The organism is Arthrobacter sp. UYNi723 (assembly GCF_054057635.1).
The window spans coordinates 56,138-112,524 of sequence record NZ_JBSRZM010000011.1; the positions used below are offsets into that span (position 1 = coordinate 56,138).

At 65.7% G+C, this 56,387-nt stretch carries 53 protein-coding genes, 2 tRNA genes and 1 riboswitch (2 of these 56 running past the window's edge); of the genes, 7 read left to right on the forward strand and 48 right to left on the reverse strand.

All coding sequences use genetic code 11. From position 1 onward, the window contains the following. Positions 1-776: the 3' portion of an FAD-dependent oxidoreductase gene (locus tag ACVWY0_RS10555; RefSeq protein ID WP_485836656.1), read on the forward strand. 754 nt of this gene lie to the left of the window's left edge; 776 of the gene's 1,530 nt are visible here — the last part of the coding sequence; its start codon lies beyond the left edge, outside the window; its stop codon occupies positions 774-776. 7 nt (positions 777-783) lie between these two features. Here ACVWY0_RS10555 and ACVWY0_RS10560 read toward each other — a convergent pair whose 3' ends face one another. From ACVWY0_RS10560 to ACVWY0_RS10580, 5 genes are all read right to left on the reverse strand, one after another. Continuing rightward, on the reverse strand, positions 784-1,206 hold the full coding sequence (locus tag ACVWY0_RS10560) for a hypothetical protein (protein ID WP_485836657.1): 423 nt from the start codon (positions 1,204-1,206) through the stop codon (positions 784-786). Further along, positions 1,203-1,586 carry a cupredoxin domain-containing protein gene (locus ACVWY0_RS10565; protein ID WP_485836658.1) on the reverse strand — a complete coding sequence of 128 codons (384 nt, stop codon included), beginning with the start codon at positions 1,584-1,586 and terminating at the stop codon, positions 1,203-1,205. The genes ACVWY0_RS10560 and ACVWY0_RS10565 overlap by 4 nt, the downstream gene beginning before the upstream one ends. Before the next feature lie 191 nt (positions 1,587-1,777). Continuing rightward, a complete protein-coding gene (locus ACVWY0_RS10570) occupies positions 1,778-2,038 on the reverse strand; it encodes a type II toxin-antitoxin system RelE family toxin (protein WP_485836659.1) in 261 nt (86 codons plus the stop codon). Beyond that, positions 2,035-2,283: a type II toxin-antitoxin system Phd/YefM family antitoxin gene (locus ACVWY0_RS10575; RefSeq protein WP_485836660.1), complete on the reverse strand. Its 249-nt coding sequence runs from the start codon at positions 2,281-2,283 to the stop codon at positions 2,035-2,037. The genes ACVWY0_RS10570 and ACVWY0_RS10575 overlap by 4 nt, the downstream gene beginning before the upstream one ends. 102 nt (positions 2,284-2,385) lie before the next feature. Further along, positions 2,386-3,123, reverse strand: a complete 738-nt coding sequence (locus ACVWY0_RS10580) for a VOC family protein (RefSeq protein ID WP_485836661.1) — start codon at positions 3,121-3,123, stop codon at positions 2,386-2,388. A gap of 187 nt (positions 3,124-3,310) precedes the next feature. Between ACVWY0_RS10580 and ACVWY0_RS10585 the strand changes: the two genes are divergently transcribed. Then, on the forward strand, positions 3,311-4,525 hold the full coding sequence (locus ACVWY0_RS10585; protein WP_485836662.1) for an aminotransferase class I/II-fold pyridoxal phosphate-dependent enzyme: 1,215 nt from the start codon (positions 3,311-3,313) through the stop codon (positions 4,523-4,525). Between the two features lies 1 nt (position 4,526). Here the strand turns inward: ACVWY0_RS10585 and ACVWY0_RS10590 are convergent, their stop codons facing one another. From ACVWY0_RS10590 to ACVWY0_RS10635, 10 genes are all read right to left on the reverse strand, one after another. Further along, positions 4,527-4,832 (reverse strand): hypothetical protein, encoded by a 306-nt coding sequence (locus ACVWY0_RS10590; RefSeq protein ID WP_485836663.1) that lies wholly within the window; start codon positions 4,830-4,832, stop codon positions 4,527-4,529. 345 nt (positions 4,833-5,177) lie between these two features. After that, the gene (nrdF, locus tag ACVWY0_RS10595; protein WP_024368367.1) at positions 5,178-6,152 is read right to left on the reverse strand and encodes a class 1b ribonucleoside-diphosphate reductase subunit beta; all 975 of its coding nucleotides are present in this window, start codon (positions 6,150-6,152) and stop codon (positions 5,178-5,180) included. Positions 6,153-6,243: 91 nt separating this feature from the next. Next, positions 6,244-8,364 carry a class 1b ribonucleoside-diphosphate reductase subunit alpha gene (gene nrdE, locus ACVWY0_RS10600; RefSeq protein ID WP_248764138.1) on the reverse strand — a complete coding sequence of 707 codons (2,121 nt, stop codon included), beginning with the start codon at positions 8,362-8,364 and terminating at the stop codon, positions 6,244-6,246. Between the two features lie 53 nt (positions 8,365-8,417). Next, the gene (gene nrdI / locus ACVWY0_RS10605; RefSeq protein ID WP_485836664.1) at positions 8,418-8,891 is read right to left on the reverse strand and encodes a class Ib ribonucleoside-diphosphate reductase assembly flavoprotein NrdI; all 474 of its coding nucleotides are present in this window, start codon (positions 8,889-8,891) and stop codon (positions 8,418-8,420) included. Between the two features lie 57 nt (positions 8,892-8,948). After that, on the reverse strand, positions 8,949-9,194 hold the full coding sequence (gene nrdH, locus ACVWY0_RS10610; RefSeq protein WP_013601222.1) for a glutaredoxin-like protein NrdH: 246 nt from the start codon (positions 9,192-9,194) through the stop codon (positions 8,949-8,951). Positions 9,195-9,483: 289 nt separating this feature from the next. Beyond that, a complete protein-coding gene (locus tag ACVWY0_RS10615; protein ID WP_485836665.1) occupies positions 9,484-11,070 on the reverse strand; it encodes a BTAD domain-containing putative transcriptional regulator in 1,587 nt (528 codons plus the stop codon). 157 nt (positions 11,071-11,227) lie between these two features. Then, positions 11,228-11,527 (reverse strand): hypothetical protein, encoded by a 300-nt coding sequence (locus tag ACVWY0_RS10620; protein ID WP_485836666.1) that lies wholly within the window; start codon positions 11,525-11,527, stop codon positions 11,228-11,230. Between the two features lie 50 nt (positions 11,528-11,577). Further along, on the reverse strand, positions 11,578-12,951 hold the full coding sequence (locus tag ACVWY0_RS10625) for a class I SAM-dependent methyltransferase (RefSeq protein ID WP_485836667.1): 1,374 nt from the start codon (positions 12,949-12,951) through the stop codon (positions 11,578-11,580). Continuing rightward, positions 12,948-13,679: a DUF1365 domain-containing protein gene (locus tag ACVWY0_RS10630; protein WP_485836668.1), complete on the reverse strand. Its 732-nt coding sequence runs from the start codon at positions 13,677-13,679 to the stop codon at positions 12,948-12,950. Before ACVWY0_RS10630 ends, ACVWY0_RS10625 begins: the two co-directional genes overlap by 4 nt. Then, the gene (locus ACVWY0_RS10635) at positions 13,676-15,052 is read right to left on the reverse strand and encodes an NAD(P)/FAD-dependent oxidoreductase (protein ID WP_485836669.1); all 1,377 of its coding nucleotides are present in this window, start codon (positions 15,050-15,052) and stop codon (positions 13,676-13,678) included. Before ACVWY0_RS10635 ends, ACVWY0_RS10630 begins: the two co-directional genes overlap by 4 nt. Positions 15,053-15,239: 187 nt before the next feature. On the opposite strand from ACVWY0_RS10635, the gene ACVWY0_RS10640 reads away from it, so the two are divergent. Continuing rightward, complete coding sequence (locus tag ACVWY0_RS10640) at positions 15,240-16,157, forward strand: LysR family transcriptional regulator (protein ID WP_058932242.1); 918 nt, start codon at positions 15,240-15,242, stop codon at positions 16,155-16,157. Positions 16,158-16,202: 45 nt separating this feature from the next. Continuing rightward, positions 16,203-16,709: a DUF2004 domain-containing protein gene (locus tag ACVWY0_RS10645; RefSeq protein WP_485836670.1), complete on the forward strand. Its 507-nt coding sequence runs from the start codon at positions 16,203-16,205 to the stop codon at positions 16,707-16,709. A 172-nt stretch (positions 16,710-16,881) separates the two neighbouring features. Here the strand turns inward: ACVWY0_RS10645 and metE are convergent, their stop codons facing one another. The 8 genes from metE to ACVWY0_RS10685 form a co-directional block, all read right to left on the reverse strand. Next, complete coding sequence (gene metE / locus ACVWY0_RS10650) at positions 16,882-19,221, reverse strand: 5-methyltetrahydropteroyltriglutamate--homocysteine S-methyltransferase (protein ID WP_485836671.1); 2,340 nt, start codon at positions 19,219-19,221, stop codon at positions 16,882-16,884. Between the two features lie 56 nt (positions 19,222-19,277). Next, complete coding sequence (locus ACVWY0_RS10655; RefSeq protein WP_485836672.1) at positions 19,278-20,243, reverse strand: methylenetetrahydrofolate reductase; 966 nt, start codon at positions 20,241-20,243, stop codon at positions 19,278-19,280. A gap of 376 nt (positions 20,244-20,619) precedes the next feature. Further along, positions 20,620-21,426, reverse strand: coding sequence for a hypothetical protein (locus ACVWY0_RS10660; protein ID WP_485836673.1), 807 nt, complete (start codon positions 21,424-21,426; stop codon positions 20,620-20,622). Beyond that, entirely contained in the window at positions 21,423-22,448 is a 1,026-nt protein-coding gene (locus ACVWY0_RS10665; protein ID WP_485836674.1) for a VWA domain-containing protein, read from the reverse strand. Before ACVWY0_RS10665 ends, ACVWY0_RS10660 begins: the two co-directional genes overlap by 4 nt. Next, complete coding sequence (locus tag ACVWY0_RS10670; protein ID WP_485836675.1) at positions 22,445-23,473, reverse strand: vWA domain-containing protein; 1,029 nt, start codon at positions 23,471-23,473, stop codon at positions 22,445-22,447. The genes ACVWY0_RS10665 and ACVWY0_RS10670 overlap by 4 nt, the downstream gene beginning before the upstream one ends. Then, positions 23,464-23,934, reverse strand: a complete 471-nt coding sequence (locus ACVWY0_RS10675; RefSeq protein ID WP_485836676.1) for a hypothetical protein — start codon at positions 23,932-23,934, stop codon at positions 23,464-23,466. The genes ACVWY0_RS10670 and ACVWY0_RS10675 overlap by 10 nt, the downstream gene beginning before the upstream one ends. Then, positions 23,924-24,808 carry a DUF58 domain-containing protein gene (locus ACVWY0_RS10680; RefSeq protein WP_485836677.1) on the reverse strand — a complete coding sequence of 295 codons (885 nt, stop codon included), beginning with the start codon at positions 24,806-24,808 and terminating at the stop codon, positions 23,924-23,926. Before ACVWY0_RS10680 ends, ACVWY0_RS10675 begins: the two co-directional genes overlap by 11 nt. A 7-nt stretch (positions 24,809-24,815) precedes the next feature. Continuing rightward, the gene (locus tag ACVWY0_RS10685) at positions 24,816-25,823 is read right to left on the reverse strand and encodes an AAA family ATPase (protein ID WP_485836678.1); all 1,008 of its coding nucleotides are present in this window, start codon (positions 25,821-25,823) and stop codon (positions 24,816-24,818) included. Between the two features lie 155 nt (positions 25,824-25,978). Between ACVWY0_RS10685 and ACVWY0_RS10690 the strand changes: the two genes are divergently transcribed. Next, the gene (locus tag ACVWY0_RS10690) at positions 25,979-26,182 is read left to right on the forward strand and encodes a hypothetical protein (protein WP_056341538.1); all 204 of its coding nucleotides are present in this window, start codon (positions 25,979-25,981) and stop codon (positions 26,180-26,182) included. 34 nt (positions 26,183-26,216) lie between these two features. On the opposite strand, the gene ACVWY0_RS10695 is transcribed toward ACVWY0_RS10690, so the two are convergent. The 7 genes from ACVWY0_RS10695 to ACVWY0_RS10725 form a co-directional block, all read right to left on the reverse strand. Beyond that, on the reverse strand, positions 26,217-27,098 hold the full coding sequence (locus ACVWY0_RS10695; protein ID WP_485836679.1) for a carbohydrate ABC transporter permease: 882 nt from the start codon (positions 27,096-27,098) through the stop codon (positions 26,217-26,219). After that, positions 27,095-28,012 carry a carbohydrate ABC transporter permease gene (locus tag ACVWY0_RS10700; protein WP_485836680.1) on the reverse strand — a complete coding sequence of 306 codons (918 nt, stop codon included), beginning with the start codon at positions 28,010-28,012 and terminating at the stop codon, positions 27,095-27,097. The genes ACVWY0_RS10695 and ACVWY0_RS10700 overlap by 4 nt, the downstream gene beginning before the upstream one ends. Positions 28,013-28,015: 3 nt before the next feature. After that, complete coding sequence (locus tag ACVWY0_RS10705) at positions 28,016-29,365, reverse strand: extracellular solute-binding protein (protein ID WP_485836681.1); 1,350 nt, start codon at positions 29,363-29,365, stop codon at positions 28,016-28,018. Positions 29,366-29,485: 120 nt separating this feature from the next. Then, a complete protein-coding gene (locus ACVWY0_RS10710) occupies positions 29,486-30,688 on the reverse strand; it encodes an ROK family transcriptional regulator (RefSeq protein WP_485836711.1) in 1,203 nt (400 codons plus the stop codon). Between the two features lie 184 nt (positions 30,689-30,872). Beyond that, positions 30,873-32,054 (reverse strand): class I SAM-dependent methyltransferase, encoded by a 1,182-nt coding sequence (locus tag ACVWY0_RS10715; protein WP_485836682.1) that lies wholly within the window; start codon positions 32,052-32,054, stop codon positions 30,873-30,875. Next, positions 32,051-33,130: an FAD-dependent oxidoreductase gene (locus ACVWY0_RS10720; protein ID WP_485836683.1), complete on the reverse strand. Its 1,080-nt coding sequence runs from the start codon at positions 33,128-33,130 to the stop codon at positions 32,051-32,053. The genes ACVWY0_RS10715 and ACVWY0_RS10720 overlap by 4 nt, the downstream gene beginning before the upstream one ends. An 18-nt stretch (positions 33,131-33,148) precedes the next feature. Beyond that, positions 33,149-33,502: a zinc ribbon domain-containing protein YjdM gene (locus tag ACVWY0_RS10725; protein WP_485836684.1), complete on the reverse strand. Its 354-nt coding sequence runs from the start codon at positions 33,500-33,502 to the stop codon at positions 33,149-33,151. A gap of 84 nt (positions 33,503-33,586) precedes the next feature. On the opposite strand from ACVWY0_RS10725, the gene ACVWY0_RS10730 reads away from it, so the two are divergent. After that, on the forward strand, positions 33,587-34,921 hold the full coding sequence (locus tag ACVWY0_RS10730) for a class I SAM-dependent methyltransferase (protein WP_485836685.1): 1,335 nt from the start codon (positions 33,587-33,589) through the stop codon (positions 34,919-34,921). A 100-nt stretch (positions 34,922-35,021) separates the two neighbouring features. Here the strand turns inward: ACVWY0_RS10730 and ACVWY0_RS10735 are convergent. The 13 genes from ACVWY0_RS10735 to ACVWY0_RS10795 form a co-directional block, all read right to left on the reverse strand. After that, positions 35,022-35,097 (reverse strand) — tRNA-Ala (locus ACVWY0_RS10735). A gap of 143 nt (positions 35,098-35,240) precedes the next feature. After that, positions 35,241-35,313 (reverse strand) — tRNA-Ala (locus tag ACVWY0_RS10740). Between the two features lie 100 nt (positions 35,314-35,413). Then, positions 35,414-35,815 carry a ribosome silencing factor gene (rsfS, locus tag ACVWY0_RS10745; RefSeq protein WP_058932218.1) on the reverse strand — a complete coding sequence of 134 codons (402 nt, stop codon included), beginning with the start codon at positions 35,813-35,815 and terminating at the stop codon, positions 35,414-35,416. A gap of 47 nt (positions 35,816-35,862) precedes the next feature. Then, the gene (locus ACVWY0_RS10750) at positions 35,863-37,161 is read right to left on the reverse strand and encodes a hypothetical protein (protein WP_485836686.1); all 1,299 of its coding nucleotides are present in this window, start codon (positions 37,159-37,161) and stop codon (positions 35,863-35,865) included. Positions 37,162-37,168: 7 nt separating this feature from the next. Then, positions 37,169-37,900 (reverse strand): nicotinate-nucleotide adenylyltransferase, encoded by a 732-nt coding sequence (gene nadD, locus ACVWY0_RS10755; protein ID WP_256468649.1) that lies wholly within the window; start codon positions 37,898-37,900, stop codon positions 37,169-37,171. Continuing rightward, complete coding sequence (locus tag ACVWY0_RS10760; protein WP_056340536.1) at positions 37,839-38,069, reverse strand: hypothetical protein; 231 nt, start codon at positions 38,067-38,069, stop codon at positions 37,839-37,841. Before ACVWY0_RS10760 ends, nadD begins: the two co-directional genes overlap by 62 nt. Before the next feature lie 75 nt (positions 38,070-38,144). After that, complete coding sequence (locus tag ACVWY0_RS10765; protein WP_485836687.1) at positions 38,145-39,509, reverse strand: glutamate-5-semialdehyde dehydrogenase; 1,365 nt, start codon at positions 39,507-39,509, stop codon at positions 38,145-38,147. A gap of 26 nt (positions 39,510-39,535) precedes the next feature. Further along, complete coding sequence (proB, locus tag ACVWY0_RS10770; RefSeq protein ID WP_248760284.1) at positions 39,536-40,687, reverse strand: glutamate 5-kinase; 1,152 nt, start codon at positions 40,685-40,687, stop codon at positions 39,536-39,538. Beyond that, positions 40,677-42,266: a GTPase ObgE gene (obgE, locus tag ACVWY0_RS10775; RefSeq protein ID WP_485836688.1), complete on the reverse strand. Its 1,590-nt coding sequence runs from the start codon at positions 42,264-42,266 to the stop codon at positions 40,677-40,679. The genes proB and obgE overlap by 11 nt, the downstream gene beginning before the upstream one ends. A gap of 117 nt (positions 42,267-42,383) precedes the next feature. Continuing rightward, entirely contained in the window at positions 42,384-42,647 is a 264-nt protein-coding gene (gene rpmA / locus ACVWY0_RS10780; protein ID WP_056340543.1) for a 50S ribosomal protein L27, read from the reverse strand. A gap of 61 nt (positions 42,648-42,708) precedes the next feature. Next, positions 42,709-43,017, reverse strand: a complete 309-nt coding sequence (gene rplU, locus ACVWY0_RS10785; protein WP_018773353.1) for a 50S ribosomal protein L21 — start codon at positions 43,015-43,017, stop codon at positions 42,709-42,711. 272 nt (positions 43,018-43,289) lie between these two features. Further along, on the reverse strand, positions 43,290-44,888 hold the full coding sequence (gene thiD, locus ACVWY0_RS10790; RefSeq protein WP_485836689.1) for a bifunctional hydroxymethylpyrimidine kinase/phosphomethylpyrimidine kinase: 1,599 nt from the start codon (positions 44,886-44,888) through the stop codon (positions 43,290-43,292). After that, positions 44,871-44,968, reverse strand: a riboswitch (TPP riboswitch). (Overlaps the previous gene by 18 nt.) 101 nt (positions 44,969-45,069) lie before the next feature. Beyond that, positions 45,070-48,354 (reverse strand): Rne/Rng family ribonuclease, encoded by a 3,285-nt coding sequence (locus tag ACVWY0_RS10795; protein WP_485836690.1) that lies wholly within the window; start codon positions 48,352-48,354, stop codon positions 45,070-45,072. 454 nt (positions 48,355-48,808) lie between these two features. Here ACVWY0_RS10795 and ACVWY0_RS10800 point away from each other — a divergent pair, with 454 nt between their 5' ends. Then, a complete protein-coding gene (locus tag ACVWY0_RS10800) occupies positions 48,809-49,483 on the forward strand; it encodes a vitamin K epoxide reductase family protein (protein ID WP_485836691.1) in 675 nt (224 codons plus the stop codon). Positions 49,484-49,597: 114 nt separating this feature from the next. Here the strand turns inward: ACVWY0_RS10800 and ndk are convergent, their stop codons facing one another. The 5 genes from ndk to ACVWY0_RS10825 all read right to left on the reverse strand — a co-directional run. Further along, positions 49,598-50,017: a nucleoside-diphosphate kinase gene (ndk, locus tag ACVWY0_RS10805; RefSeq protein ID WP_485836692.1), complete on the reverse strand. Its 420-nt coding sequence runs from the start codon at positions 50,015-50,017 to the stop codon at positions 49,598-49,600. 38 nt (positions 50,018-50,055) lie between these two features. After that, a complete protein-coding gene (locus ACVWY0_RS10810; RefSeq protein WP_111909021.1) occupies positions 50,056-50,502 on the reverse strand; it encodes a DUF4233 domain-containing protein in 447 nt (148 codons plus the stop codon). A gap of 2 nt (positions 50,503-50,504) precedes the next feature. Beyond that, a complete protein-coding gene (locus ACVWY0_RS10815) occupies positions 50,505-51,863 on the reverse strand; it encodes a bifunctional folylpolyglutamate synthase/dihydrofolate synthase (RefSeq protein ID WP_485836693.1) in 1,359 nt (452 codons plus the stop codon). 3 nt (positions 51,864-51,866) lie between these two features. Then, positions 51,867-55,205, reverse strand: coding sequence for an isoleucine--tRNA ligase (ileS, locus tag ACVWY0_RS10820; protein ID WP_485836694.1), 3,339 nt, complete (start codon positions 55,203-55,205; stop codon positions 51,867-51,869). A gap of 382 nt (positions 55,206-55,587) precedes the next feature. Then, a protein-coding gene (locus ACVWY0_RS10825; RefSeq protein WP_485836695.1) for a glycerophosphodiester phosphodiesterase crosses the window boundary here: on the reverse strand, positions 55,588-56,387 show its 3' portion. It continues 253 nt past the right edge of the window; the window shows 800 of its 1,053 coding nt (coding positions 254-1,053); its start codon lies beyond the right edge, outside the window; its stop codon occupies positions 55,588-55,590.

Sequence of the window (56,387 nt, forward strand, 5' to 3'; positions counted from 1 at the left end):
ATCCGCACCGCTCCTACCTTGTGGCCGGACGCGTGGACACCCCACCGCTGGACGCCACGTTCATCAGCGTCGACGAACCGATGCGCTCCATTCTGACCGCAAGCGCCAACGGGACCAGCTTCGTTCTCACCGGCGGCGAGGGCCACCGCGTGTCCGAGTCCGGCGACACAGCCGCGCGGTACCGCAGACTCGCCGCCTTCGCCCACGACCGCCTCGGTGTGGACAAGGTCGCCTACCGCTGGTCAACACAGGACGGCATCCCGCTCGACGGGCTGCCCTACGCCGGACTCATGTCCCCCACCGCGAAACACGTGTACGTGATCACCGGTCTGCGCAAATGGGGCCTGTCCAACGGAACCGCGGCCGCGCTCATTCTCGCTGACACCCTCAGCGGCCGGGAGAACCCCTGGGCCTCGGTGTTCAACAGCAACCGGATTACGCTGGCAGCCAGCGCGAGACGGTTCGTGGAGGAGAACACCAAGACCGTGGCAGCTGTCCTGGCCGGCAAACTCCGCGGCCGGCCCGGCCAGACGGAGCTGTCGCCGGGAGAAGGGGCAGTGATGACAGTCAACGGCGAGAGCACCGCCGTCTACAAAGACGCGGACGGGCAGGTCCACGCCGTCTCCGCCACTTGTACGCACCTGGGCTGCACCGTCGGCTTCAACACCGCCGACGCCACCTGGGACTGCCCCTGCCACGGCTCCCGATTCACCACCGAGGGCACCGTCATCCAAGGGCCCGCCGCCAAGAACCTCCCACCCGCACCGACGCCCTGATTCCCCACTAGTTCGCCGACTTCCCCACTAGTTCGCCGGACCGGCGCTTGCGGGCGGTCCGCATCAGGCCCACAGCGGCCAGGAGCGCTCCGGCTCCTTCAGCCACGGCGCTGAGGGACTTCTCAAAAAACCACACCGGCTCATACATGGCAGGGAAGGGTCCGAAGGCCGGGATATCCACATACCGGTACAACACCACGGCCACGAATGCGCTCAGGGCCACCACCAGGGCCAGGGCAAAGGAGGCTCTGCTGCCGCGGAACAGAACCCACAGCGCCGCCAGCACCGCCGCGGCTGATTCGACATAGAACAAGTTGCCTTGTCCGATTCCGCCAGGCGAAGCCGCCTGGTAGCCGGGGGCCAGATAAATATGTACCCCGGCATCGATGAACAATGCCAGTGCCGTCAGTACCCTCAGTGCCATGTTCATTTGACGGTCAGCGTCCCGCGCATATTGGGGTGATAGGTGCAGTGGTAGGCGTAGGAGCCGGGTGCCGACGGCGCCGTGAACGTGGCCGTCCCGCCGCTTCCGCGGACATCCACGTCAAATGCCTGGCCCTGGTCCGCGGTAACGGTATGGCCCGCTGAATCCATGTTGGTGACCGCGACAATTGCGCCCGACGCAACGGTCAGCGGCGCGCCATACTCGAAGTCCTTGATGGTGATAACCGGCGCTCCGGGGGTGACCGCTCCCGTCGTCGCTGTCCCCGGCCCGGGGGACGCCGCGGGACTTCCGCCGCCCGAGCCGCACCCGCCCACCAGGAGCGCCGCCATCAGCAGCACTGCGGCCTTGGCCTGAATCGCTCTCACGGTGACCGTCCTCGACTCCGGAAACCAGGGCCAGCCAGGCCCCGCCTGTCCATACTATTGTGCGCGCATCGGACCGAAATGGCACCTGCGGTTCGGTGAAGGGCGGCCGACGGCGGTGCTGCCGCAGGCGGCGCGGTGTCCTTCCCGGAGCGGCGGAGGCAGCCGAGCGGGACTATCGAATAGCCGACTGCCTACTTGCTATAGACATCGCGCCGATGACCAACGGTGACAACAACCACCAGCAGCACATCGTCCTGGATTGTATAAATGATCCGATAATCGCCAACCCGGACCCGAAATCCCGGACGTCCACGCAAGGCGATGGCCTTGGGCGGTCGCGGATCGGATCCGAGGAGTGCGATGGCGCCGTGGATACGATCGCGGTCTTTCGGATGGATCTGTCGGAGGGCCCGAAGGGCCGCAGGGCGCAGCTCAATCCGATAGCTGGTCATACCCAGCCAAGATCGACTTTCACCTGGGCCCAGGGGATGTTTTCGCCCTCTTCGGCCATCGCCTCGTCGAACGCTGCGAGATCTTCGACTTCTTCCAGGGCGTCGAGCATTAGCTCGTAGCGCTCCGGGGACACGAGAACGGCTGCCCTTCGCCCCCTGCGCTCAATGAATACCGGCTCGGATTCAGCCACACTGACGAGCTCCGGCAAATGCGATCGCGCGTCGGTAATGTTGATGGTGGACATTCTTCAAATGTACACCTGAGATCACCGAGTGTACATGCAAGCCCCGGGTGCCATGCCTACCAGGCGGACAGCGCTTCGAATCTGACTGTCAGTGACTCCGCGTCATCCCGGGGTGAGGACGCAGAACTCGTTGCCCTCCGGGTCGGCGAGGCAGACCCATGGCACATCGCCCTGGCCGACGTCGGCGTCAGTGGCGCCCAGCGCCCGCAGCCTGGCCACTTCTGCCGCTTGATCATCACCCGGGTACGGCATCAGGTCGAGATGGACACGGTTCCACACCGTCTCCACGCCGGACGTGCGAAGTAATTCCAGATACGGCCCGACGCCCTTGGCCGAACGCAGCCTCGCATGATCGTCGTTCACCTCGTGCACGGTCCAGTCCGTGGCCTCGCCCCAGAACCCGGCCAGGGCCCGCGGATCCGCGCAGTTGACCACCACCGTGGCAATCGGCCCGGTGTCCCGGTAGATCGGTCGCGGCTCCAGCACACAGAACACATTGCCCTCCGGGTCGGCTAGGACTGTCCACGGCACATCACCCTGGCCCACATCCGCGGGCGTCGCACCGAGCTCCAACAGGCGCGCGACCAGCTCCGCGTGATGGGCCGCAGAGGTGGTGGCTAGATCGAGGTGCGCGCGGTACCTCACCGTCTCGGGGTCCGGGACGGTGACGACATCGATGCAGACGGCCACGGGGTCCGGCCAGACGAAGTCCACAGGTTCAACATTCGTCACACCGGGTCCCTCGCTGGAAACACCCCAGCCGAGCGCCTCCGCCCAAAACCGGCCCAGCGTTGAGTCATCCCGAGCCTTGAAATTCACCTGAACAAGTCGCAGCGCCATACCGCCCGAGCCTATACCCAGGTAATACCCGATATGGGAGGCACGCCCTAGTCCGGGCCATTATCGCGGACTCTTTACTCCAACGCGTCGTCGAGTCAACAATGGCTCTAACAACAGCCTCCGCTGGCTCGGCAGCGCGCTGCCCATCCGACTGCCCCACCGGGCTGCCCTACACAGGAGCGCTGACATGAACGATCCGACAGCCACATCCCAAACAACCTCGGCGGTATCTGATCGCGCTGCACGGCTGGCGTCGATACCCTCCCTTCAGCGGGTTAACGCCTACATCCGGGAGTACAGTGCCCGCGGGCACGGGCAGGTGCCGGGCTGCGACTTCACGTTCGGCAACCCGCACCAGATGCCGGCTGACCGCTACGTCAATACGCTGCGGGACGCGCTGACTCCTCAGAATGATCAGTGGTTCGCCTACCAGACCAACGGCGAGGCCGCCCGGGAAGCAGCCGCTCAATCCCTTCACAGGCTGCTGGATGTGCCCTTCCGGACGGAGGATATTTACCTCACCACCGGTGGCTTCGCCGCCATTGCCCTTGCCCTGAAGACCGTCGCCGATCCCGGCGACGAGATCATTTACAGCCTGCCGCCCTGGTTCCTAAACGAGCCGCTGATCCTTGAAGCCGGGCTCGTACCGGTGAAGGTGAAAATCAACACAACCACGTTCGACCTGGACCTCGACGCGATCGAGGCAGCCATCACGGAACGCACCCGGGTAGTGATCGTCAACTCGCCCAACAATCCCACGGGGCGGATTTATCCCCCCGAATTGCTGGTCCGGCTGGCCGAATTGCTGGAGGCGGCCTCGGCGAGGATTGGACGGCGGATTTACCTCATCTCGGACGAAGCCTACAACCGGATCGTTTTCGACGGCTTGCGATTCCACAGCCCTGTGGAGTTCTACCCGCACACGCTCCTGGCCTACTCCTACGGCAAGACCCATCTCTCCCCAGGCGAGCGCGTCGGCTACCTGGCGTTGCCGCCCACCATGCCGCAGCGGGATGAGATGGAGCCGGCTATCACCGGCCTGCAGGTCGCGATGGGCTGGGTGTATCCGAACGCCCTGCTGCAGCACGCGCTTCCCGAACTGGAGAAGTTCACCATCGACGTCGGCCAGTTGCAGCGGCGCCGGGACCGTCTCGTCGATGTGCTCGGCGGCATGGGGTACCGCGTCCTGCGGCCGGAAGGCACGTTCTACCTGTATGTCACGTCCCCCATTTCGGACGATGAGGCGTTCACCAACTCACTTGCCCGCCGGGATGTCTTCGTGTTGCCGGGCGTGCTGTTCGAGACGCCAGGCTTCTTCCGGATCTCCCTGACAGCCAACGAGGACATGATCGAACGCAGTTTGCCGGCATTCGAAGCGGCGATGAAGGAGAGCAGCCCGTGATTCACTCACAGTCGCCGCCCGGGCGCATGTCGACCGCGATATACGCTCGGGACTTGCCGCCCGGCAGGACGTCACCGGAGCCCAGCTGGTTATCGGCAAACAAGCTGAGGCCAGCCTTGCGGCCGGTTTCATCCTTGGCTGAGAAGTAGAAGGGATTCGAGCTCGCCTTCCCCGCCTCGGTCTCCCACAGCACGTCCAGGAGCAGGTACGTTCCGTTCTTCGGCGGTGACGCAAACGAAGTCGTGGTCACTGTCTCGGTCCGCACAACGGGGACGATCGTGATTCTGGCGACGTCACCGTTGCGCATTTCACGGTGAAGGGTGTCCCCACTGCCGGTCCCGTCGGAGCAGCAGGTGCCGGGGGCGGCCGACGGCGGTGCTGCCGCTGAAGCAGGAACCCATGACGAAACCGAGCAGCAGGGCGCCAGCCGGAATCACAAAGCGCTACTTCTTGCAGAACGGGCGCTTGACTGTTGCCGTAGCAACCGGCAGGACCCGGAAGATCCGGCCATCACGGGCAAAGAATGAGCGCGGAGGCGCAGATGCGGTCCTCGCGAACAAGCAACCGTTAGCTTGACCGGAGAGCGCGAAGGGTCCCGCACGCATCAGCGTGAGGGACCCTCCTTATATGGGCTCAACAACCAACAGTGGGACTAGAAGTCCCAGTCGTCATCCTCAGTGTTGACGGCCTTACCGATGACGTATGACGAACCGGACCCGGAGAAGAAGTCGTGGTTCTCGTCGGCGTTCGGCGACAGGGCCGAGAGAATGGCCGGGTTCACGTCGGTAACGGAAGCCGGGAACATGGCCTCGTAGCCCAGGTTCATCAGTGCTTTGTTGGCGTTGTAGTGCAGGAACTTCTTGACGTCCTCGGCCAGGCCAACGGAATCGTAGAGGTCGTGAGTGTACTGGACCTCGTTCTCGTACAGCTCGAAGAGCAGTTCGAACGTGTAGTCCTTGATCTCCTGCTTGCGCTCCTCGGACAGGCCCTCAAGGCCCTTCTGGAACTTGTAGCCGATGTAGTAGCCGTGGACGGCTTCGTCGCGGATGATCAGGCGGATCAGGTCAGCCGTGTTCGTCAGCTTGGCCCGTGAGGACCAGTACATCGGCAGGTAGAAGCCCGAGTAGAACAGGAAGGACTCCAGCAGCGTGGAGGCCACCTTGCGCTTCAGCGGATCGTCGCCCTGGTAGTAGTCCATGACGATCTGGGCCTTCTTCTGAAGGTTCACGTTCTCGGTGGACCAGCGGAATGCCTCGTCGATCTCCTTGGTGGAGGCCAGCGTGGAGAAGATCGAGGAGTAGCTCTTGGCGTGCACGGACTCCATGAACGCAATGTTCGTGTAGACGGCTTCCTCGTGCGGGGTGATCGCGTCCGGAATCAACGACACGGCGCCGACGGTGCCCTGGATCGTGTCCAGCAGAGTCAGGCCCGTGAACACGCGCATGGTGAGCTGCTGCTCGTCCGGAGTCAGCGTGGCCCACGACTGCACGTCGTTGGAGAGCGGGATCTTCTCGGGCAGCCAGAAGTTATTGACCAGACGGTTCCAGACGTCTACGTCCTTATCGTCCTGGATGCGGTTCCAGTTGATCGCTTCGACGTGGCTAAGCAGCTTGACCTTCTCGGTCATGTCATCCCCTAAAAGTTGGGTTGTTCTTTGAAGTTAAGCGTACGACGGCGGGCGGGCGCCCGCCGTCGTACAGTCAAGATTTAGTTGAAGATTAAAGCATGCAGCTGACGCAATTGTCCACCTCGGTTCCCTCCAGCGCGAGCTGGCGGAGACGGATGTAGTAGATGGTCTTGATGCCCTTCTTCCAGGCGTAGATCTGGGCCCGGTTGATGTCGCGCGTGGTGGCCGTGTCCTTGAAGAACAGCGTCAGGGACAGGCCCTGGTCCACGTGCTGGGTGGCTGCGGCGTAGGTGTCGATGACCTTCTCGTAGCCGAGCTCGTACGCGTCCTGGTAGTACTCCAGGTTGTCGTTCGTCAGGTACGGCGCCGGGTAGTACACGCGGCCCAGCTTGCCTTCCTTGCGGATCTCGATCTTGGACGCCACCGGGTGGATCGAGGACGTGGAGTTGTTGATGTAGGAGATCGAGCCCGTCGGCGGGACGGCCTGCAGGTTCTGGTTGTAGATGCCGTGCTCCATGACGGAGGCCTTCAGCTCGCGCCAGTCATCCTGGGTGGGGATGTGGATGTTCTTGAACAGCTCCGCAACCTTCTCGGTCTGCGGCACCCACTCCTGCTCCGTGTACTTGTCGAAGAACTCGCCCGAGGCGTACTTGGACTTCTCGAAGCCGCCGAAGGTCTGCCCGGTCTGGATGGACAGCAGGTTGGAGGCGCGGACCGCGTGGTACACCACCGAGTAGAAGTAGATGTTGGTGAAGTCCAGGCCCTCTTCGGAACCGTAGTGGACCCGCTCGCGGGCCAGGTAGCCGTGCAGGTTCATCTGGCCCAGGCCGATGGCGTGGGACTGGTCGTTGCCGCGGGCGATCGAGGGCACCGAGGTGATGTTGGACATGTCCGAGACCGCCGAGAGGGACCGGATGGCCGTCTCGATGGTCAGGCCGAAGTCCGGGCTGTCCATGGCTTTGGCGATGTTCAGCGAGCCCAGGTTGCAGGAGATGTCCTTGCCGGTCTGGTCGTAGGACAGGTCATCGTGGTACGTGGTGGGCTGCGAGACCTGGAGGATCTCCGAGCACAGGTTGGACATGATGATCTTGCCGTCGATCGGGTTTTCCCGGTTCACGGTGTCCTCGAACATGATGTACGGGTAGCCGGATTCGAACTGGATCTCGGCGAGGGTCTGGAAGAACTCGCGCGCCTTGATCTTGGTCTTCTTGATCCGGGAATCGTCCACCATCTCGTAGTACTTCTCGGTGACCGAGACGTCGGAGAACGGCATGCCGTAGACGCGCTCGACGTCGTACGGGGAGAACAGGTACATGTCCTCGTCCTTCTTGGCCAGCTCGAACGTGATGTCCGGGATGACAACGCCCAGCGAGAGGGTCTTGATGCGGATCTTCTCATCCGCGTTTTCGCGCTTGGTGTCCAGGAAGCGGTAGATGTCCGGGTGGTGCGCGTGCAGGTACACCGCACCGGCACCCTGGCGGGCACCGAGCTGGTTGGCGTAGGAGAAGCTGTCCTCGAGGAGCTTCATCACGGGGATGACGCCGGAGGACTGGTTCTCGATCTGCTTGATCGGGGCGCCCACTTCGCGGATGTTGGTCAGCGCGAATGCCACACCGCCGCCGCGCTTGGACAGCTGCAGCGCCGAGTTGATGGACCGGCCGATCGATTCCATGTTGTCTTCGATGCGGAGCAGGAAGCAGGAGACCAGCTCGCCGCGCTGCTTCTTGCCGGCGTTCAGGAACGTGGGCGTCGCCGGCTGGAAGCGGCCTTCGATGATCTCGTCCACCATCTGCAGGGCGAGCTTCTCGTCACCACGGGCCAGGTGCAGGGCCACCATGCAGACGCGGTCCTCGTAGCGCTCCAGGAAGCGGTTGCCGTCGAACGTCTTCAGCGTGTAGGACGTGTAGAACTTGAACGCGCCCAGGAAGGTCTCGAAGCGGAACTTCTTTTTGTACGCGCGGTTGTAGAGCTCGCGGATGAAGTTCATCGTGTACTGATCGAGGGTTTCGCGCTCGTAGTACTGGTTCTTCACCAGGTAGTCGAGCTTCTCTTCCAGGTCATGGAAAAAGACGGTGTTGTTGTTCACGTGCTGCAGGAAGTACTGGTGTGCAGCCTCGCGGTCGGCCTCGAACTGGATCTCGCCGTTCGGGCCGTACAGGTTCAGCATGGCGTTGAGCTCGTGATAGCCCAGCCCCTTATAGGCGGCCGGCATCTCGGGCTTTTCGACGGCGGCGCCTGCGCGGGTGCCCTGGCCTTCGGCCCTGGTTACTTCTGTGTCTGCGACAGTCGTGTCCAAAACGTGTCCAATCCATTGTGTACGCGGGCGACGTCTTCTGGCGTGCCCATTAGTTCAAATCTGTAAAGCCGGGGGACGTTGCACTTGGCGGCAATAATGTCCGCGGCCATGCAGTAGTTGTCCCCGAAGTTTGTATTGCCTGCACCGATAACCCCACGGATCAGTTGCCTGTTCTGCGGGTCGTTCAGAAAGCGGATCACCTGCTTGGGCACGGAGCCCTCTCCCCCGGTGCCCCCGTACGTCGGCACTACCAGGACGTAAGGCCGGGTGGCGAGAAGGGGTGCATCCTTTGCATGGAGCGGGATCCGTGCCAGCTCACATCCGAGCTTCGCGACAAAGCGGCTGGTGTTCTCGGAGGTGGAGGAAAAGTAGATGAGCTGGCTCTGTGTGGTGACAGGCGCCAACGGGGCCACCTGGGCCCTGGCTACTGCCAGTGTTGACACGGGAGTCACCTCATGTGTGCGTGTTGAAAGTTGCCGGCTGGCGAAAAGTGTAGGGCCTTAGGCCACGGAGGAAACGGCAGACAGTGCCAGTTCCTCGATCTTGTCCGGGCGGAAGCCTGACCAGTGGTCCTGGTCCGTGACTACAACAGGTGCCTGCATGTAGCCCAGCGCCTTCAGGCGCTCGAGGGCCTCGGCGTCCTGGGAGATGTCAACGCTCTGGTAAGTGATGCCCTTTTTGTCCAGCGCACGGTAGGTTGCGTTGCACTGTACACACGCAGGTTTGGTGTAAACCGTAACGGTCATTGTCCCTGTCCCCTTTATCGAAATCTTCGCTCGTCTTTGTCCTGCCCAAGCTGTACGTCGATACTACATGTAGTGCAGACGGCTCTTCGGAACCCCAAGATGATGTATTACAAGTATGTCATTTAATGCACTTTTAATCCACAGGCAAGCGCCCTCAAAATGTCCGGAATCCCGCCGTTTTTGCGGACGTCATCCACACCCTGTGGAGTACTTAGCCACAATTAACGCCCCCGCGTGTCGCCTGCGGGACGGCGTGTCGCGCGTGGCTCGAACAGGCCAAACCGGAGTCTTAGCTCCGTACCGTGGGCAGCGACGCCAAGAGGCCCATGGCGCGGTCGAGCAGGTCATCCATGCTTCCCCGGGCCGCTCCGGCCACAGCCTGCCTCGCCACGGCATCCGCACGGACCGTGTCCCCGGACTCCAGCGCCGCGCTGGCCTCTGCCAGGAGGATCTCAACCTGTACCCAGGCGTACGAATCAGTGACCCGGCTGCAGAGGATCCCCGCGTTCTTCATCCACTCCAGTGCAGTATCGGCGTTGCCTTCCAGCAAATGCGTGAGCCCGATGGTCTTCGCAGCAAGGCCTTCCCAGCAGGGGTCCTGCAGCTGGCGTGCGAGCGCGAAGGTTGCCTCCGCCTGCTCCCGGACCACCCCGGGCCGTTCTCCATCGGACAGACGGGCATGGGCCAGCCACGCTTCCGGCCAGGGCCGGAATGCCGTCCAGCGTTCGCGGCGGGCCAGTTCGCAGGATTGCCGGGCCCATTCTCCGGCCTCGTCCACGCGGCCCAGGAGGAACAGGCTTCGTGCCCCCAGTCCCAGGTTCCAAGCTTCACGCCTGACGGCACCGGCACTCCGGCTCAGCTCGACGGCGGCAGCGAACTGGTCGGCACCTGCTTCAAGCTTGCCCCAGTCGCTGAGGTTCATGGCTTCAAACCCGGCAATGGCAGCGTCGAGGGACGGATCCCCGGTTGCCAGCCCGCGGGCAGTTTCCAAGTATCCGGCGGCACTGGCCCGCCGTCCGGCGAGGATGTCAACATAGGCCAGCTCCGACAGCGCCTTTGCCGCTACCGGCTCCGCGCCGGCGGCAACCGCCAGGTCAACGGCGGCGGCAAGAATGATGGAGCCTTCGTCGTCGTAGCCCCGGATCGAGTGGACGAGCGCCGCGCCGAGCTCGGTCAGGCAGCGGCTCAGCAGTTCCTCGTCGCCGGACTCCTCGGCTGCGGCGGATGCTCCGCGCAGGCATTCGATCCCGGCATCGGCGGCACCGGCTGACAAGGCGGCAAGCCCGGCCTCGCACAGGGACTGGGCGGACGCGCGGGCTGAAATACCGGGTACCGGCGCGGCTACGGCGGGCCGTGCGGCCGCGCGGAGGGCCGCGGTGGGCTTTGTCCCGAGCTCGGCGACGAACATTGCTTCGCTGGCTGCGGCCTGCCGGAGGGCGGCGTCCGCATCACCGGACGAGGCCAAGGCCTTGACCAGCAGGATGTGCGGCCCTTCTTCCAAGGGCGCCCGTGCCACCATGGCCCTGGAAAGCTCCACGGCCCGGGAGAACCGCCGGGCCGAAAGCGCCTGAAGAGCTGCCTGCCTCAGTGCGCTGAGCACCTCGCTGTCCACCCTCTGGCGCTCCACCAGAAGCCAGGACTCAAACCCTGGCGATCCCTTGACTTCGATCCCTTCCAGGAAGTGCCCTTCGGGAATCTCCGTCTCCAGCAGGCCCCGCGAAAGTTCGGCCACGTCCACAGCAGTGTCTGGACCAAGCCCGGGCGAAACAGGGTTGCCCCGGAAAGCCTCGGTCAGGCCCGTCTTTCGACGCAGTTCGGCCAGCGTCCACCGCAGGGCCCCCATGGGATCGTCGGCGTCAAAGAACAGCTCATCCACGAGAACCTGGCGGGAAACCGGCCCCGAGGATCGGACCAGCCTCCCCAGTACTGCCCAGCTTTTGTGGCCTCTGGGCCCGGGAATCGGCTGGCCGTCGCGTTCAAGGCCCAATCTGCCGATCAACCGAAGGCGCAGCACAAGCTCAATGTAGCAACGCTCAGGCAGCCAGCACCAGAGCGGGTGACGGCTCGAGCTGCGCCAGGAGTTCAGCCTGGGCGGGCGCACCCAACTCACGCACCAACACACCGTGAACGATTCCGAACGCCCGCAGCCGGGCTATCTCCGAACCGTCCCAGTCATTGAGTGCAGCCGCCGCGCCCGGGGCAAACGCCTGGACTGCCGAGGCCATCAGTTGCAGCGTCCGGCGTTCCGCCTGGGTCCCCTCAGCCACGATATGGTCGGCTGTGAGGTTGATAAAGGTATTCAGTTCCCCTGTGGTCTTCCAGTTAGTTTCCATAACTGGAGTTTCCAGCACCGGCGTGTGACTACGCGTGTGACCACGCGAAACTACAACTGCGCCTCCCTGCGGTCCAGGACAATCTGCTGTACGTCCAGGTAGCCGGACTGGAATCCCGCCCGTGAATAGCACAGGTAGAACAGCCACATCCGCTGGAAAACGGCGTCGAACCCCAGTCCGCCGACCTCCTGGGAGCGCGCGATGAACTGTTCCTCCCAGAGGCGGAGGGTCGCGGCGTAGTGATCGCCCAGGCCCATCCGCTCCCGCACCCGGAGTGTGGTGTGCTGCTGGGTCACACTTTCGATGGCCCGCACGGACGGCAGGAAGCCGCCGGGGAAGATGTACTTGTGCACCCAGGTGTACGCGTTGCGCGTGGCCAGCATGCGGCCGTGCGGCATGGTGATGGCCTGGATGGCCACCTTCCCGCCCGGGGCCAGCACGCGGTCGATGGTCTGGAAGTAGATGGGCCAGTACTCATAGCCAACCGCCTCGACCATTTCCACTGACACAACGGCATCGAACTCGCCTTCCACGGCGCGGTAGTCCTGCAGCGCCACGGTCACCTGGTCTGCGTAGCCGGCGGCTGCAATCCGTTCCTGCGCCAACGCCCGCTGCTCACTGGAGAGCGTCACGCTGTAGACAGTGGCACCCCGGGCTGCTGCCCGGAGGGCCAGCTCACCCCAGCCGGTGCCGATCTCCAGCAGCCGCGTGCCGGATCCGACGCCGGCCTTGTCCAGCAGCCTGTCGATCTTGGCTTGCTGGGCTTCCGCCAAGGCGTCCCACGGGACCGAATCCAGTGCACCGTCGCTCAGCGGGAAGAGCGCCGAGGAGTAGCTCATGGTGGTGTCCAGGAAGTTGGAGAAGAGCTCGTTGGACAGGTCGTAGTGCCGCGAGATGTTGCTGCGCGTGTTGTGCTCTTCGTTGCGTTCCTGCCGCGGCGTCCGCGGCAGGTACAGGGTCCGCAGCTTCTGCAGCGGTGCGGGGATCAACGTGTCCACGGACGCGGCGAAGACCTCCAGCACCCCGGCGAGGTCTGATGCTTCCCAGTCCCCCGCCATAAACGATTCGCCCAGCCCGATCAGGCCGTTGTCACCGATCCGCACTTCGAACGCTGCCGGCCTGAGCATGGTCATCACCGGTGCGTCGGGGCCGCCGGTGCCCAGCACCGAACCGTCCGGGTAGGCAATACGCAGGGGCAGCCGGCGTACGGCCGCCTTGAACAGCAGGCCGGCGGCCTTGCCCGCCACCAACGCTTTAGTGCCCGACGGCGCGTGGGCAACACCGGGCCACACGTCCGGATCGATAGTTGCTGGCGACGCCGGTACCCCGGCAGCGGCCTGCCCCGTCACCGGGTGCCGTGCGGCTGACTTCGCGGCGGAGACCTCCGCAGTCGCGGCTGTTCCGTTTTCATCGGTCATGGTCATTGGACTGCCTCCTGTGAGGGGTGATGTGGTTTTTTGATGACTGGCAGGCGTCGCGCCCAGAGTTTGATGCCCTGGATCCGGATCAACGCCGATACCAGCAGCGGCGCGGCCGGGACGGCAACGGCCGCTGCCAGGATGTTCCTGACGGTGGCCGGGTGCCGGTCCCCGTCCATGGTTGCGGCGAAGGGCCGCTGCCCTTCCCGCTCCAGAACGATGGAGACGGACAGCCGTTGCTCCGGTGCGGGCAGCTTCATCCGGTACTGCCCGTCAACGTCATTGAACGGAGACACGTAGAAGGCCTTGGGCACGCTGGCACGGCCGGAAGGATCCGTTTCCAGCAGGTAGCAGTGGCGTTCGCCGTAGGTGTTGTGGACCTCGGCGATGACGCACTGCAGCTCCCCGGACATCCGGTAGCACCAGAAGAGCGTGAGCGGGTTGAAAACGTGGCCGAAAACCCGGGCGCTGGTCAGCATCCGGATGGCCCCGCCGTCGGGCTCCATCCCCCGGGTCCGCTGGAACCGTTCCACGTTGCTGCGGATGGTGGTGTCGGGATCGCCCAGGTGGTCGGCGGCCCGGAAGACGGCCAGAGGCCGCATGAGCCGGGGCAGTACCGGGAGCCGGTCCACATCCACAAACCAGCTGTAGCTCCGGTACGTGAACGCGTTCTTCAGCGGGCTCTGGCGCACGTGGGAAATGGACGTGCGGTAGATGGCTGCCGTCGAGCTCATGCGCCCTCCGAGGCAGAGAGCAGTTCGGGCTCGGGTGCCCGAGTCGCGGGTGTATCCCAAGTTCGTCCCAGGCTCGCGGCGGCACGGACACCGGCCAGGGCGCCGTCCTCGTGGAACCCCCAGCCCAGGTAGGCGCCGGCGTAGGCGATGCGGTCGTCACTAAGGGCCGCAATCCGCTGCTGTGCCCGCAAAGATTCGGGGGTGTACTGGGGGTGTTCGTAGACCAAATGTTCCAGCACCCGGTCCTCCGCGATGAGCCCGGACTCCCCCAGGCTCACCAGGTATGGCAGGCCATCGGCCGGCTCCAGGCGCTGCAGCCGGGTGAGATCGTAGCTGACCAGGACCTTGTCGGGTCGGGCTTCGCAGTCCGGGAGACGGTAGTTCCAGGACGCCATGGCATTGTCCGCGGCGGGCAGGACGGCCGGGTCCCGGTGGAAAACGGTGTGGTTGACGGAGTACGGCATCTGCCCCAGGGCGTCCTTTTCGGCCGGCGTGGCGTCCGCGAGGAAGCCCAGGGCCTGGGCCGGGTGCGTGGCAATGACCACGGCCTCGAAATCCTCCACTCCGTGATCGGTGTCCACTTCCACGCCGAGGGCGTGGCGCCGGATAGCGGTGACCGGACTGCTAAGCCTGATGTCCGGGAGCGTCGCGGCGAGTTTCTCCACGTACTGCCCCGAACCGCCGCTGACCGTCCGCCACTGCGGCGAACCCTTGACGCCCAGCATGCCGTGGTGGCCCAGGAACGTGAAAAGGTAGCGCGCCGGATAGGACAGCGCCGTGGTGGGATCGCACGACCACACCGCGCTGACCACCGGCGTCATGAAATGGGAGATGAAGTACTTGCTGAAGCGTTCCTTTGCCAGGAAGTCACCGAGGGTCAGCTCCGCGCCGCCCGCACCAGGGCCGGCGTCGGACGCTGGAGCTGACTCAATCAAAGCCCGGGCCCTGCGGTAGAAACGCATGACCTCCAACAGCATCAGCAGGTAGCGGCCGCGCAGCAGGCTGGACGGGCGGGCGATGATCCCCCGACCGCCCCCACGGGCCCCGGCGTACTCCAGGCCACAGCCGTCACAGCGGACGGACATGCTCATTTCCGAGTCCTGCGTCTCCACGCCCAGCTCGGCAAACAACCGCAGCAGGGTGGGATACGTCCGCTCGTTGTGGACGATGAAGCCGGTGTCGATGCCGAGGATGGATCCATCCGGCTGCGCGACGTCGTGGGTGTGGGCGTGGCCGCCCAGCCTGCTATCCGCCTCGAAGAGGGTGACGTTGTCGTGCCGGTTCAGGACATACGCGGCCGTCAGGCCGGCCACTCCGCTGCCCACGACCGCGATGCGCCGTCCGTGCGGCTTGAAGGTCGATTTCCCTGCCAAAGACACTGTTCTGCTCCCCTGCTTGGACTTCGTGGTGCACTTGCTCGGTGCAAACTCTCTAGGGGCAGTTCGACGCCGTGGGGCCGGTGGATGACTGAGTTTGCCGTAAATCTTTGTGCCAGAATGAAGCGGGCGTTCCAGACCCGGCACACCGCAGTGCCAAGGCGGCCCTGACCGAAGGACAGTTTTGGTAAATCCCGTACATCTGAAGACCCTCCTGGAAGTTACCCGGCTGGGCTCGTTCGCGGCCGCAGCGGCACGCTTGGGCTACACGGCGTCGGCGGTTTCGCAACAGATGTCCGCCCTGGAACGCGAGACGGGCGTGGTCCTGTTCCAGCGTTCGGCCCGCAGCGTGGTCCCCACGGAAGCGGCGGTGGTGATGACCCGGCACGCCGCGAAGGTGCTGACGGACATCGAAGCCCTGATGGCGGCAGCCTCCAAGACACACAGCAGCACCAGCCAGGAGCTCCGGCTGGGAATCTTCCCCAGCCTGGCAACCTACGTCCTCCCGCGCATCCTGAAGAATCCGGCGTGGAAGGACCTGGCCATCGACCTCAAAGTAACGGTGGCCGAACCGGCCCAGACCATCCAGGGACTGCGCACCGGCGGAGAGCTGGATGTGGCGCTCGTTTTCCAGGTGGGCCAGTCCGGGCTCGCCTGGCCGCACACTATTAACCGGCAGTGGATAGGCGATGACAACTTCCGCGTAGTGCTCCCCGCGGGCTGGGGTTTCCGCACGGACGCCAAGGTGGCCGCGGACCATCTGTCTGAGCTGCCCTGGATCATGCACCACCCCGGGAGCCCCGATGCCGTAGTGATTGAGCGTCTCTTTGCCAGCTGCAACCTGCATCCGCGCGTGGTGGCCCACAGCGACGACTTCCATGCCAGCCTCGAAATGGCGGCCGCCGGACTGGGCGCGGCGCTGGTGCCCGAGCTCGCATTGCGGAACCGGCCGGCCGGCGTTGTAGTGCTGGACGTTCCCGAGATCCGGCTGGCCCGGAACGTGTTTGCCCTGCTCATCAACGAGAAGAAGACCGCCCGGGTGCAGCTGTTTGTGGACCTGCTCGCCGAGACGATGGCCGCTGCGGGGTCCTCAGGCAATTAGCCCGGAATGCTGGAAAGCGCGGCACTTGGGGTCTATGTTGAAGGTATGAACAGGGTAGCGAGCCAGCACTTTGGAGAAATCGAGCTCAACCACGGCAGGGATCACAACATCGCCGCCCAACATGAGCTGGGTGGCCAGGTACTCGAACTCGACCTGAACATCAACGCACACGACCACTTTGACGAAGCGGCCATGCACAAGGTGGACTACCGGCTGCGGTTCCTCCCCGAGCTGGTGGATGAGGTACGGCAGATGATCGCCGACGAACTGGAGCAGGAAGGCACCAGCCCCCAGGAATACCTTCACTTCCACTGCAGCGCCCTCAAGGACGAGCACCTGCAGAAAGTCTTCGGCGTGGAGGAACGCAGCCAGCTCACCAACGACGTCTTCCTCAAAGCCCTCAAACTCGGCCACGTGGGCATCTTCCCCGGCCAGCCGGAGCGCTACTTTGTCATGGACTTCACCCTGGGCTCACACTTCACGGACGAGGTCCTGGTGGTAGCCGCCGACGAAGACGGCGTGGTGGACGACGAAATCCTCTGGGAGTCCTGAACCCTTAACGCACGACGGCGGCCGGTCACCTTTCGGTGACCGGCCGCCGTACATTCCGGTGATCGAGCTTGTCGAGATCCAGGTTTCGCTCCCCAACCGCCCCCTAGCCTCGCAAGCTCGGGCCAGGGAACCCCGCGGTCGTGGCCCCGGCTCAACCACCGGTAACCAGGTGTTACTTCGCGGACTCCAGCAGGCCGGCGCGGACCGTCTTGGTGGCCTTGACCAGGTTGCGCAGGGACTCTTCGGTCTCGGCGTAGCCGCGGGTCTTCAGGCCGCAGTCCGGGTTGACCCAGAGCTGGCGTGACGGGACGTGCTTGACGGCGGTGGCCAGGAGTTCAGTGACCTCGGCTTCGCCCGGAACACGCGGCGAGTGGATGTCGTAGACGCCCGGGCCAACGCCGCGGCCGAAGCCGTGGGACTCGAGGTCGTGGACTACCTCCATGCGGGACCGTGCCGCTTCGATGGACGTGACGTCTGCGTCGAGGCCGTCAATGGCGTCGATGATCACGCCGAACTCCGAGTAGCAGAGGTGGGTGTGGATCTGCGTGGCGTCGGCCGCACCGGCGGTGGCCAGGCGGAAGGAGTCCACTGACCACTTCAGGTAGGTGGCGTGGTCTGCCTTGCGCAGCGGCAGGAGCTCGCGCAGCGCGGGCTCGTCCACCTGGATGACCTTGATACCGGCAGCCTCGAGGTCCGCGATTTCGTCGCGGAGGGCCAGGCCAACCTGGTTGGCGGTCTCGCCCAGTGGCTGGTCATCGCGGACGAAGGACCAGGCCAGGATGGTGACCGGACCGGTGAGCATGCCCTTCATCGGCTTGCTGGTCAGCGACTGGGCGTACTCGGCCCAGGCCACCGTGATGGGGGCGCTGCGGGTGACGTCGCCCCAGAGGATGGACGGGCGGGTGCAGCGTGAGCCGTAGGACTGGACCCAGCCGTGGACCGTGACGTCGAAGCCTTCGAGGTTCTCGGCGAAGTACTGGACCATGTCGTTGCGCTCAGGCTCGCCGTGCACCAGGACGTCGTAGCCGAGCGCTTCCTGCAGCTCAACAACGCGCTTGATCTCGTCCTTCATGAGCTGCTCGTACTGCTCGTTGGTGAGGGCGCCCTTGTTGTTGCGGGCTCGCGCCGAGCGGATCTCGGACGTCTGCGGGAAGGAGCCGATGGTGGTGGTGGGCAGCGGCGGGAGGTGCAGGGCCTCTTCCTGGGCGGCTTCCCGGACTGCGTAGGCGGAGCGGCTGAAGTCCGCTGCGGTCAGGGCCTCGGTGCGGGCCCGGACGTCGTCGCGGCGGACGCCTTCGGCGATGGCGCGGGCGGCGATGACGGCGGATGCCTCGTCGATGGCAGCCTTGGCGGAGGCCGGGTCGGCCAGGTAGGACGCGAGGGTCTTGACTTCCACGGCCTTCTGGTCGGCGAACGCGAGCCAGCTGCGCAGCTCCTCGGAGAGCTGGCCTTCTTCGCTGACGTCGTGCGGGACGTGCTGGGTGGAGGTGGAGGTGCTGACGGCGATCCGGCCGGCGGCAGCCTTCAGTTCGTCCAGCTTGGCGGCGGCGACGGCCAGGTCGTTGCGCCAGATGTTGTGGCCGTCCACGACGCCGGCAACCAGGGTCTTGTTGCCGAGGCCGGCCAGGGCCGCTGCGGACGGGACCGCGCCCTTGAAGGCGTCGATGTGCAGGGCGTCGATGTTGGTGGCGGCAAGTGTGCCCAGCTGGCCGTCCAGGGCGCCGTACGGGGTGGAGACAAGGATCTGCGGGCGCTTGGCCGCACCGGCGAGGACTTCGTAAGCGCGGGCAACGGCTGCTTCGATTTCGGCGGCCGGGGTGTCCTGGTCAACAACCAGGGCGGGCTCGTCCAGCTGGATCCAGCTGGCGCCTGCGGCGGCGAGCTTCTCGAGCAGCTGCACGTAGACCGGCAGGACGTCTTCGAGGCGGGACAGCGGAGCGAAGCCTGCCGGGGCTTCATCCGAAGCCTTGGAGAGCAGCAAGTAGGTGACCGGGCCAACGATGTACGGGCGGGTCTCGATGCCGTTGGCCAGGGCGAACTCGAATTCCTCAACGATGCGGTTGGAGGCGAGGGTGAACTCGGTCTCCGGGCCAATCTCCGGAACGAGGTAGTGGTAGTTCGTGTCGAACCACTTGGTCATTTCCAGCGGCTGCTGGTCCTTGTTGCCACGGGCCAGGGTGAAGTAGCCGTCGATGTCGAGCTGGCCTTCGGCGTTGAGGAGCTTGCCGAAGCGGGCCGGGACAGCGCCGAGGTGGGCGGTGGCGTCCAGGACCTGGTCGTAGTAGGAGAACGTGCCCGGAACAGCGGCGGATTCGGTGAGGCCCAGTTCCTGCAGGCGCTTGGCGATGGTCAGCTGGATGCCCTTGGCGGCGGCGTCCAGGGCATCAGCGTCGATCTTGCCGGCCCAGTAGGCTTCGATGGCCTTTTTGAGCTCGCGGCGGCGGCCGATGCGCGGGTAGCCGAGGAGTGACGCGGCCGGGAACGGAGTGGCGGGGGTGTTCTGTTCAGTCATGGGAGATTCCTTGAGTGTTAGTGGAAACTGTGAATGGTCTGGCGGATGTTGGAAGGTCAGCTGGCGAGTTGGCGCCGGAGGGTGGCGCTGCGGCGGCCAACTGAACGGGACTGGCGCGGAAGTGCCAGTTTGTCCAGCACCTCCAGCGCACTCTGGTGTTCGTTGAAGGTGTAGATGTGGATGCCCGGCGCTCCGGCCTCGAGGGCCGCGTTGGCCAGGTCCACCGTGGCCCGGACACCGATCCGGAGGCGTTCAGAGTCACTGTCCGCGGCGGCGAGGCGGGCCAGGAGTTCCGGTGCCGGTTCAACGCCGGTCAGTTCGCCGAGCCGTGTGACCCGGCGCAGGCTGGTGAGCGGCATCACGCCCGGGATGATGGGGATGGTGACCCCGGCCCGGCGTGCGCGGCTGATGAGGTTCGCGTACTGCTCGGTATGGAAGAAGACCTGGGTGATGGCAAAGTCGGCGCCGGAGCGCTGCTTGGCGAGTAGCACCTCGACGTCGTGGGCTTCACTGGGTGATTCCGGGTGCCGGGTGGGGTACGCGGCGACGCCCACGGCGATCTTGCCTGCACACAGCAGGGCCGACCGCCGCTGTTCAACCCGCCGGATGAGTTCGATCAGGTCCTGCGCATACCGCAGTGACCCTGCGGCGAGCGGTGCACCGTCCTTGGGCTGGTCGCCCCGGAGGGCCAGGATGCCCCGGACGCCGGTGTCCAGGAGGTCGCCGATGATCTCCGCCAGTTCCTCCGGCGTGTTGCCCACGCAGGTGAGGTGGGCGAGGGGCCGGAGCGTGGTTTCCAGGAGGAGCCTGTTGATGAGTTCGACGGCGGTGTCCCGGTTCGAGCCACTGGCACCGTAAGTGACGGAGACATAGTCCGGCTCGGTGGTTTCCAGTTCCCGGATGGTGGTCCAGAGCGACTCGGCCGCGGCCGGCGAGCGGGGCGGGAAGAGCTCGTACGAGAGCGCCACGGGGGCAGTCTCGGTGAGGTTCGGATGCGTTTCAATAAGGCTTGGCGGTGACATTTGCGTCCTTGGCTTTGGGCCATTGCCGGCTACCGGTCAGCAAATGTGACGGTGAAGCCGGGAATGAATTTGAGTTTGGGAACACGGAAAACTCCACAGGGACGCAGCCGCGACTGTTACGCCTGTAATGAAGTTGTCCGTGAGCAAATGTCAGGCCCACATGGGGGCACCCACACCCTCCACAATCGGAGGATCGCTGACACGTTACCTCGGTAACTTGTATAGAACTCTAGGAGCCCGCGGAGCACCCTTCAAGTCCACTGCCGAATTAAGACGCAGCTTTACGGCGTGTTTCGCATTGGTGCAGAATTTTGTTCGCCATATTGGTCAACGGATTCATCGGGGCATACTGCAGACCCGCCGCTGCCTTGGCCTGTTACCAGGGCCGGTCAACGCCCGGCCCGAAGCCATCGTCCCGGAGGTACTCGTCCCGCTCCTGCCCGGAATTCCGCTCGCTTTGGGCTTCCCTGGCGCTGTCCCTGAGCTGCTCAAGCTGGCTCTGCTGGCCCGGATCGGCCGGCGGATCTTTCTCGCCGGGCTGCCCGGACGGTTGCGGCGTGGTGTTGTCCAAACCCGCTGGCTCGGCCTTCTGCCGGAGGCGCTCCCCCGCCTGTTCCAGTTGCTCCCCCGCGCCGGCGTCAAAACAGCCCTCCGGAGCAGCCTCCACCACGGCTACGCCCTCGGCGAAGAGCCGGGCCGCCGCCGTCGGATCTTCTGCTTTGGTCTCGGCGTCACCGAGGCGTTCGATGGTGAGCGCCAGGTTGACCCGGATGACGCACTCTTCGGCCTTCCCTGCCAGGGACAGTGCCTCCTCGAAGCGCTGGCGGGCAGCAGCGAAGTCCCCGGCAAGGAACAGGCCGTCACCCTCGGCGAAGGGCGCCTTGTACGGTTCGATGAAATTGGCGGTCCTCAGTCCGCCCGCAGCATCCGTTACACCACCGGAGTCCACGGTTGCGAAGGACCGGGCAGCAGTGTCGGCGAGGATGCCCACGCTGAGCAGCTTGGCTGACAGGCAGAAGACCAGGAGTGCGGGCAGCGCAGACCACCACAACAGCCGACGGCGGCGCTCCCGCCGGTCCCGTGAGGTCACCGGCGGTGCCGGTTCCTGGGGTGCCGGTTCCTGGGGTGCCGGTTCCTGGGGTGCCGGTTCCTGGGGTGCCGGCGTGGGCGTTGGCCGCATCATCTTCGAACTCCCGCTCCGGGCCGGAGCTGCCGATATTGGCGCAGCACCAGGAAAGTTTCGCGGAGAGCCAGCAGGAACGCCCCGGCGGCGAGGAGCCAGTACAGCTCCGTCCGCCCGGCGACGCCAGCATCCGTCGGTGCCCATTGGAAGTCCCCTGGATCAGCGGCCTGCATCATCGGCGCCACCGGGTCACCGGCCGAACGGTGGAGATAGGGCACCCCCAGCTGACCGGCAATCCCTTGCAGGCGGCCTTCGTCGATGACCGATATAGCATCCTTGCCGGTTCCGGACGACCGGTCCTGGATGTAGCCTGCGCCGGCGTCCTGCCCCGAACCCTGCCCCGTGTTTTCCTTCATCCGGCCGCCGTCCGCCGTGCCGTAGCCGAGCACCGCGCCGCCGTCCACCAGGCCGCCGTCGAGCCTGATCGCCGCCGGCGCCTTGGCGCTGGTCTGTTCCCCGTCGCCCAGGTAGTAGACCAGGCGCGGCCGTTCGGGATGGCTGTCCCGCGCGGCGCGCAGCCGCTCCGCCAGCAAGGTTCCAGCAGCGGTGACGCTGCTGCCCTTCGAAAATGCCGTGACCTGCGGCTGCAGGACGGACACGCTGGTGTCCAGGGCGGTGGTGTCGGTGGTGAGGGGCATCCGGACGATGGCGTTGCTGTCGAACGTCAGGAGCGAAAAGCGGGCACCGGCCAGTTCACCGGCGATGGCCATGATGTCCTGCCGCACCCCGTCCAGCCGGGGCGAGCCGTCGCCGTAGTCTTCGGCAGCGATGCTGCTGCTGGTGTCCACCACGAAGAATACGTTGACATCCGCCGCCGCGGCTTGGGAACTCCCGCCGGGGACACCCGGTCGGAGCGCCGCAGTCAGGAGCAGCAGCACCAGGGCAATTCTGAACAGCCAGTCGCGGCGTGTACCGGCAGAGAGCACCCTCGACGCTTGGACGAGACGCCAGACCAGAAACAGCACGGTCGCAGCGATGAGCGGGGCCATAACCCACCAGGGCAGGATCGGTTGCAGAGTCATGGCCGGAGCCTCCACGATGCGCCCGCCAGAACCAGGCCGGACAGGAATGCCAGCGTGAGCGGCAGCTCAGGCCGGTCCGAGACCACGGCCCGGGGTGCACCCTTCATGGCCGTGGCTTCGGTTTCCTGCACGGAATGGACGATGTCCACCACGGCATCCGGGCTGTCCAGTTGGTGGTACGCCCCACCGCTGGCTTCGGCCGCTGTGCGCAACCTGGCTCCGGGCTGGCCTGGGCCGGGTCCGTAGTCAAAGTCGCCGGGGTTCAGGGCGTAAATGCGCACATCGCGCTCCTTGGCCAGGGCGGCCGCCTGTTCCAGGGTGAAGATGGGATCGCCGGACAGGTAGTTGTCCGTTGCCAGGACGATGGACCGCGAGCGCCGCTGACCGGCGTCAGGAGTGCCGGTCTCCGCCCTGCGTGCATCCGCGGCGCCGGTGTCCGGGAACCCGTTGACGCAGGATGCCAGGCCATCGCCGATCAGTGACGATCCGCGGCCGTTCCAGGTGCCGTCCAGGAACCCCGCGCTGCCGGGGCTTCCCTCGAACGCGTCTTGGGCCAGCCGGAGTTGTTCCTGGACATACCCGTAGTCGTCGGTGAGGGGGAAGACCTGGACGGCGCTGCTGTCGAAGACGGTGAGGCCGATCCGTTCGCCGTCGAACTCCTTCGCCAGTTCGGCAAACACCTGCACCACAGCCGCGTCGGCGCTGCTCATCGAGCCCGACGTGTCCAGGCACAGCATGATGTCCCGGTTGCGCTGTTCCGGCTGGATGGTGGTCAGCTCCACCGGACGCGCCGCCGCGGTCACCGCGGAGACCAGCAGGGTTGCGGCCGCGAGCGCGGCCACCGCCAGCCAGCGGCGGTGCCGCCGGAGGGCGGCCTGGTATTCGGGCAGCGCGGTGAGGCGGTCCGCATTGGCCACCGGCCGCCGTCGAGCGTTTGCGTGGCGGTCCGGGCGGAAGGCGCGCCATCCGGCCAGGGCCGCGATGACCAGCGCCGGCGGGATCAGCCACCAGAACATCAGTTCCATTGCCGCACCGCCTGGCGGGCAGTCGCGGCCGATTCCGCGACCGGCGGCAGCGGTTCCAGGCCGAACTCGCCCGGGTAGATCTTGCGGACGGCCTCGGCCACTGGGGGCAGCGGGTGCCCGTGCAGCTCCGCAAGGGTCATCCTGGGGGCGTCGATGCCGGTGACGTCGCGGGCGAACCGGCGGACCAGCAGGCTCAGTTCCTGGTGCGACTCCCGTGCGGTCAGCAGCCCGGCGGCGGCGTTGGCTGTGACGGCGTCGATCTTTTGCAGGTAGGCCACCTTGAGGCCTGCAAGGTCCGACGGCGGCGCGAACCGGGGCGCCTGCTCCGGCACCTTCGGTTTGCGCGTGCTCAGGAAAACGAACGCGTACCAGCCCAGGACCGCTGCCAGTAGGGCGAGCCCGGTCCACAGCCACGCCTGGCTGTACTGGAGGGGTCCGTAGATGCCCGGGTCAGCCGGCACGCCGGTGCCTTTCCAGGAGGGCGAAGAGTTCCGTGATGACCGCGCTGCTGCCGGCCACGTGGCCTTGGGTGATGCCGGCGCGGCGGAGCATTGCCTGCCGGGCGGCGTCCCGCTCCCCTGCTGCCGTGGCATAGGCCGCCGCGATTGCCGGGGATGCTGCCAGGTGCGCCGGCAGCACGGAGGCGTCTGCCACGCTGAAGGCGTCCTGGCCGGTAAGGCCTTCCCCGGCCAAGTCAGCGTCCCGGATGGTGAGCCAAAGGACCTCATGCTGGGCACGGAGCCGGCGGAGCAGCTGTTCGGTGTCGGGGCCGGCGGCATGTTCGTCGGACACCACAAACAGCAGGAACCGGCCCTTGACGTTGCGGGCCACGTATTCCAGCTGGCCCTCGATCCTGCTCGGGCCTGAGTCCAGGGAGGTGGATGCGTCAACCTCGCGCAGGAGCCGTTCCAGATGCGGCTCACCGGCTTTGGCCGGGATGGAGCGAGTCCCGTTGCGATCGCCGCAGACCAGGCCCACAACGTCGCCGTGCCGATGCGCCAGGTAACCCACCACACCGAATGCCATCACGGCGATGTCCTTCTTGGTTTCGCCGTCGCGGGACTCGGCAGCCATGCCCCGTCCTGTATCGGCAATCAGCAGGACGGTCTGGCGCCGTACGGCGACATACCGTTTGATGAGCGGCGATCCGAACCGGGCGGAAGCCTTCCAGTCGATGTCGCGGACATCGTCCCCGGGGATATAGGCGCGCAGGTCATCAAAGTCGAGGCTGCGGCCGCGGAAGACGGAACCGTATTCGCCGTCGAGCATGCCGCGGGCTTTCCGGTGGGCGAAGATGGCCATCTTCGACTTCACGCGTTGCAGGAGGCTGGTCACCACAGCCTCAGGGAGTCTGGACGGAGGCTACGACCGCATCGATGATCGTCTCCACCGGCACCTGCTCCGCAACGGCGTCGAACCCCAGGATGAGGCGGTGCCGCAGCACACGGTGAGCGAGGGACTTCACGTCCTCCGGGATCACATGGTCCCTGCCGTTGAGCAGTGCCACTGCCCGGGCGGCCTGGCTGAAGGCAATGCTGGCGCGCGGGCTGGCGCCGAATTCGATGAAGCCGGCGAGGCGCTGGTCGATGTACTGCCCGGCGTTCCGGGTGACGAACACCAGGCCCACGATGTAGTTGATGATGGCCGGGTCGATGTAGATCCGCTTCACCAGCTCCTGCACGCCGATGACGGCGTCCAACGAGGCCGCGGCCGCCGGCTTCTGCTCGGCGCTGAAGACCCCGGCATCGATCCGGCGGATGATTTCCGTTTCCTCGGCCGGCGTGGGGTAGTCCAGCACGTCCTTGAGCATAAAGCGGTCCATCTGCGCCTCCGGCAGCTGGTACGTGCCTTCCTGCTCGATGGGGTTCTGGGTGGCCAGCACCATAAACGGGGACGGCAGCCGGTACTCCACTCCCCCGATGGAGGTCTGCCGCTCCTGCATGGCCTCCAGCATGGCGCTCTGGGTCTTGGCGCTGGAGCGGTTGATCTCGTCAAGCAGGACGATGTTGGCGTGCACCGGCCCCAGCTGCGTGATGAAGGTGCCCTTGGCGGCGTCGTAGATCTGCGTGCCCACGATGTCGCTGGGAAGCAGGTCCGGGGTGCACTGGATCCGGCGGAACTCCGCGCTCACGGCTTCGGCCACGGTTTGGGCGGCGGTGGTCTTCGCCAGCCCCGGAACGCTTTCGAGCAGGATGTGCCCACCGGTCATCAGGCCCACCAGCAGGGATTCACGCAGCCGAGCCTGGCCCACTACCTTGGCATCGAAACTCCGGGAAATGTTCGCCACCACCTGCTGTGCCCGGGCCAGTTCCGCCGGGTCGATTCGTGCGGGCGCACTGGTCTGAAGCAATGGATTTCCCCCTGATGGCTGGTGGTCTACGGATGTTAGCCCGGGTGTGCTGCCGCGCGGCTGCACTCCGTCCGCCATCCTATCCAAGCCACCTCCCGGTCCGGCCGCAATGGGGACCCCTCCCCATCGCGGGTCGGCAGGTTTATCCTGTTGGAATGAGTGAGCTTCCAGCCAGTTACAAAGAGTTTCTCGCCGACAAGAGCGAGAGGTTTATCCTTGCCGTCAAGCCTGTCCTGCAGCAGTCCGCTGCCGACAAGTCCCATGGTGTCCGGGTTACTTACAACGCGGGTCCCACCGGCCACCAGGCCCACCTCGATGACAGTATCCCCTTCGGAGTGGTGGTCGAGGACATCGACTGACGGCTCGGCCCGCATCGCTAGCCCCGGGCCGCGCTCAGCCCTTCACTGCACCCGAGAGCGCGAAGGAACTCCCCGCGCCCTTGGCCACAATGACGTAGAGGGCCAGCACCGGGACTGAATACAGGATGGAGAAGGCGGCCAGCTGGCCGTACGCCACTGCGCCGTGCTGTCCGAAGAAGCTGAAGATCGACACCGCCGCTGGCTGCCGGGCTTCGGACAGGAGCAGGACGAACGGGACGAAGAAGTTCCCCCAGGCCTGGATGAACACAAAAATGAACACCACGCCCAGCCCCTGCCGCATCAGGGGCAGGACGATGGTCCGCAGCGCCGTCAATCCTGACGCACCGTCCACCCAGGCGGCTTCCTCCAACGACACCGGGACCGCGTCCATAAAGTTCTTCGTCATCCAGATGGCCATGGGCAACGTGGTGGTGGCCATGAAAAAGATCGTGGCGGGCATCGAATCCAGCAGTTGAAGCTGCACAAACAACCCATACACCGGCACCATGATGGCCGTGATGGGAAGGCAGGTTCCAAACAGGACGGTGTACATAAACGGCTTGTTGAACCTGGACTGGTAGCGGGACAGCGGGTAGGCGGCCAGGACTGCTGCCACGAGGTTCACGGCGGCCGTGCCGGCGGACATCACCATGCTGTTCCAAAGCGGCTGGAACAGCAGCCCCGGCGTCATGATGGCGGCAAAGTTTTCCAGGGAGACCCTACCGGGGAGCCTTGCCTCATGCCCGGCGGAGGCATCAAGGGACGCAAACACCAGCCAGAGCAGCGGCAGGACAAAGCAGGCGCCGATCAGGACCAGGGACACGTCCGCCGGCATCCGGGCACGCTGCCGGGCGCGGGAAACTGCGCCCGTCCCGGACCGGAGCTGCCCCCGGGCGGTCCCCGCCGTCGTCGTCATGGTTTCCCCTCCCGCAGGAGCCGGACGTAGGCGGCACCGAACACCACGCCAATGAGGATCAGCACCGACGCCACCGCGGTGCCGTAGCCGATGTCGCCGAACTTGAAGGCCTCCAGGTACGCCATCACCGGCAGCGTGGTGCTGGCGTTGGCGGGACCGCCCGCTGTCATGACCCAGATGAGGGTGAACACCGCCAGCGTCTGCAGAGTGATAAGCATGAGGTTGGTGGCGATGCTGCCCCGGATCATGGGGATGGTGATGAAGGCCAGCCGCTGCCAGCCACCCGCACCGTCCATCAGCGCGGCCTCCGTGACCTCGCCGGGGATGTCATTGAGCGCGGCGCGGTACACCAGCATGGAGAACGCCGTGCCACGCCAGATGTTGGCAAGCAGGATGGCAACCATCGGGAACGAATACAGCCAGTCTGTCTGTCCGAACCCCAGCCCGCCCAGCAACTGGTTCAGGGTCCCGTCCCGGCTGAAATAAGCGTAGGCGGCGAAGGCGGCGACGATCTCGGGCAGCACCCATGCAGCCACCACCGCGGTTCCGACGACGGCAGCCACCGGGCGGAGGGACCGCAGCATCAGCACCGCGAGGGTGAGCCCCAGCAGGTTCTGGCCCAGGATGGCAGAGCCGCCCACGAACAGGACAGTCAGGCCCAGCGAGAGCGGCAGCACCGGATCGGACAGGAGCCTGGCGTAGTTGTCGAACCCGATCCAGCCGGGACTGCGGGCATTGCGGCCGGTCAGGGCTGCATTGGTGAATGACGCGTGGAAGGCCCACAGCACGGGACCGGCCAAAAACACGAGCAGGAGAACCACGGCCGGGAGTACGGGGAGCAGCCGTGCCTGGCGCCGGAGTCCGGAGTAACGCCGCCGGTGGCCGGACCGGTCACGCCTGAGGGAAACCGCCACAGGCTACTTGGCGACGGTCTTGGCCTCACCCACGATGCCCTTCACCGCCGTGTCATAGTCGGCGGCTGCCTGCTCCGGGGATTTCGCCCCGGTGATCACGGCTTCCGTGGCCTCCTGGACGGCCGCCGAAATCCGGGGATAGTCGGCCGTGGCTGGCCGGTAGTGCGTGACGGCCACAAGCTCGGACACGTCCTTCACAAACGGGTTGGCCGCCTGGTAGCCGGCGTCGGCGGCGACGTCCTTCCGCACGGCGATCTGGGAGCTGGCGATGTTGAAGGCCAGGGAGTTTTTTTGGTTCAGGGCCGTGGCGAGGAACTCAAACGCGAGGTCGGGGCTTTTGGTCTCCGCCCCTACCGCCAGGGTCCAGCCGCCGGACATGCTGACGCCGCCGGGTGCCTGGCCGTTCTGGGTGGGGAAGGCCGTGACGCCCATGTCCTGCCCGTACTCGGCCCATTCGTAGCTGCCGCCCTTCTGCCAGAACGACGGCGTGTAGGAACCTTCCACGGTTGCGCCCATCTTGCCCTGCGGCAGCCATTCGCCGAAGACCTTCTTCCACACATTCGCGTCGAGGGCCTCCGCCGGGGAGACGGCCAGTTTTTCGTCGTAGAGGGTCTTGAGGAACGCCAACGAGTCGGTGAACCCCGGGGAACCGACCACCCACTTTTTGGCGTCGGCATCGTAGAGTTCGGATTCCGTTCCGTAGAGCAGTTCGTAGAAGCTCTGCATCACGGTGCCTTCGCCGGTGGCCTTGCCGGCGTACATGTTGAACGGCACAACGGTGGGATCACTGGCCTTGATTTTCCGGGCGGTGTCCAGGATGTCCTCCCAGGTGCGGGGCTCCCACGGGACGCTGACGCCCGCGGCGGTGAGTACCTTATTGTTGTACCAGATAGCGCGGGTGTCGGTGCCCAGCGGGACCGCGTACGTGCCGCCGTCGTCCCCCAGGCCGGCCGCCTTAGCGCCGTCATCGAAGGTGTCCCAGTCCTTCCACCCGTCCAGGTGGCTGTCGAGCTTCAGTAGGTACCCGGCGTCGACGTCGGAACGCACCTTGAAGGTGTCCTCATAGAAGACGTCCGGGGCGGTGGAGGGCGAACGGAGAGCGAGGGCAAGCTTGGTGCCGTAGTCGTCGTCGTTCGCCTGGATAGGCTCCAGGGCAACCGTGACGCCCTGGTTGGCGGCCTCAAACTCCTGCTTGGCCGACTGGAAGAGCGTGTCCAGGGCAGTGAAGGAATCCGTCTTTTGATAGACCACCTTCAGCGTTTTGGTCTCCGCTTCGGGGACGGCAGGGGAACACGCCGTCAGCACAAAGCCCGCTGCAGCGATGAGTGAGGTGATTTTGAGGGCCCGGCGCATTGGTGCTCCATTCAGTCAATGGCTGCCGTCCCCTGTATATGCGGGCCCCAGCCGCGGCGATATCCACATGCTAGATGGGGCTCCTGCCACTGGCAAGGAGGCCCCGGTCAGACGTCCGGTTCAGACTTCCAGGAGAAGCCGCTGCGCCCGGGGCGCCAGTGTATGCTCCAGGACCAGACAGGCAGCTCCGATGGCGCCCACGTCCTCACCGACTCCCGTGCCGACAACTTCGATGGTGTGGATCAGGCGGGCCGCGCTGTTGGCGTCCACCAGGGCCGGGATCTTCTCCAGGTAGCGGTCGGCGATCCGGCTCCAGAAGGGCCCGCCGAACACAACCCGCTCCACATCCAGCGTGTTAGTGACCACGGAGACGGCCCGGGCCACCAGCACGGCTGACTTGTCGATGATCGCCATGGCCTTGGCGTCGCCGGCATCGGCAAGGTCGCACAGCTGGGAGAAGCTCTGCTGCACTTCGGCTCCGCTGGTGTGCTTTCCGGACCCGTCCAGGATTCCGGCGGCAACGGCCTCCGCCACGAGCACCTGCGGGATGGCTGAGGACTTCACGCAGCCGCGCAGTCCGCAGTCGCAGACCGGGCCATCGGGGTCCACCACGATGTGGCCGATCTCGCCGGCGTTTCCTGACGTTCCACGGACCACCTCATCGTTGAGGACGATGCCGCAGCCGATACCGGTGCCCATGTACATAAAGATGAAACTGCCCGAGCCGCTGGGCCCCCCGGCCCATGTCTCGGCGACGGCGGCGCTGGTGACGTCCTTATCCACCAGGACGGAATAGCCGGTGGCCTTGGCCAGGGCGTCCCGAAGCTCCACGCGGTCCCAGCCCGGCAGCAGCGGCGGGTCCACCACGGTGCCGTTGTCCAGGTCGATGGGTCCCGGAGCGGCCAGGCCCAGGCCGGCGATCCGGCTGGTGTCCACGCCGGACTCGGCAACCAACTGTTCGATCTCGGTGGCCATGGTGGACATGACGGCGGCAGGATCATTCCCGCCGGGTGTTCTAATCCGTGAATGCTGTACAACGGCGCCCACAAGATCGAGGACCACGAACGTGGTGACGGCGGGGTCCAGGTGGACGCCGATGGCATACATGCCGCCCGGGTTGAGGCGAAGCATGGTGCGCGGCTTGCCGGGGCCGCTGCCTTCTTTGCCGGCTTCGACGATCAGGTGCTGGTCCAGCAGGCGGCGGGAGATGTTGGAGATGGTCTGCGGCGAAAGGCCCACAATCTGGGCGAGCTCCACGCGGCTGAGCCCCCCGGATGACCGGCGGATGGCATCCAGGATGACCGTGAGGTTGAAGTCCCCCATGCGCGGAAGATTGGTCCCGCGCCGTGGCGCCGAGGACTGGCGGATTTCTGGCACGGTCTCCCCTAGGTTTTCGGCCGCGTATTCATGATGATGTCTGAATCGTACGTTACCTCCTGATCAACGCCCAGAGCCGGAGGTGGGGCCGCGCCGCGGCCGGGGGCGCCACCTTGCCGTGCTGGCACGCCTATGGCCGCCTGGTGCTGACCGCCACCGTGAACTTTGGATTGCCGCCCCTCACAGTGGTGGGACCCACCAGCCGCTCCAGCGCCGGGAGGTACTGCAGGTGCCGGTTGAAGACCGTCCACAGCTCACCGCCCGGAGCCAGGACCCTCGCTGCCGCCTCGAACAGTTTGATGCCCGCTCCGGCATGAACACTGGCGCCCAGGTGGAAGGGCGGATTCAGCAGGACCAGCTCGGCGCTTCCGGCAGGGAGGGTGCTCATGGCGTCATCCTGGAGGGCCGTAATCCGTTCCTCGAGGCCGTTGGCCTGCGCCGTAGCGCGGGCGGAAGCGACGGCGGCTGCGGACCGGTCCGTGGCCGTGACCCGTGACGCCGGGTTCTGGCGGGCGTACATGGCGGCGAGGATGCCGGTGCCACAGCCCAGATCGACGGCGTGCCCGGCCTGAGGCATCTCCGGCAGGAAGGTCAGGAGGAACCTGGTCCCGATATCCAGTTTCGCTCCAGCAAAGACGGCACCATGTGCGGCAACGTCCAGGTCCAGCTCGGCGAGGCGTTCGACGGCGGGACTCCACTCGTGCATCCCAGTTTGCCGGGCGCCGCTGGCCAGGATGATCCGGGACTTCTGCCGCGCCAGCTGCGGCTGGACCGTCTCGAAATAGCGTTCGAGGACAGCGTTCATTCCCAGGGACATGTGTTTGATCCGCCCGCCGGCGAGCAGCACCACATCAGGGGCGGCATAACGCGCCACGGCGGCTGCGATTTCTTCAAGCTCCGCCAGGGTCCGCGGGAGTTGAAGCAGCACCAGCTCCGCGCCGGACAGCAGCTCCTCCCCCAACGGAAATTGTTCGAACCCAGTGGCGCCAACGGCTCCGGGATCCGCCGCTGCGAGCCCCACAGCCGCAGCGTTGTTCCGCAGGGCGCGCTCCCCCGTGACGAGATCCTCGTGCACACGGACCCGGCGGACTCCCAGGGTGCCAAGTGCACCGAGGGTGAGAGCACCGAAGCGGTCGCCGATCACGGCCAGCCGGGTATCCGGTTCCGTCCGGGCTGCGGCAGCTTCCAGCAGGAGCCGGTCCGTGGCGTCCCAGGCCTGGAGGTTCGGGGCTTCGACATCCGGGTGGCGCCGGAGCGTGCCGAGGATGTCCTCAAGATTGTTCTGTGCCACTGGTTCCTGCCGTCTGGTCATGTACTGGTTGTTGATGCGGTTGGTGCAAGCGCGGGCAGTTTGAGGATGGCGGTGACGGCCGCCCGGCCCGCCCTGTTGGCGCCGATGGTGGACGACGACGGCCCGTACCCCACCAGATGGACACGCGGCTCGATTGCCACCTGGGTCCCTTCCATGGCGATGCCGCCGCCCGGTCCCCGGAGATGCAGCGGTGCCAGGTGTTCGAGCTCGGCACGGAATCCGGTGGCCCACAGAATGACGTCGGCACGGAGCAAGCTCCCATCGGTGAGCCGGACGCCGTCGGGCTCTATGGCGGTGAACATGGGACGACGGTCCAGCGCACCGCGTTGTGCTGCCGCCCTCAGCGAGGGCGTCCAGATGAGGCCGGTCACGGCCACCACGCTTTGCGGCGGCAGGCCCTGCCGCACGCGCTCCTCCACGAGGGCGACGGCGTTGTGGCCGGCCTGGGCGTCGAACGCGGCGTCACGCCAGTCCGGTTCCCGCCGGGTGAACCAGCTGGTGCTGGTCACCTGCGAGACCTCGTCCAGCAGCCCGACGGCGGAAATGCCGCCGCCCACCACGATGACGTGCATGCCGCGGAACTCCTCGGCGGAGACGTAATCGGCCACGTGCAGCTGCCGGCCCCGGAACGTGGCTCGGCCCGGGTAGATGGGCCAGAACGGCCGGGTCCACGTTCCGGTTGCGTTGATGACCGCCTTCGCTGACCAGTCGCCGGTGTCGGTGCTGATCCGCAGGAGTCCTGCCGGATCGGCGTCTTCCCTGGCAACCGAGGTGACCTTGACCGGGCGCAGGACCTCAATCCCGAGGTCCCGCTCGTAACCGGCGAAGTACCGGCTCAGGAACTCCGAGCTGGATTCCGTGGGATCCACGTCAGGCTTCGCGATGCCGGGAAGGTCACTAATGCCGTTGACCGTGGCCATGACGAGGCTCTTCCACCGGTGGCGCCAGGCGCCGCCCGGACCTTCCTCCGCGTCGAGGACCCTGTAGTCCAGCCCCCGGCGCTGCAGGTGGTAGGCGGCGGAGAGACCCGCCTGCCCCGCGCCGATGACCACAACGTCGGTGGTTCCGTAGTCCATGCTCTTGACCTGTTCCGGCTAGACCTTTTTCACCACGGAGGATTTGAGCTGCATCGGCCCCACGCCGTCCACTTTGCAGTCGATATCGTGATCGCCCACACCGTCCATGAGCCTGATCCCGCGGACCTTGGTGCCCACCTTGATGACACCGGAGCTGCCCTTGATTTTCAGGTCCTTGATCACCGTGACCGTGTCGCCGTCGGCGAGGATGTTGCCCACTGCATCCTTGATGACCCGCGGCCCGGCCTCTGCCGCCGCCTCCGCTGCCTCGGCGGACCACTCATGGCCGCATTCCGGGCAGACCAGGAGCGCACCCATCTCGTAGGTGTAAGCGCTGGAGCATTCGTGGCACGGAGGCAACATCTCATTCACTCCCCCATGATAATCGTGGCGCTGCGCTGACAGGCGCGCGCCGCCGTCGTACTGTTGGGCCTAGGCGGACGAAAGGCGAGGAGCATGACAACGGAAAAAGGGGCAGCGTCGCTGCTGGCAAACGCACTGGGCATCGTCCTGGGGACGTCGGAGATACCGCTGCGGCTGCGCGCGTGGGACGGTTCCGAGGCGGGGCCGCCTAACGCCCCGGTCGTAGAATTCAGGTCACGCCGCGCCCTGCGCCGGATCCTGTGGTCGCCGGGCCAGCTCGGGCTCAGCCGCGCCTACGTCGCCGGGGACATCGATGCCCCCGGCGACATCTTTGCGGCCTTCACGGCACTCAGCTCGGTGGGGAAGTTTTCCGAGCCCGGCCCCTTCCGGCCCCTGACTCCGCGTGAACTGGCCACGCTGGTGAGCACGGCCGTCCGGCTGGGCGCGCTGGGCCCCAACCCTGCTCCGCCGCCGGAGGAGGCCAAGGTCACGCGGAAGGGCCGGCTCCACACCCGGCAGCGCGACGCCGCGGCCATCTCGCACCATTACGACGTCGGCAACGACTTTTACGCCCTCGTGCTGGGACCGTCAATGGTCTACTCGTGCGCGGTGTGGGCGGATGGACCCGACCGCGGCGGAGCCCCTGCCGGCGGCACCCCTGCCGGCCGCGGCCTTCCGGCCGGACTGGATGACGCGCAGAAGGCCAAGCTGGACCTTGTCTGCCGGAAGCTTGGACTGAAGCCCGGGATGAGGGTACTGGACGTGGGGTGCGGCTGGGGCAGCTTCGCGTTGCACGCGGCGCAGCATTACGGCGTCACGGTGGTGGGGGTGACGCTCTCAACGGAACAGGCCGTGCTGGCGCGCAAACGTGCTGCCGACGCCGGATTGACCGAAAACATCGACATCCGGGTCCAGGATTACCGGGATATCTCCGACGGGCCGTTCGACGCCATCAGCTCCATCGGCATGTCCGAACATGTGGGCCGGGAACAGACACCCCACTATGTCGACGTGCTGCACGGCCTGCTCCGTCCCGGCGGCCGGCTGCTCAACCACGCCATCTCCTGGAACGCCGGCCCCACGAAGCCGGACCCGGATTCGTTCATTCCGCGCTATGTCTTTCCGGACGGCGAGATGATCAGCCTGGGCGAGATGGTCAGCGCGCTGGAATCCGGCGGGTTCGAGGTGTTGGACGTGGAGGCCCTGCGCCGGCACTATGCGCTGACCCTGCGGGCGTGGGTGCGCAGGCTCGAAGAGAACTGGGACGAAGCCGTCCGGCTCACCAGCCTGGGCCGGGCGCGGGTGTGGCGGCTGTACATGGCTTCCAGTGCCCTGGGCTTTGAAACCGGGATCACTGGCATCAACCAGATCCTGGTCCAGCGTGCCGGCGGGGACGGGCCGCCGCTGCGCCGGAGTGATTGGATCTAAGCGCTACCTACTAGGCGCCTACTTCTCCGGCTCCCTGTTTGGGCGACAAAAAATGAGCCACCCAACCGGGTGGCTCATTTTTGCGGACCTGTGTCCTGTTTGGTGGAGCTGAGGGGACTCGAACCCCTGACCCCCTGCATGCCATGCAGGTGCGCTACCAGCTGCGCCACAGCCCCAAACTTGTGCTCCTCCGCGGTTCAGACCGCCCGAAGCAACCTGATCAGCTTAATAGAAATCTGCGCGCTGCGCCAATCGGGAGGCGCATTTTCCTGCAACAAAAAAATCCGCCGGAATCTTTCGATTCCGGCGGATTATCCGGTGGAGCTGAGGGGACTCGAACCCCTGACCCCCTGCATGCCATGCAGGTGCGCTACCAGCTGCGCCACAGCCCCGGACCTTCGTTACTCTGCGGTTTCCCCGGAGCAACTCAAATATCTTAGACCAGCTTTTCCGAAAATTCCAAATCGGGCATATTCGGGCCGGCAAGGCCTTCTATTCGGAGTCGGAGGCCGCCGTCGCCTTGGCTGAAGTGTCTTCGCCGAGCTGCAGGTCAACTACCGGGCAATCCTTCCACAGGCGCTCCAGGGCGTAGAAAACTCGGTCTTCTTCATGCTGGACGTGGATGACGATGTCCGAGTAATCCAGCAGTACCCAGCGCCCGCCGGAGCGGCCTTCGCGGCGTACCGGACGGAGGTCCTGCTTGGAAAGTTCTTCTTCGATGCCGTCAACGATGGCGTTGACCTGGCGCTCGCTCGGCGCGGATGCGATGAGGAAGACGTCTGCCAGTGCCAGCCGTTCGCTGACATCGAGGGCCACGATGTCGTGGGCAATCTTGTCCGCGGCTGCCTTGGCGGCTTGGCGGGCAATGGCGATGGATGAATCTGTTGCAGTCATGGGACTCCTTATAGTTTTCTAAAGCTTCGTAAAAGGGCGTTGCCTGGTCAGCTGGAGATGCCGCTGACGATGAGGATGACGCCGGAAATAAGGGCCACGATCCCAAAAGCCAGGACGAGGACCTGCATAAGCCGCAGCCGTTTCGCGCGGGCCAGGCCTGCGGTTGCCGCATCCAGCGGCTCCAGCCCATGAGCTGACCGTGCCGGGATGCGCGGCAGGTCATCGAACAGATCGTCCGGCTCACCCACTGGCGTATCGGCCACGACGGGCTGGACGGGGACGACGCGCTTCGGTGCCGCGGCGGCCCTGGCAGCAGCTTCCGCACGGGCGATCACCCGGGAACGGCCCGAAGCGGCCGCCTGCGCAGAACCCGCGGCCGGCTCTTTGGACGTAGTGGACGGCTGGCGGCCCTTGCCGCCAGGCCGGACCTTAGGCCCGGCCTGGGTCGCCAGCGGCACGTAGGAGGTCGCCGGGGGTTTCATCACAGGACGGTCGACACCGGGTACCTGCACGAATTCCAGCGGCGTCACCATGGCCAGGTTGTCGGCGGTGGCCGGGCCCGTCTGGGGAACGGAGTGGGTGGCCGCGGCCTGCGGATTGGCAGCCTGCGTGGGTGCTGATACTGGCTGTGCAGGGGCGGCCTGCTCGGCCAGCTTCCGCTTGGCCATCGCCCGGCGGTTAAGCACCGCCGCGCGCTCGGCCAAGGCGATCTGTTCCGCAAGGATGTCCGGATCCACTGCTTCGGGGTCCAGCGAGGCGATGTGTTCCATCTTGGCCAGCTGGTTCTTGGCCTGCTCGGCAATAAGCGTGCGGGCTGCGAGTGCCTGCTCCACGCTCATGCCAGCCGGAACACCTGCACCGTTCGGCGGCGCGGCGGGCCCGGCCATTTCGGCGGATACACCACTGTCGTGACCCGGCTTGGACTGCCCCGGCTTGGGTTGGCTCGGCCCAGTTTGGCTCGGCGCAGTTTGGCTCGGCGCAGCTTGGCTTGGCAGGGGCTGCCCCATGGGAGCGGGAATGATGGGATTGGCCGAGGTGACGGCCTGTTCCTTGAGTTGCTGGAGCCGCAACTGCCTGCGGGTGGGAGGGCCGCCGGCGGAAAGCTGGCCCTCTTTCTCCTCGAGTTCCTTGATGGCACGCAGCGCCGCGCGGTCGCGGGCCCGGATCTGCGAGGACCGCTGCGCTTGGGACTGCTCGGGGACGGAATCCACCGCGGCGTCAGCCGCGCGCCGTTGTTTTGAGGCAGGCGAAACCTGGCCCGGGCCGTTGGACCCGGGAGCCGTGTTCTCATCTCTGGCCTGCCGCAGTTCGCGGCGGCTGCGGACGGGGGGCTTTTCCTGACTCATTGAGGACTCATTCAGTACTGGCTGGCTCGTCTGTTTCGGTAGTTCGGACGTCCTCGGGATCTGATCCCTCGGCGTACAGACCATATTTGGCGATGTATTGGACCACTCCGTCCGGCACGAGGTACCAGACGGGGTTGTTCCCGGCTACACGGACACGGCAGTCCGTGGACGAGATGGCCATGGCAGGCACCTCGAGGAGGCTGACGTCCTTGCGGCCCATGCCATCAAGCACATGTCCCGGCCGTGTCACACCGACAAAATGGGCCAGTGACCACAGCTCGTCGATGTCCTTCCAGGACAGAATCTGCGCCAGTGCATCCGCACCGGTAATGAAGAACAGATCCGCATCCGGACGTTGGGTCCGGAGATCCCGCAAGGTATCAATGGTATACGTGCGACCGGGCCGGTCAATATCCACCCTGCTGACGGTGAAGCGGGGGTTCGATGCCGTGGCGATCACCGTCATGAGGTAGCGGTGCTCAGGCTCACTGACCTGCTTGTGCGACTTTTGCCACGGCTGCCCGGTGGGGACAAAGACCACTTCATCCAGGCCGAACTTGGCGGCCACTTCGCTGGCTGCAACAAGGTGGCCGTGGTGGATGGGATCAAACGTCCCGCCCATCACGCCCAGCCGCAGCCGCCTTTGCGCACCGTCACGGTGCAGAACACGGGAAATTTCAGTGGCCTTGGCCGTGGTCGTGCTTGTTGGGGTGCTGGCGGTGCGGATCGGCGTGCTCATCCGTTACGGTGTGCCGGTTGCCCAGGTTCGAGTAGGAGAGCGTAACGAACATCATCACCAGCAGGATGGCGAAAATGGATACGCCGAACACCCACGGCTCAGCCCAGATCGGAGCGGGTGCGTGTTCTCCGCCTTCGGCAACGGTCATGGCGATCTGCTGGAGCAGCATTTTCTCCCCTAAGGTTCAAGGATGTGGCAGCGGATTGTCCCGCCGTTCCGGACTTCTGTCTATATTACCGCGTTGCTACCCGCGGACCTGGCCCTCGCCCTGCACGATCCACTTAGTGGTGGTGAGCTCAGTCAGTCCCATCGGGCCGCGGGCGTGCAGCTTCTGCGTGGAGATGCCAACCTCGGCACCGAGGCCCAGCTCGCCGCCGTCGGTAAACCGCGTGGACGCGTTGACGATGACCGCGGCAGAGTCAACCTCGGCGATGAACCGCTCCGCGTTGGCGAGGTCGTTGGTGAGGATCGCTTCGGTGTGGCCTGTGGACCAGGTCCGGATGTGCTTGACGGCGTCATCCAGGCTGTCCACCATGGCCACGGCGAGGTCCAGGTCCATGTACTCGGTTCCCCAATCCTCATCCGTTGCCGGCACCGACTCAACAGATGACGGCAGCGCCGCACGGATGCGCTCGTCGGCGTGGAGGGTGACCCCGGCGCCGCGCAGCGCGGCGGCGACGGCGGGCAGCACGGTGGACCGCGAATGGACCAGCAGTGTCTCCACGGTGTTGCAAACACTGGGCCGCTGGGTTTTGGCGTTCAGCAGGATCTCCACCGCCATGTCCTCGCTGGCGGATTCGTCGATGAAGATATGCACGTTGCCCTCGCCGGTCTCGATGACCGGCACGGCGGCGTTCAGCACCACGGACTGGATCAGGTCCCTGCCCCCGCGCGGAATCAGGACATCAACCCGGCCGCGGGCCCGCATCAGCGCATTCGCGCCTTCCCGCCCGTACTGGTCCACTGTCTGCACGGCATCGGCGGGAAGTCCCACGCCGTCCAGGGCTTCGCGGAGAACGTGGACCAAGGCGTCGTTAGTGGCTGCAGCGGCGGTGCCGCCGCGGAGGATAACGGCGTTGCCGCTCTTGAGCGCGAGACCGGCGATGTCAACGGTGACGTTGGGCCGGGCCTCGTAAATGGCTGCGACGACACCCATGGGCACGTTGATTTGGCGCAGGCGGAGACCGTTGGGCAGCGTCTGACCGCGGACCACGTTGCCCACCGGGTCGGGCAGGTTGGCCAGGTTCTCCAGGGCGTCAACGAGCCCGGTAATGCGGGCGTCAGTAAGCGTCAGCCGGTCCAGCATGGCCGCCGAGGTGCCGTTGGCCTTGCCGGCGGCAACATCCTTGGCGTTGGCGGCCAGGATCTGGTCCTTCCGCGCCAGCAGGGCAGCTCCGATGGCGCGCAGGCCACGGTCCTTCAATGCCCTGTTGGCACTCGCCATCCGGCGGGCCGCGTGCTTGGAACGGTCAGCGACGGCATGGACCGCCGCTTCGACGTCCTCGGCGGACAACGGAACGGCAGCTGATGCAAGCGCTTCCGGGGCAGCGGGAACAGCAGTGGTATCCCCGGAAATCGCAGCAGTGTTGTGAATCAGTGCCTCAGTCATGATCCAAGTTTAGGCGAGCCGCAGGCTCAGACCAGCACCAGGTCGTCAACGTGAACAACTTCACGGTCATATCCGCGGCCCAGCGCCTTGCCCAGCTCCTTGGTGGACCGTCCCAGCATCTGGGGCAGTTCCGCGGCGGAATAGTTGACCAGGCCGCGGGCAATGACGGTGCCGTCGGCACTGACGATTTCGACGGCGTCGCCCGCCTCAAAATCGCCGTCCACCGCGGAGATGCCGGCCGGAAGCAGCGAAGTGCGGCGGTGGCGCACTGCCTTGACGGCGCCGTCGTCGAGAATCAGCCTGCCATGCACGGAGGCAAGGTGCTCAAGCCACAGCAGCCGGACCGGCTTGCGGGCGCCATTGACCTTGAACCAGGTGCCAACGTCCTCGCCGGCCAGGGCGGCGGCAGCGTTGGCGGTGGACGTGACCAGGGCATGGATCCCTGAACCGGCCGCGATGGTGGCGGCTTCCACTTTGGTGGTCATGCCGCCGGTTCCGACGCCGGCTTTGCCTGCCTTGCCGATGGTGACGCCGTCGAGGTCATGCGGACCTTCCACGAGCGGAATCCGCTTGGCACCGTGCGACGGCGGACCGTCATACAGGGAGTCGACGTCGGAGAGCAGCACCAGCGCGTCGGCGCGGACCAGGTGGGCCACCAGGGCCGCAAGGCGGTCGTTGTCACCGAAACGGATCTCGTGCGTGGCCACGGTGTCGTTTTCGTTGACCACCGGAACGACGCCAAGGTTGAGGAGCCGGTCCAGGGCACGGAAGGCGTTGGTGTGCTGGCTCCGGCGCATCAGGTCATCGGCGGTGAGCAGCACCTGGCTGACGGTCACGCCATGGGCACCGAACGCCTGGGTGTAACGGGCCATGAGCAGTCCCTGGCCCACGCTGGCCGCAGCCTGCTGCGTAGCCAGGTCCCGTGGCCGCTTGGCGAGACCCAGCGGTGCCAGGCCGGCCGCGATGGCGCCGGAAGACACCAGGATGATCTCCGTCCCGGAGTTCCGCTTGGCTGCCAGCGCATCAGCGAGGGCGGTCAGCGATTCTTCCGAGATGCCGCCCTTGATGCTGGTCAGCGACGATGAGCCGACCTTAACAACAATCCTGCGGGCATCCGAGAGCACACTACGGTCCGCGGCGCGCTTCCGCGGGACCGCGGAGACGGAGCTACTGGTCATCTTCTGCGCCCAGTCCACTCTCCTTGAGCGGCGTGGCAGCGCGGCGGCTGCTGACCGATTCGGTCCAGATCCCGGCCTTGCGCTCGGCTTCGAGCTCGGCGCGGGCGGCGGCCTTGGCATCCTTGCGTTCCTGCTGCTCGTCACGCTTCTGGCCACGGGTGGGGCGGTCGCCGACGTCCGCGAAACGGATATCCGTGCCACGCGGTGATGCGAGCATTTCGGCTCCGGCCATCATGGTGGGCTCCCAGTCGAAGACGACGCCGTCGTCCTCGCCGACCACGACTGCGTCGCCCGGCTTGGCGCCCTGCTTGAACAGTTCGTTTTCGACGCCGAGCTTGGCCAGACGGTCGGCGAGGTAGCCGATGGCTTCCTCGTTGGTGAAGTCGGTCTGCTTGACCCAGCGGACAGGCTTGTCGCCCAGGACGCGGAAGAGCGGTTCGAGGTTCTTTTCCTCGCGGCGGATCTTGAAGCCGGACTCGTTGACGGCGCGGGGCCGCAGGATGGGCGGCTGGACCTTGGGCGGGGCGGCCGCGAGGGCGGCACGGGCGGCCTGGACGATTTCCGCCATGGCGAAGCCCAGCTGGCGGAGACCCTCGTGGCTGGTGGCCGAGATCTCGAAGACCCGGTAGCCGCGTGACTCGAGTTCGGGGCGGACGAATTCAGCCATGTCCTTGCCGTCCGGGAGGTCCACCTTGTTCAGTGCGACCAGGCGCGGACGGTGGTTCAGCGGAACCACTTCGCCGTCGGCACCCGCGTAGCTCATGTCTACGGAGTACTTGTCCAGTTCGGCCTCGATGATGGCCAGGTCTGCCAGTGGGTCGCGGTCCGATTCCAGCGTGCCGCAGTCGAGCACGTGTACCAGGGCGGCGCAACGCTCCACGTGGCGCAGGAAGTGGTGGCCAAGGCCCTTGCCTTCGCTGGCGCCCTCGATGAGGCCCGGAACGTCTGCAATGGTGAAGCGGACATCGCCGGACTGGACAACACCCAGGTTCGGGATCAGCGTGGTGAAGGGGTAGTCGGCGATCTTGGGCCGCGCGGCGGACATGGCCGCGATCAGGCTGGATTTGCCGGCAGAGGGGAAACCCACCAGCGCGATGTCGGCGATGGACTTCAGTTCCAGCACAATGTCACGGGCGTCACCCTCGATGCCCAGCAGGGCGAAGCCCGGGGCACGGCGCTTCTGCGAGGACAGCGATGCGTTACCCAGGCCGCCCTGGCCGCCTGCGGCCGCCACGTATTCTGCGCCTTCGCCGACCAGGTCTGCCAGGACGGTGCCGTCCTTGGATTTGACCACGGTGCCGTCGGGCACGGGCAGGATGAGGGTCTCGCCGCTCTTGCCGCCGCGCCAGTCGCCCATGCCGGACCCGCCGTTGGTGGCGTGGCGGTGCGGGGAGTGGTGGTAGTCGAGCAGGGTAGTGGTCTGGTGGTCAACGCGCAGGATTACGTTGCCGCCGTCGCCGCCGTTACCGCCGTCGGGTCCGCCCAGTGGGATGAACTTCTCCCGGTGGACAGAGACACAGCCGTGGCCGCCGGTACCGCCGGATACGTGCAGTACTACCCGGTCTACAAAGCTCGCCACGTGGATCTCCTCAGTGCTGTTTCCTGGACGCCCAAGGGCGCCAAGACGATTGTAATGCGGTTAAAAGAACAGTGGAGCGGACCAAAATGGCCCGCTCCACCGCTTCAGAACTATTTGTTACTCTGCAGCTGCAGCAGCAACGATGTTGACAACGCGGCGACCGCGGCGGGTGCCGAACTGGACGGCTCCCGGAGCCAGTGCGAACAGTGTGTCGTCGCCGCCACGTCCAACGCCGGCGCCCGGGTGGAAGTGGGTGCCACGCTGGCGGACGATGATCTCGCCTGCGGAAACTACCTGGCCGCCGAAGCGCTTGACGCCGAGGTACTGGGCGTTGGAGTCACGACCGTTGCGAGTGGAACTCGCGCCTTTTTTATGTGCCATTTGAAATGCCTGCCTTTAAATTCTGGGGAATCTGCTGAAGAACCTGAACAGTAACGAAGAGTTACTTGATACCCGTGATCTTGACCTTGGTCAATTCCTGACGGTGACCCTGGCGCTTCTTGTAACCGGTCTTGTTCTTGAACTTCTGGATGACGATCTTCGGACCACGGAGGTCTTCGAGGATCTCAGCCGTAACCGTTACCTTGGCCAGGTCCGCAGCAGCAGAGGTGACTTTGTCACCGTCTACCAGGAGCAGTGCGGGCAACTCAAAGGTGCTGCCGGCTCCACCGGGGACGCGGTTCAGGGTAACGAAGTCTCCAACGGAAACCTTCTCTTGGCGGCCGCCTGCGCGGACAATCGCGTACACCACTTGGGAACTCACTTCTCTCGACGTTTATTACTAAATTTGCGTGCTGAACCCTGTTCCATAATTGGCTGGGTTCTCGCTGTGCCTCAACGCCGTGGGGTCGTAACCCAAGTGTTGGCGTAAGCACCGAAGATCTAGAATACGCTAATTTTGCCTTCGGCCGCAAATGAGGCTGGTTACGGCAGGTTGTCTGTGATAGGACCCACAAGCAGGTACTGCACTGACAATCCAAAACCGTGCCTGACTATCGTACAGGCCGCACGGGCCGTAGCCTGTCAGGAATGAATTCGCGGCGCGTCGAAGAATTCCACCTCGAACCGGCACGACTGCCTGAAAGCCACGAGCATTGCCGCCCGTTCATCCGCGGATGCACTCCGGCCGGCGTCGTCAGCCAAGGCGATCGCCTCGCGGGTGGCCTGGGCGAAGTCCTCGTCAGCATAGGCCCGAAGCCAGTCGGCATAAGGATGTACTGCCGGTGCACCCGCAGCCACGAACTCCGCGTGGAGGGTCTGTCCCACTTCGGCATACAACCAGAAGCACGGCAGTACAGCCGCCACGAGGACCGCGTAGCTGCCGGAGGCCGAGGCCGCCAGCAGGTGGTCCACATAGGACTTGGTGACAGGTCCAAGGACTGAGTCCACAGTCCTGGTGCTTAGCCACGTGCGGTGTAGTTCGGACTCGACCTCTAGGCATTGCTGGGCCGACTTTGCCCAGAACAGCTGGGCGGCTTCCGTGGGCGCCAGCGCGCTGGCCCGGGCGAGGACCCGCGAATAGCCGTTGAGGTAGATGGCGTCCTGGGCGAGGTAATAGGCGAACTGTTCCTCAGCCAATGTGCCGGCCGCCAGGTCGCGGATGAAATCCAGCCCGTAGATGGCTGCAAGATCCGGCTCCGACGCCCGGCGCAGCGTCTGCGCGAACTCGCCGGCTGCCGGAACCTGTTGCATGTGGTGGAAGTGGTTGATGGGGCCGTTGCCCGCGCCCACCTCAAGTTGGTCAGCGGCCTGCAGCGCGCCCACCAGCCAGGGCTTCACTTGCCGTAATGCGGCTTCCCAGTCCCCCAGCCGGGCGTGAGCCGTGGCCATGGCCGATGACAGCGAGCAGCCGGTGCCGTGGCTGTTGCGGGTGGGGATCCTGTCCCCCATTACCTCCACCACCTCCTGGGCGAGGAGCCCGGCAGCGTTGACCAGGGCATCCGGGCACGCACCGCCGTCGAGATGGCCGCCCTTGACCAGGACGGTGGCACCGGTCGCGGCGGACAACCGCTGCCCCTGCCCGAGCGCGTCGTGCCATTCCCTCGCCTGCGGCTCCCCCACCAGGATGGCCAGTTCGGCCAGGTTGGGGGTGATCAGGTCCGCGAGCGGGAGCAGCTCCCGCAGGGCCGCCTCGGCAGACTCCTGCAGCAGCCGGTCGCCGCTCGTGGCCACCATCACCGGATCAAGAACGACGACGGCGGGACGCACCATTTCCAGCCAGTCGCGGACCACGCCTATCACCGCAGCGTCGCCCAGCATGCCGATCTTGACCGCGTCGATGGTGATGTCATCGCTGATGGCATCGAGCTGCTGGCCCAGGAAGGACGCAGGCGGGACGTGAACCGCCTGGACCCCCTGGGTGTTTTGGACCGTCAGCGCGGTGATGGCCGCCATGCCGTAGCCGCCAAGGGCAGCAATGCTTTTGAGGTCGGCCTGGACGCCCGCGCCCCCTGAAGGGTCCGATCCGGCAATGGACAGCACCCGCGGAACGTCACGCAGCATCTGGACCGCAGAAGAGCGGCCTGGTGCGGGCCGGACCTCAGCCCGGGTTGCTGTGGTTTCCGGCAGAGCCGCCACGGGTGTTGCAGGGGGAAGGACAGAAGTTGAAGCCAAAGGAGACATCCCTTCGCCGGTGCTAACCGGACAGGTTCAACGGGTGTGGATCTCAGCCGGCTCTCTGCGCGGCACCCCGTGTCAGTCACCAGCCTAGCGTTCCTCGCGACTTAACGCCGGACGCCCGGACGCAGCCTGTGATTCACAGGCACGTCCGGGCGCCGTTGTATTGGCTTGCCCTACTGCTTGGTCAGAGCTCCGAGGCCGGAACTCCTACGCCCAGGATGATGGGCGCGTTGGCGGCAACCGGTTTGTCAGCCACAGGAGCCTTGACGGGCTCCGGCGCCTTGGCGGCGTGGGTGTGTCCGGCGGCAGCCGCCGGAGCGGCTTCGTGATGCTCTACGGACGTGGCGTTGGCTGCGCCCTGGGCACGGCTGGCACTCCGGTTCCGCCGGGGACGGCGGGCGCGGGGCTCCTCGGTGTGGTCGGAGTAATCCTTCTCCGCCGCGGCTGGCTGCTGCTGGCGGGCAGGTTCGGCCGCCCGGCTTTCAGTTGCTTGGACTGCCGACGGCGTGCTTTCCGCTACAGGAGCCGGCTCACCAAGGTGGGCGAAGGCCTCCGCGAGGCGGTCCAGTGTCAGGGCAGGTGCGTGCGGCTGGTCATCGTGGTGCGCAACGAACGGAAGCACCACCTGCTCGCCGCCGAATGTCAGCACTGCGGCCGGGCGGCCGTTGGAGTCTGTTTCGGACTGCCCAACCGGAGCCGGCACCGGAGCCGCAGGCTGCCGGCCCGCGGCAGCTGATGCGTGAGCCACCTCGTCGTCGTGCAGGTGCGCAGCGTGGGCTGCGGCCGCAATGTTCGCAAGCGCTGCCCGCGTGGCCTCCGCCTTCGCATGGCGCTCGGCGTCACTGGGTTCCGGGTGGATCTGCACCGGAGCTGCCGGTGCCATTTCCAGCGGCTGGCCGCCCCGTCCGCGGCGGCGCTTCCGGTCAGTGCGGCCACCCGGCTGGCTGTCCGGGCGCTGGCTGTCAGTCCGCACGCTATCGGTGCGCTGGGCTTCGGGGCGGCTGTCAACCCGCTGCAGGTGGTGCTCCGCGGCTACGATGTTGGCTCGGCGGTGTTCCACGGGGTCGTCGTGGGTGACAATTCCGCGGCCTGCACAGGTTTCACACTGCTCCCCGAAGACTTCCAGGAGCCCGGTGCCCATGCGCTTGCGCGTCATCTGCACGAGGCCCAGCGAGGTCACTTCGGCCACCTGGTGCTTGGTCCGGTCGCGGCCCAGGCATTCCACCATGCGGCGGAGGACCAGGTCGCGGTTGGATTCGAGGACCATGTCGATGAAGTCGATGACGATGATGCCGCCGATGTCGCGGAGCCGGAGCTGCCGGACCACTTCTTCAGCTGCCTCGAGGTTGTTCTTGGTGACGGTTTCCTCGAGGTTGCCGCCGCTGCCGGTGAACTTGCCGGTATTGACGTCCACCACGGTCATGGCTTCGGTGCGGTCGATGACCAGCGAGCCGCCCGAAGGCAGGAAGACCTTGCGTTCCAGGGCCTTGTGGATCTGCTCATCGATCCGCCACGCAGCGAAGATGTCCTGGTCCTTGGTCCACTTTTCCAGGCGGCCCACGAGGTCCGGGGCCACGTAGGTGACGTAGGCCTCGATGGTGTCCCAGGCCTCTTCACCGGAGACGATCAGCTTGGAGAAGTCCTCGTTGAAGACGTCACGGACCACCTTGATGGTGAGGTCAGGTTCGCCGTAGAGCAGTTCCGGCGCGAGGATCTTGGTGGACGTGGACTGGCTTTCGATGCCCTCCCACTGCGCGCGCAGCCGGTTGATGTCGTGCGTGAGCTCCTCTTCCGAGGCGCCCTCGGCAGCGGTGCGGACGATGACGCCTGCGTGCTCCGGGAGGCGGTCCTTGAGGATGCGCTTGAGGCGGTTGCGCTCGACGTCGGGCAGTTTGCGGGAGATTCCGGTCATGGAGCCGCCGGGCACATAGACCAGGTAGCGGCCGGGCAGCGAGATCTGGCTGGTCAGGCGTGCACCCTTGTGGCCCACGGGATCCTTGGTGACCTGGACCAGGACGGTGTCGCCGGACTTGAGCGCGTTTTCGATCCGGCGCTGCTTGCCTTCGAGGTTAACGGCTTCCCAGTTCACTTCACCGGCATACAGGACGGCGTTGCGGCCGCGTCCGATGTCAACAAACGCCGCTTCCATGGACGGCAGGACGTTCTGCACCTTGCCGAGGTAGACGTTGCCGATCAGGGAGTCCTGCTGGGTCTTGGAGACAAAGTGCTCGGCCAGGACGCCGTCCTCGAGGACGCCGATCTGGATTCTGTCGTCGCGCTGGCGGACGATCATCTGCCGGTCAACTGATTCGCGGCGGGCCAGGAACTCGGCCTCGGTGATGACGGTGCGGCGGCGGCCGGTGTCGCGGGATTCGCGGCGGCGCTGCTTCTTGGCTTCGAGGCGGGTGGAGCCCTTGACGGACGTGACGCGGTTGTTGACCGGCGCTTCGGTCGCGGCGCGCGGCGCGCGGACGCGGGTCACCGTGTTGGGCGGGTCGTCGCCTTCTCCTCCGGTCAGTTCCAGATCCTGGTCGCCACGGCGGCGGCGACGGCGACGACGGGACGTCACGCCCTCATCGGCCTGCCCGGCGGACGCCTCATCGGTTTCTTCGGCTGCGCCTTCGTCGCCTTCGCTATCACCGTCAGCATCACTTTCGCCTGTGCGGCTGCGACCACGGCGACCACGGCTGCGGCGCCTGCGGCGGCCGTTGGCGTCGTCCGCTTCGCCTTCTTCGACGTCGTCCTCTTCCGGCTCTTCAACCACGGCAGCAACCGGCGCGGGGCGGACCACGGTGCTGAGGTCGGGGGCCTGGAAAAGCACCGATGTGGTGGACGCCGGCTCAAGGAACAGTGAACTGAACGGGCTGGCAGTCTCAGCAGCAGCAGCCGGTTCTTCAGCCGGCGCGGCGGCAGCGTTGACCGGGGCAGCGTTGACGGGGGCGACGGCGGCTGCTGCGGGCGCGGCGGCCTCTGCAGCGGCGACTTCCCCTGCTTCCGGGGCCGGCGTTGCCGCAGTTTCAGTGGCTGCCTGTTCCGGAGCCGTTTGGTCGACGGCCGCGGGAGCTACGTCGGGGGCCGAAGTTTTGCGCGTGGCCACGCGGCGGCGGCGGACAGGCTTGGTCTCCGCTGCAGCCTCAGGGGCTGCGGTTTCGGTCTCGGGTTCGACGGCGGCGGCGGGCTTTACGACGGTCTCGGTAACAACGGCGGCAGGTGCCTCCAGAACCTCAGCAGCGAAGGCCGGCAAGGGTTCGGCGGCGACCACCGTCTTACGTGCGCGGGTCCGGCGAACCGGCGTCTTGGGTTCCGGAGCGGTATCCGTCGCAGGCTCAGCTTCGGCGGCGTCATTCACCGGTACGGCCTCTGCGGCCTTCGGCACTGCCTTCCGACGCGTCCGGGTGACCTTCTTGGGCGCTACCGCAGCCTCGGCGACGGCTTCATCATTAACGGCTGGTGCTTGTTCGTTTTCCATATGTGGCAACACTCCTGCCCCTGACGTACCGCCACATCCGGCACCCATTGGGGCACATATTGTCAAAACCCGCAGGCGTTGACAGAAGTCAAGTGGATACTCCCAGGTTCGCACCGGCAGAGGGGTGCGGCAGCCCGTGGGAGCCGTCGGCTGTGTCCTGAAACCCGTTGTTCTACACGCCACAACCAGGTGCCGACCAATGGAATTGCGGGAAGCCGGATCAGAGAATCCGAAGCCTGCCCTGCTCATCATTGGCGGTCTTGAAACAAGCCACCGGACCGGAGTCCGAATGTGGGTCGGCCTCCAGCCATGTTCATTCTCTCACACCCGGGCTGAAAGACGGCGGAACCAGGGGCAACGGATCAGGACGTGAGGGCGCTGACTGAGTGCTTCTTCCAGTCACCGGCGTTACAATCGGGGCAAGGAGCACCCGAAGCAAAGGACGCCACACACCATGCCCAGCATTTCCTCCCACGGCACCGACACGCCGGCTGCAGCCCCTGCCGCGGAGCCGTTGCCCGCCACGCCCGGGACTGTGCCGCCGATGGCACGTAACCGGCCCCTCGGCTGGCTGATGGTCATCACCGGCGCCATCGGCTGGCTGGCCTCGGGAACGCTGGTCCTGGAAAAGCTCGCCGTCCTCGAGGACCCGAATCACGTAACGGCCTGCGACGTTAATCCGTGGATCTCCTGCGGCCAGGTCATGCAGACGTGGCAGAGCTCGGCGTTCGGGTTCCCCAACATGTTTATTGGCATCGTCGCGTTCGCCGTCATCATCACAGTGGGCATGGCCCTGCTCTCCGGCGCCACGTTCGCACGCTGGTACTGGGCAGGACTCCAGGCCGGCGTGACGCTCGGCTTCGCGTTTGTGGTGTGGCTCTGGTACCAGGCACTTTACGACATCCACATCCTGTGCCCGTTCTGCATGATCGTCTGGGCCGCGATGATCCCGCTCTTCGTCTGGGTAACCATCCGCAACGTCGTCCACGGCATCATCCCTGTCCCGACAGGTGCGGCACGGGTGCTGGGCGAATCGGGCTGGATCATCACCGCGCTGCTGTACGTGGCGGTCATCGCCACCATCTTTTTCGCCTTCATCCAGGTGTTTGCCGGAACGTCGGGCTTCTAACCCGAACCCCGCACAAAACGCACAAAAAGCACCAACGGACAAGCGCGAACGGACACTTGAGGCCCCGGTTTCCCGGGGCCTCAAGTGTCCGTTCGCGCTGTTCGCGGGTGGACGTTAGTCCTGGAACCAGATCTTGATTTCGCGCTCGGCCGAGTCCATGGAGTCGGAGCCGTGGACCAGGTTCTGCTGGACCTTCAGGCCCCAGTCGCGGCCGAAATCGCCACGGATGGTGCCGGGAGCCGCAGTGGTGGGATCCGTAGTACCGGCCAGTGACCGGAAGCCTTCAATGACGCGGTGACCTTCGAAGATCGCGGCCACCACCGGTCCGCTGAGCATGAATTCAACGAGGGGCTCGTAGAACGGCTTGCCCACGTGTTCTTCGTAGTGCTGCTCCAGCAGTTCCCGGCTGGCGTCAACCTTCTTCAGTTCGGCGAGGGTGTAGCCTTTGGCCTCGATGCGGCCCAGGATGGCGCCGCTGAGGTTGCGGGCAACGCCGTCGGGCTTGATCAGTACCAGGGTGCGCTCAATGGTCATAGCTGCTCCAATGCGTAATGGGTGGTTTCGGGACAATTCTACGAGGCTTCCGGGGTGTCCCCGTGCGACGCGTTCCACTCGGCCTGGTCGCGTTCGCGCTTTGCGGCTTCGGAATCGATCCGGATGCCGGTGCGGATTCCATACCACCAGGCCAGGCCGAACAGCGCGCCAACCAGGAACATCATGGGCTCAACGATGCCGGTCAGGATCAGCACAATCTGCAGGATCCAGCCCAGTCCCACGCCCCAGGGCTTGGACAGCACCGCGCAGGCCAGGATCATCACTACGCTCAGTGCGATGCCGATGCCCAGGATCAGCGCCGGCGGAAACTCGCCGCGCCTGAGTCCAAAGACGGCCAGCGTTGCAAAGAACACCACAAACGCTTCAAGCAGCAGGACGGTGGAGGCAAACATCACTTTGGTGGACCGGCGCTTCTTGGGCATTCCCGGGCGCCATTCGCGCTGCGCTTTGGTCAGCTTCGCCACGGCTAGGCCTCCGTCTTTCCGAGCAGGATCCGGGCTTCCGCCACTAGGGTGATGGACCCCGTGACCAGGACGCCGCCGGAAAGGTCATCGTTGGCTTCGGCGCGTTCCACGGCCCATTCAAGGGCGTCGTCGAGCTTCTCCGCGATGTGGATGTTGTCCTCGCCGAAGCCCATTTCCACGGCCAGTTCAGCCAGTTCGGCCGCAGGCACTGCCCGTGGCGAGTTGGACTGGGTGAAGCAGTATTCCTGGGCGATGTCGCCCAAGGATTCCTTGAGCTGGCGCAGGATCTCTTCGGCATCCTTCTCCTTCAGGACTCCGACCACCGGCACCAGCCGGGTGAAAGTGAAGGCCTCCTGGATGGCCTCGGCCGAGACCCTGATGCCGTCCGGGTTGTGGGCCGCGTCCACGATGATGGTGGGCGCGGTGCGGACAACCTCCAGGCGACCAGGGGACGTGACGGATGCGAACGCTTCCTGGAGCACCTCGGCGTCAAGTTCCTTCTCGCCGCCGAAGAAGGCCTCAAGGGCTGCCACTGCCACGGCTGCGTTCTGGGCCTGGTGCGCGCCGTGCAGCGGCAGCAGCAGTTCAGGGTACCGGCCGGCGATGCCCTGGATACTCACCACCTGGCCGCCCACGGCAACCGTCCGGGATTCGACGCCGAACTCCACGCCTTCAAACCGGAACGGGACTCCCACGTCCTTGGCTTTCTCGAGCAGCACCTGCGCGGCATCAACGGGCTGCGAGGCACTGATGAGGTAACCGCCGGGCTTGATGATGCCGGCCTTCTCGTACGCAATCTCCTCGGTGGTATCGCCCAGCAGGTCGGTGTGGTCCAGGGAAATGGGGGTGACCACGGAAACCAGGCCGTCGCCCACGTTGGTGGCATCGGTGATGCCGCCCAGACCCACCTCGATCACGGCCACGTTGACCGGCTGGTCCGCGAAGATCGCGAAGCCCAGGATGGTCAGGCACTCGAAGTAGGTGAGCCGGGGCTCCCCCGCCGCTGTGAGTTCGTCGTCGACGATCTGCAGGTACGGGCGGATCTCGTCCCAGATCCGGACAAACGTTTCGTCAGAGACGGGGTGGCCGTCGATGCTGATCCGCTCGGTGACCTTGGACAGGTGCGGGCTGGTGTAGCGGCCGGTACTCAGGCCGTGCGCGCGCAGCCCGGCCTCGATCATCCGGGCCGTGGAGGTCTTGCCGTTGGTGCCCGTCACATGGATGATCGGGAACGCCTTGTTGGGCTCACCCAGCACGTCCATGGCCCGGAACAGCGGCGCAAGACGCGGCTCCATCTTGTTTTCCGGCGCACGCCCCAGCAGCTCGGCGTAGACACTTTCCACGGAGAATTCGTCAGTCATGGCTCAGCCCTCTGCTTTTTCGACGGTGATGCGTGGTTCGCCTGACTCAGCCGGAACTGTGGCCAGCTCCAGGGTCAGGGTTTCGGTCTTGACCAGCTCGGCGTTTGCCAGCAGTGCCTCCAGCACGGTGGGAACGGCCGTGACGGTGGTGCGGATCCGGTCGCTCACATTCAGTGCGGCGTCCTTGCGTGCCTGCTGGATGGCGCGGACCATGTCACGTGCAGTCCCTTCGGCCTCAAGTTCGGGCGTGACCTCGGTGTTGAGCACCACAAAGCCGCCTCCGGGCAATACTGCGACAGCAGACGATGCAGCAGCCGAACCGCCCTCTGCCCCTGCCACCACGGTCTCCAGGGTGTACTCCTGGGATTCCAGCTCCAGGCCTCCGGCGATGACCACTCCGGCGTCAGAAACCGACCAGTCGCCGGACTTGGCGCCCTTGATGGCCTGCTGGACGTTCTTGCCCAGGCGCGGTCCCGCGGCGCGTGCGTTGACCACGAGCTTCTGCTCGATGCCGAACTCCTCCGGGGAGGCGCTCTCGGCGTCCAGCAGGCGCACGGAGCGCAGGTTCAGTTCATCGGCGACGACGGCGGCGAAGCCTCCCAGCGCATCCGCGCCGGGTGCCACAACGGTCAGTTCCTGCAGCGGCAGGCGGACGCGCAGGTTGGCGGCTTTGCGCAGCGAGGATCCGGTGGAGCAGATCTGCTGCACGCGGTCCATCGCTTCCACCAGCGACGCGTCGGCCGGGAACAGGTCCGCGTCCGGCCAGTCGGCCAGGTGCACGGAGCGTCCGCCGGTGAGGCCGCGCCAGATCTCCTCGGAGACCAGCGGCAGCAGCGACGCGGCCACGCGGGACACGGTCTCCAGCGCGGTGTACAGCGCGTCGAAGGCGTCAGCGCTCTCGTCAAAGAAGCGCTGGCGGCTGCGGCGGACGTACCAGTTCGTGAGCATGTCCAGGTAGCTGCGCAGTTCATCGCACGCGCCGGAGATGTCGTAGCTGTCCAGCTGGGCGGTCATGTTGCGGACCAGGTCACCGGTGTTCGCCAGCAAGTACTGGTCCAGGGTGTCGGCGTACCCGTCGTAGCGGAGCTTCGCGTCGTAACCCTTACCGCCGTCGGATGCGTTCGTGTACAGCGTGAAGAAGCTGTACACGTTCCACAGGGGCAGGATGACCTGGCGGACGCCGTCGCGGATTCCCTGTTCGGTTACCACCAGGTTGCCGCCCCGCAGGATGGGGCTGGACATCAGGAACCAGCGCATGGCGTCGGAGCCGTCACGGTCCAGGACCTCGGAGACATCCGGGTAGTTGCGCAGGCTCTTGGACATCTTCTGCCCGTCCGAGCCCAGCACGATGCCGTGGCTGATGACGTTTCGGAACGCCGGACGGTCAAACAGCGCCGTGGACAGGATGTGCAGCATGTAGAACCAGCCACGGGTCTGGCCGATGTACTCCACGATGAAGTCCGCGGGGTTGTGCGTGTCGAACCAGGCTTCGTTCTGGAACGGGTAATGCACCTGGCCGTAGGGCATGGAGCCGGAGTCGAACCAGACGTCCAGGACGTCCTCGACGCGGCGCATCACGGACTGGCCCTCTGCGGGGGTCCGCGGATCGTCCGGGTTGGGGCGGGTCAGTTCGTCGATGAACGGGCGGTGCAGGTCAACCTGGCCGGCCTTGTTCAGCGGCAGGCGGCCGAAATCGGCCTCGATTTCCGCGAGGGAGCCGTAGACGTCGGTGCGCGGGAATTCCGGGTCGCTGGACTGCCACACGGGGATGGGGCTGCCCCAGTAGCGGTTGCGGCTGATGGACCAGTCGCGGGCGTTGGCCAGCCACTTGCCGAACTGGCCGTCCTTGACGTTCCCGGGGATCCAGTTGATGTCCTGGTTCAGTTCGGACATGCGGTCCTTGAACTTGGTGACTTCGACGTACCAGGAGGACACTGCGCGGTAGATCAGGGGGTTGCGGCAGCGCCAGCAGTGCGGGTAGCTGTGCTCGTAGCTGGCCTGGCGGACCAGCCGGCCCTGGGCGCGCAGCACCTGGGTGATGGGCTTGTTGGCCTCGAACACCTGAAGCCCGGCGATGTCGTGCAGGTCGCCGTGGCTGAACAGCGGCAGGAACTTGGCACCTTCGTCCACGGACAGGACCACCGGGATGCCGGCCTCTTCACAGACCTTCTGGTCGTCTTCACCGTAGGCGGGCGCCTGGTGGACGATGCCGGTGCCGTCGGTGGTTGTGACGTAGTCGGCCACGAGGAAGCGCCAGGCGTTCTGCGTCCCGTACTTTTCGTCGTCGCTGAAGTCGTTCCACAGCGGCTGGTAGGCCAGGCCCTCAAGGTCGGCGCCGGTGTGGGTTGACGTCACGGCAGCCTCGGCGGAGTCCGCATCCTCATAGCCCAGGTCCTTAGCGTACGCGGCCAGCAGGTCCGCGGCCAGGAGGAAACTGCCGGTGACGGGCGCGTCCGGCGAAGCGGCCTTGACGCCGTTGGGTCCGGCGGGGAGTACGGCGTAGGTGATGGAAGGCCCGACGGCGAGCGCCAGGTTAGTGGGCAGCGTCCAGGGCGTGGTGGTCCAGGCGAGCGCCTGGACGCCGGCGAGCTGCTTCGACAGCGCCGACTCCCCTGCCGTGATAGGGAACGTCACCGTGACAGTCTGGTCCTGGCGGTTCTTGTAGACGTCGTCGTCCATGCGGAGCTCATGGTTGGACAGCGGCGTCTCGTCCTTCCAGCAGTACGGCAGCACACGGTAGCCGTTGTACGTCAGGCCTTTTTCGTGCAGCTGCTTGAACGCCCACAGGACCGATTCCATGTATTCGACGTTGAGCGTCTTGTAATCGTTGTCGAAGTCCACCCAGCGGGCCTGGCGGGTGACGTAGCTCTTCCACTCATCGGCGTACTTCATCACGGAGGCACGGCAGGCGTCGTTGAACTTATCGATGCCCATGGCCTCGATCTGGGTCTTGTCCGTCATGCCCAGCTGCTTCATGGCTTCCAGTTCAGCCGGCAGTCCGTGGGTGTCCCAGCCGAAGCGGCGTTCCACGCGGCGGCCGCGCTGTGTCTGGTAGCGGCCCACGAGGTCCTTGGCGTACCCGGTCAGGAGGTGGCCGTAGTGCGGCAGGCCGTTGGCGAAGGGAGGTCCGTCGTAGAAGACGAATTCGTTGCTGCCGGGCTGCCCACCGGGGGCGTCGGCGCTGCGCTGGTCGATGCTGGCCTGGAAGGTGCCGTCCTGGTCCCAGTACTTCAGGATGCGCTCTTCGATCTCCGGAAACTTCACGGAAGCAGAGACACCGGCGGCAGCGCCGCTCGAAACTGCAGCCGAAGGGGAAGCTGAGGCTTTGGGGTAATACGTCATTCTCGACATCCTGGGTTGAGCTGGTGAACCACTCAGCCGTTGCTGGATGGTTCCGTTCAGGATGCGAGGACGGCTCGTATGCTGTCCTGGGACTGCACGCTTACCGCGGTACCACCTCACTTACCGGCACTCCACCATGCTCCGGGGGAAGCTTGTTGGTGCGCGGGCCGCTCATTACTGCTGTGACGGGCTTACCCGTCCGGTTCTACCGGCCCTGGCGCATGCTGATCCTTGCGCCGGGGCGTTCTTCCGGAAGCTCACCGGTGATGGCCGGGTCAAAGCTGATACGACGATGTTACCGGAGAAGTCACTGCGTTTCACTGCACAGCGCGGTCCGCCGGGAAGCGAAACGCAGTGACGGCGGCTGAGCGCCCGGGCCGTACTAGAAGCCGCGCGGCAGTTTCATCCCGGCAGCAGCCATGACATCGCGGACCCGGTCCGGGTAGTCGGTAATGATCCCGTCAACGCCGGTGTCGATCAGCGCCCGCATGGTGGGCTGGTCATCGACGGTCCACGGGATGACCTGCATCCCGGCAGCGTGCGCACGTTCCACCATGTCCGCGGTGACGTAGGGGACGTAGCCCGGATCGGTAACTTTGCCGTTCTGCGGGGTGCCGTGCACGGGAGAGACGGCGTCGAAGCCGAGGGAGGACGCTGCAGCGATGAGGTCGCCGCCAAAGTCGTCGGCGTCAATCCCGCCAAGCCACGGCGAGCTGCCCGGCTGCCCGGCCTGGAGGAAGTCCTTGTTGGTCAGGGCCACGGTGCGGATCTGCGGGTCGCGCTGCTGGACGAGGCGCAGGGAGCCCCAGTCGAAGCTCTGGATGGAGACGCGGCTCTGCATCTGGGCGTCGTTGATTTCCCGGAGGGCGACGTCGATGAACTGCTCGCGCGGGGCGGTTTCCGCCGGAGCGCCGGCTTCGACCTTCGTTTCAATGTTGAACTTCACCTGGCTGGCGCGGTGGGCGTCGGCGAGCTCAAAAACCTCGGCCAGAGTCGGCATCTTGGCGCCGGGAGACGCCGTCTGGCCCGGGAACTGCGGCTGGGTGAGCGAACCGCAGTCCAGGCTTCGGACCTGTTCGAAGGTCAGGTCCTTGACGTACTTGCCCACATAGGGGAACTGCGGATCGTTCGGCGTGACCGGCGCGGTATCGAGGCACTTCTTGTTGCTGATCTTGCGGTCGT

Excerpts from the sequence above, each read along its gene's own strand:
- ACVWY0_RS10665 (WP_485836674.1), bottom strand. The coding sequence starts at position 22,448 with ATGACTCTGCAACCGATCCTGCCCTGGTGGGTTATGGCCCCGCTCATC.
- ndk (WP_485836692.1), bottom strand. The coding sequence starts at position 50,017 with ATGACCATTGAGCGCACCCTGGTACTGATCAAGCCCGACGGCGTTGCC.
- ACVWY0_RS10620 (WP_485836666.1), bottom strand. The coding sequence starts at position 11,527 with ATGGAAACTAACTGGAAGACCACAGGGGAACTGAATACCTTTATCAAC.
- ACVWY0_RS10715 (WP_485836682.1), bottom strand. The coding sequence starts at position 32,054 with ATGACCAGACGGCAGGAACCAGTGGCACAGAACAATCTTGAGGACATC.
- ACVWY0_RS10625 (WP_485836667.1), bottom strand. The coding sequence starts at position 12,951 with ATGACCATGACCGATGAAAACGGAACAGCCGCGACTGCGGAGGTCTCC.
- rsfS (WP_058932218.1), bottom strand. The coding sequence starts at position 35,815 with ATGACTGCAACAGATTCATCCATCGCCATTGCCCGCCAAGCCGCCAAG.
- rpmA (WP_056340543.1), bottom strand. The coding sequence starts at position 42,647 with ATGGCACATAAAAAAGGCGCGAGTTCCACTCGCAACGGTCGTGACTCC.
- ACVWY0_RS10730 (WP_485836685.1), top strand. The coding sequence starts at position 33,587 with ATGACAACGGAAAAAGGGGCAGCGTCGCTGCTGGCAAACGCACTGGGC.
- ACVWY0_RS10765 (WP_485836687.1), bottom strand. The coding sequence starts at position 39,509 with ATGACTGAGGCACTGATTCACAACACTGCTGCGATTTCCGGGGATACC.
- ACVWY0_RS10585 (WP_485836662.1), top strand. The coding sequence starts at position 3,311 with ATGAACGATCCGACAGCCACATCCCAAACAACCTCGGCGGTATCTGAT.
- nrdF (WP_024368367.1), bottom strand. The coding sequence starts at position 6,152 with ATGACCGAGAAGGTCAAGCTGCTTAGCCACGTCGAAGCGATCAACTGG.
- ACVWY0_RS10695 (WP_485836679.1), bottom strand. The coding sequence starts at position 27,098 with ATGACGACGACGGCGGGGACCGCCCGGGGGCAGCTCCGGTCCGGGACG.
- ACVWY0_RS10750 (WP_485836686.1), bottom strand. The coding sequence starts at position 37,161 with ATGAGTCAGGAAAAGCCCCCCGTCCGCAGCCGCCGCGAACTGCGGCAG.
- ACVWY0_RS10690 (WP_056341538.1), top strand. The coding sequence starts at position 25,979 with ATGAGTGAGCTTCCAGCCAGTTACAAAGAGTTTCTCGCCGACAAGAGC.
- ACVWY0_RS10580 (WP_485836661.1), bottom strand. The coding sequence starts at position 3,123 with ATGGCGCTGCGACTTGTTCAGGTGAATTTCAAGGCTCGGGATGACTCA.
- ACVWY0_RS10660 (WP_485836673.1), bottom strand. The coding sequence starts at position 21,426 with ATGATGCGGCCAACGCCCACGCCGGCACCCCAGGAACCGGCACCCCAG.
- ACVWY0_RS10710 (WP_485836711.1), bottom strand. The coding sequence starts at position 30,688 with ATGGGGGACTTCAACCTCACGGTCATCCTGGATGCCATCCGCCGGTCA.
- ileS (WP_485836694.1), bottom strand. The coding sequence starts at position 55,205 with ATGACGTATTACCCCAAAGCCTCAGCTTCCCCTTCGGCTGCAGTTTCG.
- ACVWY0_RS10645 (WP_485836670.1), top strand. The coding sequence starts at position 16,203 with ATGAACAGGGTAGCGAGCCAGCACTTTGGAGAAATCGAGCTCAACCAC.
- thiD (WP_485836689.1), bottom strand. The coding sequence starts at position 44,888 with ATGTCTCCTTTGGCTTCAACTTCTGTCCTTCCCCCTGCAACACCCGTG.
- nrdH (WP_013601222.1), bottom strand. The coding sequence starts at position 9,194 with ATGACCGTTACGGTTTACACCAAACCTGCGTGTGTACAGTGCAACGCA.
- ACVWY0_RS10590 (WP_485836663.1), bottom strand. The coding sequence starts at position 4,832 with ATGCGCAACGGTGACGTCGCCAGAATCACGATCGTCCCCGTTGTGCGG.
- ACVWY0_RS10705 (WP_485836681.1), bottom strand. The coding sequence starts at position 29,365 with ATGCGCCGGGCCCTCAAAATCACCTCACTCATCGCTGCAGCGGGCTTT.
- ACVWY0_RS10795 (WP_485836690.1), bottom strand. The coding sequence starts at position 48,354 with ATGGAAAACGAACAAGCACCAGCCGTTAATGATGAAGCCGTCGCCGAG.
- nrdE (WP_248764138.1), bottom strand. The coding sequence starts at position 8,364 with ATGCCGGCCGCCTATAAGGGGCTGGGCTATCACGAGCTCAACGCCATG.
- proB (WP_248760284.1), bottom strand. The coding sequence starts at position 40,687 with ATGACCAGTAGCTCCGTCTCCGCGGTCCCGCGGAAGCGCGCCGCGGAC.
- ACVWY0_RS10720 (WP_485836683.1), bottom strand. The coding sequence starts at position 33,130 with ATGGACTACGGAACCACCGACGTTGTGGTCATCGGCGCGGGGCAGGCG.
- ACVWY0_RS10670 (WP_485836675.1), bottom strand. The coding sequence starts at position 23,473 with ATGGAACTGATGTTCTGGTGGCTGATCCCGCCGGCGCTGGTCATCGCG.
- nadD (WP_256468649.1), bottom strand. The coding sequence starts at position 37,900 with ATGAGCACGCCGATCCGCACCGCCAGCACCCCAACAAGCACGACCACG.
- ACVWY0_RS10630 (WP_485836668.1), bottom strand. The coding sequence starts at position 13,679 with ATGAGCTCGACGGCAGCCATCTACCGCACGTCCATTTCCCACGTGCGC.
- ACVWY0_RS10655 (WP_485836672.1), bottom strand. The coding sequence starts at position 20,243 with ATGTCACCGCCAAGCCTTATTGAAACGCATCCGAACCTCACCGAGACT.
- ACVWY0_RS10570 (WP_485836659.1), bottom strand. The coding sequence starts at position 2,038 with ATGACCAGCTATCGGATTGAGCTGCGCCCTGCGGCCCTTCGGGCCCTC.
- ACVWY0_RS10760 (WP_056340536.1), bottom strand. The coding sequence starts at position 38,069 with ATGCTGCTCCAGCAGATCGCCATGACCGTTGCCGAAGGCGGAGAACAC.
- ACVWY0_RS10800 (WP_485836691.1), top strand. The coding sequence starts at position 48,809 with ATGCCCAGCATTTCCTCCCACGGCACCGACACGCCGGCTGCAGCCCCT.
- ACVWY0_RS10815 (WP_485836693.1), bottom strand. The coding sequence starts at position 51,863 with ATGACTGACGAATTCTCCGTGGAAAGTGTCTACGCCGAGCTGCTGGGG.
- ACVWY0_RS10560 (WP_485836657.1), bottom strand. The coding sequence starts at position 1,206 with ATGAACATGGCACTGAGGGTACTGACGGCACTGGCATTGTTCATCGAT.
- metE (WP_485836671.1), bottom strand. The coding sequence starts at position 19,221 with ATGACTGAACAGAACACCCCCGCCACTCCGTTCCCGGCCGCGTCACTC.
- ACVWY0_RS10575 (WP_485836660.1), bottom strand. The coding sequence starts at position 2,283 with ATGTCCACCATCAACATTACCGACGCGCGATCGCATTTGCCGGAGCTC.